The following is a 53093-nucleotide window of genomic DNA, read 5'->3' on the forward strand; positions in this document are numbered from 1 at the left end:
AGCGTGGCGGCGGCGACGCCGTCGATGACGGGCACCCCGACCTCGTCGGTCAGGTACTCGCACAGATCCGCCATGCCCGCGCAGCCGAGCACGATGGCGTCGGAGCCGTCGGCGGCCACGGCGTCACGGCAGGCGTCGGCGATGACCTTGCGCGCCTTGGGATCCTCGAGTTCGAGCACCGGGATCTCACAGGCGTGCACGTTCGCGCAGAACCGTTCCATCCCATAGCGTTCGGCCAGATCCCAGGCCCGGCCCGCGGTGCGGCCCAGCGTGGTGACCACGCTGAACTTGCGCCCGAGATGGCTGGCGTACTGCATGGCGGCCTCGGCGATGCCGATCACCGGGCCGCGCGCGAGCTCGCGGGCGGCGTCCAGGCCCGGATCGCCGAAGCAGGCGATGATGTAGCCGTCCACGCCCTCGGCCTCGCCGCGCGCGATCTCGGCCAGCAGGCCCGGCACGGCCAGCGCCTCGTCGTAGTGGCTCTCGATGGAGGCCGGGCCCATGGTCGGATTCACGCCCTCGACGAGGGTGCCGGGCGCGGCCACCAGCTTGGCGCTGGCCTCGATCAGGCTGGTCATGGCCGCGGTGGTATTGGGATTGATGACTCGAATGCGCATGGAAATCACCGGTTCTCGAAGGACGGGACGTGGCGGGAGGCGTCGATCTGCAGCGGGCCGCGCAACGCCAGCACGTGGTAGGCGACCAGGGCCAGGGCGCAGCCGATGAACCAGCTGTACTGGGCGGCGGTGTACATGCCGGGCACGTCGCCGGCGGTCAGCACCGGGATCACCGCGGCGATCGCGCCGAGCGCGGTGGCCACGATGGCGGCCGGGTTGTAGCCCTTGCGGTACCAGTAGGTGCCCTGCTCGGACATGGTGAACAGCTCGTCGACGAACACCCGCTGGCGGCGCACCAGATAGTAGTCGGCGATGAGCACGCCGAACAGCGGTCCGATGAACGCGCCCAGCACTTCCAGGGTGTAGTGGATGACGTCCGGGTTGTTGTACAGGTTCCAGGGGGTGATCAGCACCGACCCGACCGCGGCGATCATGCCGCCGGTGCGCCAGCTGATCTTCTGCGGGTTCACGTTCGAGAAGTCGAAGGCGGGGGAGATGAAGTTCGCGACGATATTGATGCCGATGGTCGCGACGGTGAAGGTGAGCGCGCCCAGCACGATCGCGAAGGTGTTGTCGATGCGCGCCACCGTGGCGACCGGATCGGTGATGAGCTCGCCGTACACCGGAATCGTCAGCGAGGCGGTCACCACGACCAGCAGCGAGAACACCAGGAAGTTGACCGGCAGGCCCAGGAAGTTGCCCTTCTTCACCGCCGCGAAACTGCGCCCGTAGCGGGAGAAGTCACCGAAGTTGAGCATCGGGCCCGAGAAGTACGACACCACCAGCGCGATCGCGCCCAGCATGACCGGCACCGCCGACCAGCCGGTGTGGGTGGCCGCCTTGCCCATGTTCAGGTCGATGCCGTGCCAGCCCGCCTTGTGGATCAGGTAGCCGCACAGCACGAACATGACCACGTAGACCGCGGGACCGCAGAAGTCGATGAACCTGCGGATGGACTCCATGCCGCGCCAGAACACCGCGGCCTGCAGCACCCACAGGATCAGGTAGGAGGCCCAGCCCAGCGCGGACAGGCCCAGGAAGCCGTGGTCGGCCTCGGCCGCGTAGGGGGCCAGGCCCGGAAAGAGCTTGATCAGCACCACATCCAGGGCCGCCGAGGCCAGGAAGGTCTGAATGCCGTACCAGGCCACCGCGATCAGGCCGCGGATGATGGCCGGGACGTTCGCGCCGAGCACACCGAAGGCGCTGCGACAGATCACCGGATACGGGACGCCGGTGGCCTGGCTGGGCTTGGCGACGAGGTTGCAGAGGCCGTACACGATGGTGATGCCGACGACCAGGGCGACGAGCACCTGCCAGCTGTGCAGCCCGAGCGCGAACAGCGAGCCCGCGGTGACGTACCCGCCGACGCTGTGCACGTCCGACATCCAGAACGCGAAGATGTTGTACGTGCCCCAGGTCTGCTTCCGCAGCGGCGCCAGGTCCTCGTTGACCAGCCGGGGGTCGTACGCGGGGGCGGGCGAGGCCGGGGGCTCCGGCGCGGGCGGGACCGGGGCGAGCGAACTCCCGGCCGCCGGCGCAACGGTATCGGGCATTTCGCACATCCCATCGTGTCGTGGTGTCCCGTTGATTGAGACGAGTGTGCGAAGGCTATCCAACAGGCATTGCCCGATTATTGCCTGAACGATATATGTTCCGTAACCCCTGGTTCAGGGCCTATATATCTTCTTCACCTGCTGGTTCGGCGAAAAGTCCGGTGTCCTTCGGGAGATGCGCGAGCACACCGTTCAATCGTGCATGATGCCCTTCGGTCGCCGCTAGCAACGCTTCAGCATCTCTTGCGAGGAAGGCTTGCAACTGCTTGGAGTGATCGGCGTGCAGCACCACGCGGTCCATCGTCGTCACGTGCACCATGGGCTGCACGGGCTCGGTGATGTTCCAGGCGTATTCCAGCATGTGCACCACCCGCGGCATACCCGACGGACGTACCAGTGCCAGATGGAAATTGCGGGTCTCGCGGTGATAGGCCACCGCGTTCTCGGTGAGTACCGCCTGCTCGAGGCGTGCGTGGATCTCGCGGGCCAACTGGTGGTCGGCCTCGGTCGCGTTGTGCACCGCCGCGGCCAGCGCCGCCGACTCCAGCCGCTCGCGCACCACGTACAGCTCGCGCAGCTCGTCAGCGGTCAGCAGGGTCACCTGGTACCCGAAGTTGGGCCGATGCTCGACCAGGCCCTCGCCGATCAGCGTCTGCAGCGACTCACGCACCGGAATCGCGCTCACCTCGAAGGAACGGGCCAGCTCGCCCAGGGGCAGGCCGGTGCCCGGAGGCAGGTTGCCCTCCAGGATCAGACGGCGCATCTCGCCGAGGATCTCCTGCTGGGAGTAGCCGCGACGGACGTCCAGCGGCGGGTTGAGCTGGGGCAAACGGGGTAGGCGGGCGCGAGAAGGCACGCCCCAACCCTAGACCGTCACCGCAAGCCCCCCGGTGTGGGTCAGATCTCGTCGGCGTCGTAGCCCAGCGCCTTGAGTGAAAGCCGGTGCAGCGTTTCCCGTTCCGCCGGGGACAGGCGGGCGAGCAGCACATCGGTCGCCGCGGCGATCCGCGCGTCGGTCTCGGCCCGCACCCGATTCCCGGCCGCGGTGATAGCCAAACGGTATTTCCGACGGTCCTCGGGATCGCGATTGCGGGTGACCAGTCCGGCCTTCTCCAGGCTGTCGATCAGCCGCACCACCTCGCTGCGGTCGATCTCGAGCACATTGGCCATCTCCTGCTGGGACGGTTCCGCGCGCTCGGCGAGGTAGGTGAGCACCCAGTGCTCGCGCAGCGGCGTCCCGAGTTCGGCGTGCATCGCCTTGTGCAGCTTGCCCAGGGCGTAGGTCGGGTGCCGCAGCAGCCCGGCGGGGTGGACGCCCGCGGCGGCGGAGGGTTCGTCGGTCACCCGCCGATTCTATCTATTGTTGAGTAGCTCAATCATTGTTACTCTCTGCAATTGAGTTGCTCATCAACAATTGAAGGAGGGGTCCGATGACGCAAACGCGTTCGGACACCGGGACATCCATCGCCACCGACTCCGGCGCCACCCCCGCCGACTCCGGCCAGATCCCCGCGCATGTCTGGCGCACCGCCGGCGTGGTGGTGTTCGGCGCGGTCATGGGGATGCTCGACACCTCGCTGGTCAATATCGGGCTGCACACCATCGGCGCGGACCTCGGCGCGTCGCTGGCCACGATCCAGTGGGTCGCCAGCGGATACCTGCTGGCCCTGGGGGTTTCACTCACCGTCTGCGGCTGGCTCGCGCGGCGCGTCGGCGTCACCCGGCTCTGGCTCTGGGCGTTGATCGCGTTCACCCTCACCTCGACCGCGTGCGCCTTCGCGCCCGACGCGGGCTGGCTGATCGGGCTGCGCATCCTGCAAGGGCTCGCCGCCGGGCTGATGATCCCCGCCGGGCAGACCATCCTGGGCCAGGCTGCCGGGCCGCAGCGCATGGGCCGGGTCATGGGCGTGGTCGGCATCGCCGTCGTGGGCGCGCCCGCGATCGGGCCGACCATCGGCGGGCTCCTGCTGGCGCACTGGAGCTGGGAGTGGTTGTTCCTCATCAACATTCCGTTCGGCCTGATCGGGCTGGCACTGGGCCTGCGCTACCTGCCGCGCAGCAGCGGGACGGCCACGCGGCCGCTGGACGTGCTCGGGCTGGTGCTTGCGGGCGGCGGCGTGTCGGCGGTGGTCTACGGACTGTCCGAGGTCGGCGTGACCGGGTCGGTGACCTCGCTGTCGGTGTGGCTGCCGGTGCTGCTCGGCCTGGCCGGGCTGGCCGGATTCCTGGTGCGCGCGCTGCGGAACACGCTGCCGCTGCTCGACATCCGGCTGTTCGGCAACCCCGGCTTCAGCGCGGCCACCAGCGCCGGGTTCTTCGCCGGGGGAGCCATGTTCGGCGTGATGGTGTTGCTGCCGTTGTACTTCCAGGAACTGCACGGCACCGGGCTGGTCCGCACCGGCGTGAGCCTGCTCGGCTTCGGGCTGGGCGGGGTCATCATGCTGCCCCTGGGTGGCAGGCTGACCGACCGCTTCGGCGGCGGCAGCGTCGCGGTGCTCGGCAACCTGGCCGTGGCCGCCACCGTGCTGCCGCTGGCCTTCCTGCCGGTCGACGCCAACGGATTCCTCGTCCAATCACTGCTGTTCGCGGCGGGATTGGCGACCGCGGTGGGCGCGATGCCACTGGTGTCCGCGGCCTACGCGGCGGTCCGGCGCGAGCAGTTGCCCGACGCCACGGCGCTGGTCAACATCATGCAGCGGGTCGGCGGCGCGGTCGGGGTCGCGCTGGTGGCCGTGATCCTGTCCCGCGCAACGGCTTCCGGGTGGTCACCGGTGTCCGGCTACCATCTCGCCTTCGCCGGGCTCGCCGCCCTCTCGGTGGTCGCGGCGGTGGCCTCGACCGTCCTGCGCCGTCGGCAGCGGGTGACCGCCTAGACACGATGCTCGCCCGCGGCCGGGGTGCTCGCGGGCGCGACATCGCGTGACGGGGCAACTGTCAGGCGCCGGGTATCCTCGCCACGAATCAGCGAGATATCCCGCGCCACACCCGGTTCCGGAAGGCCGTGACCGCGATGGACTGGACACGGCGTCGATCAGCGGCGCGAACCTTCGCATCGATGGCGGCGCGATCCCGACCGTCGACTGAGCGCACTCAGGACGAGGCCCACGCCAGGAGCTTGTCCACCGGCCAGGTATTGATGATCCGGTCGGCGGGGACGCCGTTGTCGAGGGCGCGTTGCGCGCCGTAGCCGAGGAAGTCGAGCTGGCCGGGCGCGTGGGCGTCGGTATCGATGGAGAAGTGGCAGCCGAGCTCGAGGGCCTGTTTCAGTAGGCGGGTCGGTGGGTCGCGGCGTTCGGGGCGCGAGTTGATCTCGACCGCGACCCCGTGGTCGCGGCAGGCCGAGAAGACCTGCGCGGCATCGAAACTCGACTCGGGCCGGGTGCCGCGATTGCCCTCGACCAGGCGGCCGGTGCAGTGGCCGAGCACGGTGGCGCGGCCGCCCGAGACCGCGCGGACCATACGGCGGGTCATGGCGGCGGCGTCCATCTTCAGCTTGGAATGGACGCTGGCGACCACGATGTCGAGGCGGTCGAGGAGTTCGGGCTCCTGATCGAGGCTGCCGTCGTCGAGGATGTCGACCTCGATGCCGGTCAGGATGACCATGGGGGAGAAGCGGTCCCGCAGTTCGTCGATCACCTCGAGCTGCTGCCGCAACCGGTCCGGCGAGAGGCCGTTGGCCACCGTCAGCCGCGGGGAATGATCGGTCAACGCGCAGTATTCGTGGCCCAGGGCCTGCGCGGTGGCCATCATCTCCACGATCGACGCCGACCCGTCGGACCAGTTCGAGTGCACGTGCAGATCGCCCTTGAGCGCGGCCCGCAGCTCACCGCCGCCGAGATCCTTGGCCGCGGTGCGCAATTGGATCAGCGTGTCCGGCTCGCGACCGGCCCACGCCTGCGCGATCACCGCCGCAGTCTTGGGCCCGACCCCGGCCAGGGACTGCCAATCTCCGGTGCGGCCGAGCCGCTCCCGCTCCGCGTCGTCGAGGGCCTCGACGATGTCGGCGGCATTGCGGTAAGCCATCACCCGCCGCGAATCCTCGCGGGCCCGGTCCTTGAAGAACGCGATCATGCGGAGCGCGACGACAGGATCCATGGCTACCAGTGTGCCCGCCGCGCGACCGCACGGTGTGTACTCGGCGCGCCCGTGCTCAGTCCGCCCGCAGCGTCCGCCGCAGCAGCACCGCCGACCCGGCCGCCACGATCACGCCGCCGACGACCAGGAATCCCGTGATCGAATCGCGCAGGGAGCGTTGCTCGTCGTAGCTCCGCACCACCGGGCGGCCCTTGCTGGTCTCATGGCAGACCTGACCGATGTTCATGGAGTGACCGTCACATTCCACGGGCAGCGACAGCCGGAACAATCCGATCAGTATCAGGGCCAGGCCCACGGCGACCCCTATGGTGTGGGCGATCTTCATCAGGCCTCCGCAAGCGTCGAGGGCGTCGTGGCCAGACGCATCCAGGTGCCGTAGAGCCACCGCTGGTAACCGTCCGCATCCAGGCCGAGGGTGCTGACCATGAGGTTATAGGTGTCGGCCTGGGCGAGCGGGCCGACCGTTCCGATGATCCAGTCGAGATCCGCCTCGGGATGCAGCAGTCCGTCGGCGCGCATGCGCTGCCACAGCTCGGCGACATGCTGCTGGGTGGCGGCGCGTCCGGCCCGGGCGGCCTCGGCGATGACCGGTTCGCTGGCCTCGGCGGCGACGGCGGCCGCGATGAGCGGCGCCGCGCGTTCCATGAGCTGCCGCGCGCCCTGGGCGTAGGCGGTGACGCGTTCGCGCAGGGTGGGCGCGGTCCCGGCCCGGATGTGCCAGTCGCGGTGGGCCAGGTCGACGTCCTCGGTGTCGCCGACGATAGCCACGTCGATGGTGCGTTTGAGCAGTTCGGCCTTGGAGCCGAAGCGCAGGTAGACCGTGCGCGAACCCACCTCGGCGGCATCGGCGACCGCGGCCAGCGAGGTCGCCGCGTAGCCGTCGGCGATGAACAGCCGCCGGGCCGCGTCGAGGATCTTGCGCTCGGTCTCGGCCTTGCGGGCGTCCCACAGCGGGGACGACTTCTTGACACCCGAACTCAACTGCTGCATCCTAACTGCATCACTACAGTGATACTGCATAAATACATCGATACTGCAAAGGATAGCAGCGATGATCCCCACACTCGCCGGGGTGCATCACCTCAAAGTTCCCGTGTCGGATCTGGCACGGTCCATCGATTGGTACTGCAGCCGCCTCGGCTACACCGTCGGCCTCGAATTCCAGGAGCAGGGCGTCCTGAGGGGTGCCGTCCTGCACCACGCCGCCGGCGGACCGATGCTCGGCCTGCGCCTGCATCCCGAAATGGCCGCCGCCTCCGCGGGATTCGACTTCTTCTCGATCGGCGTCCCGGATCGAGCGGCCCTGGAAACGCTGGCACGGCATTTGAACGGCCTCGGTGAATCCCATGCCGGGGTGCACCGCGCCAGCCTCGGCTGGATCCTGCCCGAACTCCGCGACCCCGACGGTCACGAAGTCCGCTTCTACTCCATGGAATCCCACACCGAACTCGGCGACGAACCCGTCACCATCGACAATCCGCGCGCGACCGCGGAAGCCAAGGAACGCGAGATCGCCCTGCAGGGCAACGAGATTCAGTGATTCGATCGGTACGCGTCACGGGCGGCCCGCGTCGTGGAGGTACGAACGCAGGACCGCCCGCGCGTGCCGGCGCATCGGCTCCTCGACGCGGGTGCCCCGGGTGGCCAGGATCCGGCGGATACGGGCCCGGAACTCGGGCGCGCTGAGCCCGAGCGTGGTGAGGATCTCCCCGGCGGGCGGGCCGCCGAACGGCTGCCAGACCAGGGCGAGATCGATGAGCGCCTGCTCGTCGGGGCTCATCGATCACACCGGGGTCAGGCCGATATCTGCGCAGCCGTCGCGCAATCCGTCGAGACCGAAGGCCTCGATCGGGCCGACGATGCCCGCGGTGCGCCCCGCACCGGACGTGAGTTGCTCTGCGGCCCAGGCGATCAGCTCGCCGGTGAGGGTGTAGATGCTCGGACCTTCGAGATGGACCTCGCCCAGCGGGCCGCTCGGGCCCGTGGCGACCGCGACCACATGGGAGCGGGTGCGCTCGCGTTCGGCGGCGTCGGGTCCGCCGGGCGGGCCGATCACCGGCCGCGTGGAGGCATCGATCAGCGTGCGGCCCAAGGGGACTCGAGTCGCCACGGCGGCGAACCTCGACAACAGTGTGGCCGCCCGGCTCAACGCCGGGAACCAGCCGTTGTAGACACTGACGTCCTCGACGGTCGGGAAGGCGGCGGGCAGGTGCAGCACCTCGGTGCCCGAGACCAGAAAGGCGTTCTTGCGACGACCTCGCACCGGGAAGGCATGCACCCGGGATGCCGTGCGTTCCTCCACCAGAACTCCCCGCAGTCGTCGCGCCGAGGGCAACGTCACGCCGTCGCGCATGGTGGTGCGGGTGCCCTGGCTCAGACCTCGCCACAGTGGGCCGGTCGCGAAGTAGCCGATATCGATCGACCGCACGGCGGTCCCGCCTTCGAGCGCGGCCAGCGCCCCGGCGAGCACGCCCGGCACATAGTCGTAGCCGAAGGCGGGCAACATGATCGAGCCGTTGGTCCGCGCGACGCCGTTCAATCGGCCCTGCAACTCGCGGACGAAACCGACCTCGCCGGTGGAATCGATGTAGTGGGCTCCGGCCAGTGCGGCGGCCTCCGCGACCGGGTAGCCGAACCGTTCGAAGGGGCCGACGGTCGTGATGAGCACATCGCCCGGGCTCAGCAGCACGGTGATGCTCGCGGTGTCGGAGGCGTCGGCGACCGCGAATTCCAGGCCGCCCGCCTGTTCGGCGAGCGCCTGCACGGCCGCGCGATGGCGCCCGGCGAGAACCGGTTCGATGCCGCGGCGCAGCAGTGCGTGCAACACCAGGTCGCCGGTGTAGCCCGTCGCGCCCAGCAGCACGATGCGTCCGGTCATGGGGTGTCTCCTTCCGGTGTGATCGGGACATGGCGGCGCAGGAAGGCGAGCTGATCGGTGATCACCCGCTCGAAGGCCGCACCGCGATAGATGTCGAAATGACCGTCCGTGTAGGTGCGGACCTCGCCGCGCGGTGCCCGCGCGGCGTAGCGCAGGGTGGGTTTCGCCGGTGCGACGGAATCGGTTTCGCACACCGAGAACAGGATCGGCACCCGGATGCGTCCGGTGTGGCGGCCGGGCCGATCGGTGAGGATGTCGAACACCACCCGGGCCGCGGCCTCGTTGCGGAAGTCGGCGCCGGGCGGAACCAGTGCCAGATAACCGGATTCGGCGTCGGGCGCGGTCATCAGCGCGGTGCCGTTCGCGGGCCCGGCGGTGGTGATCATGTGCGGTTCCCGACCGAGCAGCATGGCCGCGACATCGCGCACGCCCGCGGCGGTGGCCTTGACCGAATTGATCGGCGACACCGCGAGGGTGGAGGCGACGCCGTCGGTGAAGGGGCACTGCGCGATCGCCGCGACCAGTCCGGCCGGGCGTTTCGCGGCGGTGTGAATGACATGCCCGCCGCCGAAGGACGTGCCCCAGGCGATGATCCGGGCATTGTCGACCTGGGGCAGGTGCCGGGCGAACGACAGTGCGGCGATCCAGTCCGCGCGCTGTTCACGGGTCGAGAGCAGATAGCGGGGCGCGCCGTCGCTGTCGCCGAAGTGGCGGTAGTCGAACACCAGGCAGGCGTACCCGGCGGCGGTGAACCGCTCGGCATAGGCGCCCAGGCCCATGGCGCGGATCGCGCCGAGTCCGTGCGCCATCACCACCACCGGCGGGCGGGTGCCCGGGCGCGGCTCGGGCAGGTAGAGGGTCGCGGCGCAGTGGTCGCCGTTGCGGGAGGGGAAGCGCACGTCGTATGTGGTGGCGCCCGTGTGGTTTCCGCTCATCGCGCGACCACCTCGGCGGCGCGGCGGGCGGGGTGGTCGGCGGCCGACAGCCCGGCGGGCCGGCGTGCGCCGCGTTCACGCTCCAGGCGCAGATCGCGCATGTAGTCGTCGAAGTCGACCTGGATGGTGTGCCGTTTGGAGGCGACGTAGCGGCGCTGGATGCCGCGCCGGTGCGCGGCGATCTCGCTGTCCATGTCGGCGGCGCTGGGCAGGTGATACCGGCCCTGGAGGTGGTCGGCGATCAGCTGGGCCTGGCGTTCGGCGATCGGCATGATCGCGCCCAGCGGCTGCACCAGGCCGACGAAGTACAGGCCCGGCACCTCGGGATGGAACACGCGCCGGTACAGGCGGATTCGATTGTCACCGGACGGGTCGAGGAAGTCGTGGTCGAAGAACGGGAAGCTGATCTTGTAGCCGGTGCAGAACACCACCAGGTCGGCGGCCACCCGGCGGCCGTCGGTGAACACCACCTCGTCGCCGTCGAAGTGATCGATGTTCGGGACCGGCGTGATCGCGCCGTGCGCCAGCCGGTCGAGGATACGGCTGGACATGGTCGGATGCGCCTGGGCGAACTTGTGATCGGGCTCGGGCAGCCCGTAGCGGGACATCGGCCCGGTGGCCGCGGCCATCAGCCTGCGCGCGAACGGCCAGCGCAGGAACGACGGGAACCACTCGGCGGCCCCGAGGCGGTCGTAGGGGCGGCCCCAGACGTACTTCGGGATCACGTGCACGCCGCTGCGGGCCGAAAGATAGGTCTGCTCGGCGTGATACGAGGCGTCCACCGCGATGTCCATGGCGGATCCCGAGCACCACCACCCGCTTCCCGGTCAGCTGCGCTTCCTCGGTGTAGGCGTGCGAGTGCATCAGCTGCCCGCGGAACTCGCCCGCGCCGGGGAACATCGGTTCGGGCAGGCGGGGATCCCAGTGGTGACCGTTGGCGACCAGCACCGCGTTGTAGCGCAGGGTTTCGCCGGTCGAGATCGTCACGTCGAAGCCGTGGTCGGCGCGCGGCGCGACGTGCGCCAGCATGGAGGCGGTGGTGCGCGAATTGCGCTGGGACACCGACTTCTTCGGTTCCTTCGAAGCCCTGCTCGAGGCGTGGGTGCGCTACTTCTACGACCACCCGCTCGAACGCGCCATGACCGCCGCGGCCAACCTCGAGCCGGACCCCGTCGCCCGCACCGCCGTCCGTGAATCGGTCAACGTCCACTACCTCGCGGTCCTGCGTCCCCTCTTCGACGCCGGGGTCGCCACCGGCGCACTGCGCCCCGGCACCGACACCGAGGCGCTGCTGGCCCTGCTCCTACTGCTGCTGCCGCAGATCGCCCTCGCCCCGCACGTCCAGGGCCTCGACCCGGTGCTCGGCCTCGCCGAGGGCGATGCCGACCACGCCGTCGCCACCGCCCTGCGCCTGGTCCACGTCGTGGTCGACCCCTATCGCGGCCAGGGATCGTAGGCTCGCACCGTGCCCACACTGCTGATCGTTCACCACACCCCGTCGCCGTTCATGCAGGAGATGTTCGAGGCGGTGCTGGCGGGCGCGACCGATCCGGAGATCGAGGGCGTCGAGGTGATCCGCCGCCCCGCGCTCGGCGTCACCGCCAGCGATGTCCTCGCCGCCGACGGCTATCTCCTCGGCACCCCGGCCAACCTCGGCTACATGAGCGGGGCGCTCAAACACGCCTTCGACACCTTCTACTACCCGTGCCTGGATTCGACCAAGGGTCGCCCGTACGGGCTCTACATCCACGGCAACCAGGGCACCGAGGGCGCGGAACGCAGCGTCGAGAGCGCGACCACCGGGCTGGGGTGGGAGAAAGCGGCCGCGCCGGTGATCATTTCGGGCAAGCCCGAGAAGTCCGATATCGAGCGGTGCTGGGAGCTGGGCGCGACCGTCGCGGCGCGATTGATGGAGTGAGACTCGGGTGCCCCCGAATTCTGGTGTCTGACACATTCGCGGGTGGTCCGGTCATACTCGAGGGGGCGTTCTCCGGGAACGCTCAATATGAGTGTGGGAAGAGGTGACGGCCGCCGTGGAGGCGCAAGAGTCGGGGACACGCCGTATCGGGCTGGTCGAGGACCATGAATCGGTGGTGCTGGGGTTGTCGGCCATGCTGGCCCCGGAAGCCGATCTGGAATTGGTGATCACCGCGGGAACCGTCGCGGAACTGCTGGCGGCCGGGCCGGAACTGGATCTGGTGGTGCTGGATCTGCGGCTCACCGACGGCTCCTCGCCCGATGACAATGTGCGCGCGCTGCGCGAGCGGGGGATCGAGGTGCTGGTGTTCACCGGGGCGGACAATCCGTTCCTGGTGCGATCGGCCGCCCGGGCGGGCGTGCTGGGTGTGGTGCGCAAGTCCGAGGACGCGGCGACCGTGGTCGCCGCGGTGCGCCGGGCCGCGCATGGCGAACAGGTGGTCACCACCGACTGGGCCGCGGCCATCGACGGCGACCCGCAATTGCAGGACGTCGGGTTGAGCCCGCGTCAGCAGCAGGTGCTGCAGCTGTACGCCTCGGGGGAGAAGGCGTCGCGGGTGGCCCGCATGACCGGGCTGTCAGAGCAGACCGTCAACGACTATCTGGGCCGCATCCGGCAGAAGTACGCCGACGCCGGACGCCCGGCCCCGACCAAGACCGACCTCTACAAGCGGGCCGTCGAGGACGGGTGGCTGCCCGTTCCGGAGCGGAGTCCGCGGGCATGACCGCCACGAGCGCCCTCGACTCGACGGCCGCTCCCCGGTCCATGCCCTCGCTCGCGGCGCTCACCCGGCGGGTGCGTGCCCGCGTGAAGGCGACCGAGGATCCGGCTACCGCCGCCTACGACCGCATCATGCGTCGGCTCGGCATCTCCATCGGCATCGCGGGCGCCATCATCGGCGGCGGCGAACTGCCGGAGGTCGCCGAACAGGGCCGCTACGCGTCGGTGTGGTGGTCGGTGGCCGCGATGGCGCTCGTGTTCGGCTGGTACCCGATCATCGGCGTGGTGTCGGCGGTATCGGGGACCAAGGCCATCAAGTTCGTGTGTGGTTGCGCCGCGGTCAGTTTCCTCGGCGCGCTCGCCACCATCCCGCTCGGGTTCGCCCCGCACACCGTCGACGCCACCAATATCTGGCCGTACCGGGTGACCGCGCTCGCGGTGAGCGCGGGCGTGCTGGCCTGGTCGGGCCGGACGACGCTGGTCTATCTGCTGGCCGCGTCCGCGTCGGCGGCGCTGGCCACCGTGTACACGGTCGGCGAGGTGACCCCGCAGCACATCATCGAGAACTTCCTGCGCTCGGCGGGATTGGCCGCCCTGTTCCTGTGGTGCGGTACCGCCGCCGTGGGCGCCGCGGCCCGCGTCGACCGCGAATCCGCCATCGCCAGCCGCCGCGCCGCCGCCCAGGCCGCCGCCCAGGCGCGCGACCGGGAACGCTCGCGCTTCGCCGCGCTCATCCACGACGCCGTGCTCTCAACGCTTTTGGAGGCTTCGCGCGCCGGCGCCGAATCCGATGTGGTGCGGCGGCAGGCCGAGCGCACCCTGGAACAACTCGACGAATACCGTGGCGCGGAACGCGATCCGGACCTGCTCGACGCCCGTTCGGCGCTGCTGTTCCTGCGCGCCGCGGTGCAGGAGATCAATCCGAGCATCCGCTTCGCCACCCGCACCTGGCCCGGCTTCGACGACCTGCGCATGCCGGTGCATTCGGCCAGCACCATCGCCGCCGCGCTCACCGAGGCCGTGCGCAACAGCCTGCGCCACGCCGCGGTCCCGGGCCGCGAGGTGCGGCGCACCGTGACCGCCACCGTCAGCGCGGGCAGCATCCGGATCGTGTTCAGCGACAACGGGGCCGGATTCGACCTGGCCGCCGTGTCCGCCGATCGGCTCGGCATCTCCATGAGCATCCTGGGCCGCATGCGCCAGCTGGCGGGCGGCTCGGCGTTCGTGGAATCCCAGCCCGGCGAGGGCACCACCGTGACCTTGGTGTGGGGTGGCGATGGCTCGCGCTGACGGCATCGACCTGGACCCCCGCTTCGGGCTGCGCGATCTGCTCGGGCTGCGGGGCAGTACCGCGTGGTGGTTCCTGCTCATCCTGGAAGCCGTCATCGCGCTGTACATGGCCCGCAATTTCGGGCAGGCCCCGCTGTGGGCGGCGCTGGCCGCACTGGTGCTGATGCTCAGCGCGGGCGCGCTGGTCACCGCGATCCCGGTCGACCCGCTGCCGATTCCGGTCGCCCTGTACGGGGCCGCCGTGCCGCCGATCGCGACCGCCCTGACGGTCATGACCCCGGTGCGCGATCTGCCGCACGAGTCGGTGTGGTCGGCGTTCGCCTCGTCCTACGTGCTCGGAGTCCTGGTGCTGCGCGGGCGGGTTCGCACCGCGTGGGCGGGTGTCATCGCCGTGGCCGCGGTCCTGGTCACTCTCGGCTTGGGCGGTTCGCACCTGGATCCGGGCACTCTGATCGGTTCCATGGTTCCGGTCGGCACCATCACCGCCATCTCGGTCTTCACCGCCATCATGCGCCCGATGCAGCGCTCGCTGCGCATCCTGCGCGAGGACGCCCTCATGCGCGCCACCGCCGAGGCCACCATGGCCGCCGCCGACAGCGAACGCACCCGCCAGCTCGCCCGCCTGGACCGCGTGGCCCGCCCGATCCTCGAGCGCATCGCCGACGGCGCGCAGCTCACCGCCGCCGAACGCGAGGAATGCCGCCTGCTTGAGGCCGAACTCCGCGACGGCCTGCGCGCACCCCAACTGGTCACCGACGAACTCAGCGGCGCCGCCCGCGGCGCCCGCGGCCGCGGCGTCGAAGTGATCCTCCTCGACGACGGCGGCTTCGCCGGAGTCCCCGAATGGGTCCGCCGCCGCGTGATCGATGCCGCCACCAAGGAATTGGACGCGACCAACGCGGGCCGGGTGACCATCCGAGTCCTGCCCCTGGGCCGCCCGGTCCTGGCCACCGTCCTCGCCACCGCCCCCACCCAGGACCGCCGAACCGAGATCGACCAGGACGGCCGAGTCACCACCATGACCGACTAGGTACGAGAACCGTTGTATCGAGCGGGGGCGGTCCCTGCTCGTCACCGCTGCCCGCTGTCCACATTCCCTGTCAGGGTCGCCAACAGCGCGGGCAGTTCCGCCACGGTTCGCTCCGGCAGTCCGGCCACGGTCTCCTCGGCCAGATCCCGCCACAGCCGCTTCACCTTCTCGGTCAGCTCCCGCCCACTCTCGGTGAGTTCGACGACACTGGCCCGCTTGTCATTCGGCGCGGGCGCCCGCCGAACATGTCCGGACGCTTCGAGTTTCTTCGTCATCAACGTGACACTGGGCGGCTCGCACCCGAGCGCGCCACTCAACTGCGCCTGAATCATCGGCCCACTCCGAGCGAGCTCGAGCAACAGCGCCTCCTGCCCGGTATGTAGCCCCAGCGGCGCCAATAGCGCTGCGGCCCTTGCTCGGTGGCGCAGGGTCAGCAGGCGTATGGCCTGGTTGATGGCATCGGCTTGCTCGAAGTCCACGGGTCTCCTTGACAGGATAGTTATCCGCATAACATTATGCGAATAACTAATTCTAGCAATCCTGGAGTCGCCATGCTCGTGAAGGTCACCGTCATCTACTACAGCGCGACAGGAACCGTCCACGCCCTCGCGCAGGCCGTCGCGGCGGGAGCCGAAGCGGGCGGAGCCGAGGTGCGCCTGCGCCGCGTCGCCGAACTCGCACCCGCCGCGGCGATCGATCAGAACCCGCTGTGGCGCAAGCACGCCGATGCGACGCGATCGGTCCCCGAGGCCTCGCTCGAGGACCTGGCGTGGGCGGACGCGCTCGCGTTCGGGACGCCGACGCGGTTCGGCGCACCGGCCGCACAGCTCAAACAGTTCATCGACCAGACCGGCGGCCTGTGGCGCGAGGGCGCGCTGGCCGACAAACCGATCACGGCCTTCACCTCGGCCTTCAACCGGCACGGCGGCAGCGAGGCGACGATTCTGTCCCTGGCCAACGTGTTCTACCACTGGGGTGCGCTCATCGTGCCGCCCGGATTCACCGATCCGGCGGTCTCCGCGGCGGGCGGAAATCCCTACGGCACTTCGTATGTCACCGGACCGGACGGTAACGGGCCCGACGAGGCCGCGCTGGAGGCCGCCGCCTACCAGGGGACACGATTGGCCCGGATCGCGGCGCGGCTGCACACCGGCGTCCTGGTGGGTCGGGAATGAACGCCTTCGCCGACACCAGTGCCGACACATCAAGGGATGGAACGCATTCCGGGCGCGCGCGGTTGATCCTGGCGCTGGTCTGCGCCTGCCAGTTCATGGTCATCCTGGACTCGTCCATCGTGAATGTCGCGCTGCCCTCCGTGCAGCGGGATCTCGGATTCAGTGCCACGGGCGTGGCCTGGGTGGTCAACGGCTATCTGCTCGCCTTCGCCGGGTTCATGCTGCTCGGCGGTCGCGCCGCGGACCTGTTCGGTCAGCGGCGGATGCTGATCATCGGGCTGACGGTGTTCTCTGCGGCGAGTCTGATCGGCGGCGTCGCCACCGCGGCGGAGCTGCTGGTGGCGGCTCGGTTCGCGCAGGGGATCGGGGCGGCGCTGCTGGCGCCCGCGACGCTGGCGGTGATCAACACCGAATTCACCGAGACCCGCACGCGTGCACGGGCATTCGGGGCGTGGTCGGCGGCGGGCGGGATCGGCGGAATGGCCGGTGCGCTGGCGGGCGGGGCCATCACCACCGGGCTGTCGTGGCGGTGGGTCTTCCTCATCAACGTGCCGATCGGTGTGGCCTTGACCGGACTGGCCCTGCTGTCGTTGACCGATGGACGCCGTGGCCACCGAGAATCTTTGGACCTCCTCGGCGCGGTCACCGGGACCGCCGGGCTCGCCGCCGTCATCTTCGGTGTCATGGGCAGCACCGATCACGGCTGGCTGTCGGGTGTGGTCGCCGGTCCGGTCGCCCTGGGCGTCCTGTTGCTGATTGTCTTCCTCACGGTGGAAGCGCGTTTCGCCGCCCGGCCGCTGGTGCCGCTGCGGTTGTTCCGGATTCGGCCGGTCGCCGTCGGCAACACCCTGCTGCTGTTGTTCGGCGCGATCGGCATCGCCATGTGGTACTTCACCTCGCTGTTGCTTCAGAACGTGTGGGGCTACAGCGCATTACGCACCGGGCTCGGACAGGCTCCCGCCGCGGTGACGTTCCTGGTGTTCGCGCGAGTGTCCGCCACCCTGCTCCCGCGAACCGGCGCCCGCCCGCAGATCCTGGCCGGAAGTGCCTGCCTCCTGGTCGGATTCGCCTGGCTGACCCGCGCCGGCACCGACAGCGGCTATCTCCTCGGCGTTCTCGGCCCGACGCTGCTCATCGCCGTCGGCATCGGCCTGACGTTCCCGACTCTCATGGCCGTGGCCACCTCGGACGCGCCGGACGGTGATGCGGGGATAGTCGGCGGCTTGGCGGGCACCGCCAATCAGGTCGGCGGGGCGATCGGCTTGGCGGTATTCGCGACGATCGCGGGCTCGGCGGCGGCCTACGGCCGGGTCTTCGTCATGGCAGCCGGAATCGCGGTGGCGATCGCGGTGATCGCCACCGCGCTCATGAAAGCAACCGAATCGGAAAGGGTTTCCTGAATGTCCGCGAGAACCTCCGTCATCGGAGTCCTGGTCTCATGCTCGGCCCTGCTGCTCGCGGGCTGCGATGACGCGACGGTGGTCGACCGGCCATCGCCGAGCGTCACCGTCACCACGGCGAACGCGACCGTCGGCGCCGCGACCCCGAGCCTCACGGCCCCGGCCGGCCCCGATGTCGATACCGCCTCGAAGGCTCCGACCCCGATTCCGGAGTCGACCCCACCCGCCCTCTGGAATCCGTGCGGCCTGTCGGATGCCGCGATCTCGGCCGCGGGCCTGAACACCGCTTCCAAGACGAAGCTCGACAACCCCGGTGTGCCCGATTCACGGAGCTGCCGGTGGCAGAACAACGCGAGAACGGTGGAGCTGACCATCGATCGTGTCGAGCCCCGACACGCTGGCGGATCTCCAGGCCGGTGGCAAGTACGTGCAGTTCACCCCGGTGACGCTGGGCGGCAGGCAGGCGGTCGAGTACCGCGCGGCCCAGGACACCCATCACCTGGGCTGTTATGTCACCACCTTCACCGGTGACGGCAGCGTCGCCTTCGTCGCCAAGACGCTGCGGGTGCAGCAGGACGGCTTCGACTCGTGCGCCGACGCGCGCACGTTCGGCGCGGCGCTGGCGGGCCAGTTGCCCTGACGGGATCAGGACTCGTCCCAGCGGCCGCCCTTCCTCATCTGATCGCGGAGGGCGGACTGGACGGTGGAGGACAGCCAGGAGTTGAGGGACACGCCGCTCTGGGCGGCGGCTTCCTCGGCGCGGGACTTGAGCTGTTCGACCAGGCGGAGGGTGACGCGGCTGATGTCGCCGGTGACCTCCTCGAAGGTGGGGTGCTCGTCGGTGGCTGCGGTCTTGCGCACGTCGACGTGGGCGTCGGTACCGTCGACGGAGACGTGGACGGTCCGGTCGGGGAGGGTGGCGCTCACCTCGGCGGCCAGCTCGGAGACGGCGGACAGCAGGATGAGGCGGGCGGAGTTCTCGGTGGCGGCGGCCAGGGCGGCGGCGGTGGCCTGGGTTTTCTCGTCGCCGAGGGCCGCGGCGGCGATGAGGTTCTCGCGGAGTTGGGCGGTGTACTTGTTCAGATCCATGACACCAGTGTGACGTCACGGGTGGTGTCATTCAAGGAAACTTCTGACGCCAGAAACGGGCGCTCGAGTCGAATCGCCAACCTGCCGGGCACGGTTCGGGTATAACGATGCAAAACCCGTTCCAGCGACGCTGTAGCCTTCTGACTATGACGAACGGTGAATCGACGCGAACCGAGCTGCGCGCGTCCGGCACAGTAGGTGTCGCGATGGTGACCCCCTTTACCGCCGAAGGCAAGCTCGACGTCGATGCCGGTGTCGCGCTGGCCGCCCGTCTGATCGACGGCGGCGTCGATCTGCTCGCGATCTCCGGAACCACCGGCGAGTCGCCCACCACCACCGAGTCCGAGAAGTTCGACCTGCTGCGTGCCGTCGTGGACGCCGTCGGTGATCGCGCCACCGTCATCGCGGGCGCCGGCACCTACGACACCGCACACAGCATCGAGCTCGCCCGCAACGCCCAGCGTGCGGGCGCCCACGGTTTGCTGGTCGTCACCCCGTACTACTCGCGTCCCAGCCAGGACGGGCTGTTCGCACACTTCTCCGCCGTCGCGGACTCGACCGACCTGCCGGTCACCCTCTACGACATTCCGCCGCGCTCGGTGGTCCCCATCGCGACCGACACCATTCGCCGTCTCGCCGAGCACCCGAACATCGTCGCCGTCAAGGACGCCAAGGGCGATCTGGGCGCGGGCGCGGAACTGATCGCCGAGACCGGGCTGGCGTTCTACTCCGGTGACGACGTGCTCAACCTGCCGTGGCTCTCGATCGGCGCGACCGGATTCATCAGTGTCATCGGCCATCTCGTGCCGGACCGCCTGCGCGCCCTGATCGACGCCTACCAGGCCGGGGACGTCGCCCGGGCGCGTGAGATCAATGTCAGCATGGCCCCGCTGAACCGCGCCATGGCGCGCCTGGGCGGTGTCGCCATGACGAAGGGCGCGCTGCGCCTGCTCGGAGTCGAGACCGGAGAACCACGCTTGCCACAACTCATGCCGAACGGCGACCAGCTCGACGAGCTCGCCGTGGACCTGCGTGCCGCGGGGGTGATTGCGTGACCAGCCCCGCTCGCCGCCCCCGTCGCAGTGCCAGTCGCGCCGCCGGCGCCCCGGCTCCCGCTCCCGAGAAGCCCCCTGCCGCCGAGAAGCCCGCTGCCGCTGAGAAGCCCGCTGCCGCGCCCGAAACCGTGAGTTCGGCTGCCGCGCAGCCGGAACCGGCGCAGGCCGCCCCGGCCCGCGCGGAAGCCGAGCCTGCCCGCGAGCGCGCGGCTCGCGGCCGCTCCTCGGACCGCGGCAAGGCCCAGTCCAGACCGGCCGACGAGGCCCCCCGTTCCCGTCAGGACGAATCCCGTTCGCGCCAGGACGATTCCCGCAACCGTGGCGACCGCAACCGCCGCGGCGGTGGCCGTTCCCGGCAGGGCGGCCGCGATCAGGCTCCGGCCCCGCGCGATCCGCACGCCATGGGCACCCCGCCGAAGGCCCCCAAGGGCGGCCTGCGGGTGTTCGCGCTCGGCGGCATCGGTGAGATCGGCCGCAACATGACCGTTTTCGAGTACGACGGCAAGCTGCTGATCGTCGACTGCGGTGTGTTGTTCCCCGAGGACCAGCAGCCCGGCGTCGACCTGATCCTGCCCGACTTCGGTCCCATCGAGGACCGCATGGACGACATCGCCGCGGTGATCCTGACCCACGGTCACGAGGACCACATCGGCGCGGTGCCGTTCCTGCTGCGCCTGCGTCGCGACATCCCGGTGATCGGCGCCAAGTTCACCCTCGCGCTGGTGGCGGCCAAGTGCCGCGAGCATCGCTTGCAGCCCAACCTGACCGAGGTCACCGAGGGCGAGCGCACCCAGCACGGCGCGTTCGAGTGCGAGTACTTCGCGGTCAATCACTCGATCCCCGACGCGATCGCGGTGGCGATCCGCACGCCCGCGGGCATCGCGCTGCACACCGGCGACATCAAGCTGGATCAGCTGCCGCTCGACGGCCGTCTCACCGACCTGGCCGGTTTCTCCCGCCTGGGCGACGAGGGTGTGGACCTGTTCCTGGTCGACTCCACCAATGCCGAGGTGCCGGGCTTCGTGACGCCCGAGCGCGAGATCGGCCCGGTGCTCGACAATGTGATCGGTAAGGCCAAGGGCCGGGTCATCGTGGCCTCCTTCGCCTCTCACGTGCACCGCATCCAGCAGGTGGTGGACGTGGCGCAGCGCTACGACCGCCGGGTCTGCTTCGTGGGCCGGTCCATGGTCCGCAATATGCAGATCGCCCAGGACCTGGGCTACCTGGAGATCCCGGACAACCTGGTGGTGGATCTGGATCAGGCCGCCAACCTGCCGGTGCACAAGCTGGTGCTGATCTCGACCGGTTCGCAGGGTGAGCCGTTGTCGGCGCTGTCGCGCATGGCGCGCGGCGACCACCGTCAGATCAATATCCGCGCCGACGATCTGGTGGTGCTGGCCTCCTCGCTGATCCCCGGCAACGAGAACGCGGTCTTCGCGGTGGTGAACGGCCTGGCCCGCCTGGGCGCGACGGTCGTCACCCAGCAGAACGCGAAAGTCCATGTCTCCGGCCACGCTTCGGCGGGCGAGCTGCTGTACCTGTACAACGCGGTCCGTCCGACCAATGCCATGCCCGTGCACGGCGAGTGGCGGCACCTGCGCGCCAACGGCGCCCTCGCGGTGGCGACCGGCGTCCCCGAGGAGCGGGTCATCCTGGCCGAGAACGGCGTCGTGGTCGACCTGGTCGACGGCATCGCCACGATCTCCGGCCGGGTCCCCGTCGGCCAGGTCTACGTCGACGGCCTCTCGGTCGGCGACGTCGGCGAGTCCACCCTCTCGGACCGCTTGGTCCTGGGTGAGGGCGGCTTCATCTCCATCAATGTCGCCGTCGACTCCGCCACCGGCAAGGCCGTCAGCACCCCCGAGGTCAGCGGCCGCGGCTTCTCCGACGACCCCGAGGCCCTCTCCGGCGCCCAGGAACTTGTCGAGAACGAACTGCACCGCCTGGCCGTCGAGGGCGTCACCGACACCCACCGCATCGCCCAGTCCGTCCGCCGCGTCGTCGGCCGCTGGGTCGCCGAGAAGTACCGCCGCCGCCCCATGATCGTCCCCACCGTCATCGGCGTCTGACCCCAAAGGTCTAGCAGCGCAACAGAAATCGCCCCGACAGCAAGAAGCTGTCGGGGCGATTGCATTCTGCCGCCGAACGATCCGCCCGGAACGGCGACCAGCCGCGCCGCTGGCGACAGGCCCGCCGCTGGCGTGAGGTCCGCCGCCGGCGAAAGGCCCGCCGCCGACGAAAGCCTGCCGCCGGCGGTGGCGTGAGGTCCGCCGCCGGCGAAAGGCCCGCCGCTGGCGTGAGGCCTGCCGCCGGCGGAGGCCCGCCGCAGGCGAACTTGCCTGCCGCAGGCGGCAATCCCGCCGCAGGCGATTACCCCTGCCGGAGGCAGCACCCCGCCTGGGGCGGGAACCACAAGAGTTTCTACTTATCCTGGCAGGCGGCCGAGTCGAGCTTGGCGGCCTTGACGATGCTGCAGGCGTAGTTGTGGTCGATCTTCCAGTCGGTGCCGTCGGCGACGAAGGAGACGGTCGCGTTCTGGACCGGCTTGCCGTCGATGGTGACGTCGGCGTCGGCCTTGAGCTTGCCCTCGGCCGGGTCGCCCACGTTGGTGATCTTGATCTTGACGTTGTTGGCCTTGGCGGCGTCGACCAGCTTCTGGGCGAGCTGCGGGTCCAGCCCGGCGTTCTCGATCCAGTCGGTCTTGGTCTTGGAGTCGATCGAGGGGTCGAACGCCTTGGTGACCTTGTCGTTCAGGTCCGCGACCGAGGGCTTGGGCAGGTCGGCCACGGTGGTGGGGGCCGGAGCCGCGCCGGTGACCTTGGCGTCGCCGCCGTCGGTGCTGCCGTCGAACTTGCCGGCGGGGGCGGCCGAGGTGGTGGCGGCGGCCTTGGTGGTGTCATCGGACTTGCTGCAGGCCACCAGGCCGAAGGCCGAGGTGGCCAGCATCAGCGCGGCGGTCGCGCGGAAAACGGTGTGCTTCAACGAAATTCTCCCCGTGATTTCAGAGCTGGTAACCGGTGGTGCAGTTCCAGTGAATGATGGTGGCGCCGGCGGAGTTCCGGTTGAGCGCCTGGTTCTTGGCGGCGATCCGCGAGGACGCGGCGCCGAAGGTGTAGTAGCCGTCGCGCGAGGAGTAGGCGACCGCGCCGCAGCCGTTCGAGAAGCGCGCGACGATCTTGCAGTCGTCGTAGGTGCACGAGCTCATGGCGGCGTTCTGCGCCGCGGGGCTGTCTGAATAGTCGTAGGAGTAGCCGATACGACCGGTCGACACCGACAGCGCGATGGCGCCGTAGTTGTAGTCCTGGTAGGCGTTGGCCGGAGCGGCGGTCCCAGCGAGCAGGGAACCGACGGCCGCGACCATCACGGCTGCGCCGCTGACGATCTTCTTCAAGGTGTTGCCCTTCTTGTGCTTTCGGGTCCACGACCCTATGGACCGAGGGATCAAGTTACCGATCCGGAAGTGTTGACGCCAACCGGCATCTGTGGTTTGTGCGGCGGCAGCGCGTTGCGGGCCGCCTCCGGCTGTGTTGTCACATCCGGTGCCAGATCATGATCAGCGGCGGCGCTTATGGGAGACCGTGTGGTTTCCTTAACGCCCCGGTGCGAACCCGGACAACCCGGACTAGGGTCCCCCTTATGAATATGGCCCAACGTGAGCGCCAGGCCCTGGTTCAGGCGATGGCCGAAGCCGGTCCCGACGCGCCGACCCTGTGCGGGGAGTGGACGGCCCGGGATCTGGCCGCGCACTTGGTCGTTCGTGAGCGTCGTCCGGACGCCGCCCCCGGCATCCTGCTCAAGCCGTTCGCCCCGTATCTGGACAGCGTGCAGCGCAAGGTCACGCAGCGCCCGTTCACGCAGCTGCTCGACGAGGTGCGCTCCGGCCCGCCGTTCTACCTGCGCCCGGTCGACGCGTTGATGAACACCACCGAGATGTTCGTCCACCACGAGGACGTCCGCCGCGGCGCGTCCGGCTGGGAGCCCCGCACCCTGTCCGCGGCCGACGAGGACCGGCTGTGGAAGGTGCTGACGGGCCTGGCCCGCATGGCCTATCGCAAGTCGCCGATCACCATCGCGCTGGCCACGCCGGACGGCCGCCGCACGGTGGCGCGGCAGGCCGGGGATCGCACGGTCGTGCTGGCCGGTCCGCCCTCGGAGCTGCTGCTGCACGCTTTCGGGCGCAACGCGGTCCGTCTGGAGGCGACCGGCGCGCCGGAGGATGTCGAGTTGGTGCACGCGCTCGATCGCAGCGTCTGATCTGCCCCGAGGGGTGGTCGGCACCCCGTTGACCCGGTGGTTTCCCGCCTGATCGCGGCGTCGACGGCGGTTTTTCGTTGTGATCGCCACAGTTTCTGATTCGGGTGGGCCGGGTGTTGCGGATGGTCCGGGTGGTGCTGTTGCGGCTAGCCTGGGACGCATGGCAGGTAAGGCCCGCACCGGAACGTCACGTACGCGAGCGGGGGCCACGCGGGGGCAGACTCCCGCGCAGTCCCGCGCGCGCACCCAACGCACCCCGGCCAAGGGCCGCGGCACGGCGGCACGCAAGGCTCCGGCCCGGCGTCCCGCACCCCGGCGCGCGCAGTCCAATACGGCCCCGCTGGCGGTGGTCCGGCGTGGTGTGACCAGCGGCTGGACCATGATGGCGCGGGGCCTGGGCGCGACGACGCGGGCGGTCAGCCGGGCGGGGGAGATCGAGCACGGCCACCGGCGTGACGGGATCGCGCTGGGCCTGGTGGCTTTCGCCTTCCTGATCGTGGCGGCGGTGTGGCTGTCGGCGGGCGGCCCGGTCGGGCACTGGGTCGATACCGCGGTGCGGGCGGTGTCCGGATCGGCTTCGGCGGCATTGCCGTTCGTGCTGGTGGCGATCGCGGTGATTCTGATGCGCACCGAGCCGCAGCCGGAGATCCGGCCGCGGCTGGTGCTGGGCGGGCTGATGGCGGGTCTGCCGATCCTGGGTTTGTGGCATCTGGCCGCGGGTTCCCCGTCGGACGCGCACGGTCGCGCGCATGCCGCCGGTTTCGTCGGTTATGTGGTCGGCGGCCCGCTCTCGGAGGGTCTGTCCGCGTTCCTGGCGGTGCCGCTGCTCATGCTGGCCATCGGTTTCGGCCTGCTGCTGTTGACCGGCACCCAGGTCCGGGATGTGCCCGAACGCCTGCGGGAGATCTTCGGCACCGGCGCCGGCGGCGACGAATACGACCGCTACTCCGATGACCCCTACGATCCGTCCAACTACGACGCGGACGGTTTCCCGCTGCACGCTCCCGAGGTGCGCAAGCGTCGCGGCCGCACCCCGTCGGAGAACTATCCGGCCGACGAGTTCGGCGGGTCGGACGCGGTCACCGAGATCATCGGCGAGCCCCCGTTGCAGGACGCGAAGGAGATCGTCCAGCCGGAGGAGAAGCCGCGGCCCGCCCCGGCGAAGGTCAAGCCCCCCAAGCCCGTTCCCGCGGTGGTCGATCAGACTCCGCCGCCGCCGGAGCAACTGGAGTTCGTCACCGACCGCGAGGTGGACGGCGATTACACACTGCCGTCGCTGTCCCTGCTGACCGACGGCGATCCGCCGAAGAAGCGCAGCGCGGCAAACGAATCCATGATCGAGGCCATCACCGAGGTGCTGGTCCAGTTCAAGATCGACGCGGCGGTCACCGGTTTCGTGCGCGGCCCGACGGTCACCCGTTACGAGGTGGAGCTGGGCCCGGGCGTGAAGGTCGAGAAGATCACCGCGCTGGCCCGCAACCTGGCCTACGCGGTGGCCACCGAGAACGTGCGCCTGCTGGCTCCGATCCCGGGCAAGTCGGCTGTCGGTATCGAGGTCCCCAACGCCGACCGCGAATTGGTCCGCCTGGCCGACGTATTGAAGGCTTCCAGCACCCGCAACGACCACCATCCGCTGGTGATCGGCCTGGGCAAGAACATCGAAGGCGAGTTCGTCACCGCGAATCTGGCCAAGATGCCGCACTTGCTGGTGGCCGGTTCCACCGGTTCCGGTAAGTCCAGTTTCGTCAACTCGATGCTGGTCTCGCTGTTGTGCCGCGCCACCCCCGAGGAGGTGCGCATGATCCTCATCGACCCGAAGATGGTGGAGCTGACGCCCTACGAGGGCATTCCGCACCTGATCACCCCCATCATCACCCAGCCCAAGAAGGCCGCCGCCGCGCTGGCCTGGCTGGTGGAGGAGATGGAGCAGCGCTATCAGGACATGCAGGCCAGCAAGGTCCGCCACGTCGACGACTTCAACCGCAAGGTGAAGTCGGGTCAGATCACCACTCCGCTGGGCAGCGAAAGGGTGTATCGCCCTTACCCGTACATCCTGGCCATCGTCGACGAGCTCGCCGACCTCATGATGACCGCCCCCCGTGACGTCGAGGACGCCATCGTCCGCATCACCCAGAAGGCCCGCGCCGCGGGCATTCACCTGGTGCTGGCCACCCAGCGCCCGTCGGTGGACGTGGTGACGGGTCTGATCAAGACGAACGTCCCCTCCCGCCTGGCCTTCGCCACGTCCTCGCTGACCGACTCGCGAGTCATCCTCGATCAGCCCGGCGCGGAGAAGCTGATCGGTATGGGTGACGGCCTGTTCCTCCCCATGGGCGCGAGCAAACCGACCCGTCTCCAGGGCGCTTTCATCTCCGACGAGGAGATCGCCGGCGTCGTCGACTTCGCCAAGACCCAGGCCGAGCCCGACTACCAGGAGGGTGTCACCGCCGCCAAGGCCGGCGAGAAGAAGGACGTCGACCCCGATATCGGCGACGACCTCGACCTCCTGCTGCAAGCCATCGAACTGGTGGTCACCTCCCAGTTCGGCTCCACCTCCATGCTCCAACGCAAACTCCGTGTCGGCTTCGCCAAGGCGGGCCGCCTCATGGACCTGATGGAAACCAGGGGAGTGGTCGGCCCGTCGGAAGGCTCCAAGGCCCGTGACGTTCTCATCAAGCCCGACGAACTCGACGGCCTGCTCTGGTCCATCCGAGGCGGCGGCGCCGAACCTGCCGCGGATGGCGCTGAGCCCGAGTAGGTTTGAGCGGTCCGCTCCGTATTGAAGCTCCTCCGTGGTGCCCCTAATCTGAATCTTGTGGCACGCGGGGGAGTTTCATGGGGCCGGAGCTGGAAGCGGCTGTGGCGCAGGCCGGAACCGCGCTGGATCGCCGGATTGGGCGTCGGTGTCGCGACCGTCCTGCTGCTGGCGGTGCTGGCTCGCGGAATGCCGGACTACTGGCGCAATTTCGAGTTGAACACCGCGGCCGACCTGATCGGCGCCGTGTTCACCATCTTCCTGCTGACCCCGATCATCCAGCGGGTCGGCGAATCCCGGGTGCGTGAGCATCGCGAACTCGACTACCGGCGCTTCCTGGACCGCGCCCACCGCAGTATGAACGCGATCCGGATCGTCGACACCTTCTCGAACATGCTGGTCGAGCCGCATTCGGACCGGTTCGGGCAGATCACCCGGGATGCGTTGGCCCGCGGCGTGTCCGTGCGGGTGCTGCTGATCAACCCGTCGACCCTCGCGGCCGAGCAGCGCGACCGGGAACTCGGTGCGGCCGAGGACCTGCAGCGGCAGCTGGCGCTCAATCTGATTTCCCTGCGCGCCCTGCAACGGGATATCGGCGAGCTGGAGCGCGCGCACCCGGGCCACGGTCCCGGGGCGGACTTCCAGGTCCGGCTCTACTCGTCGGGTCCCGACGTGACCATGTATCGCGCCGACGACAGGTGCCTCGTCTCGTTCTATACGATCGACGGCCTCTCCGGTGATTCGCGCCAGCTCGAGGTGTCGGTGCATTCCCCGCTCGGCAAGTTCGTCAACGACCGATTCCACGCCGTGTGGGGCCGGTCGGTTCCGCTGGAACACCTGATCGACGTGACACTGTCCGACGGAACCGGTGACCGGCGCAGGTCCTTGGTGAAATCGATTGTGGTGGACGATATTCGCTATCTGCAGGGTGCTCGCACGGATCGCTTCCTGGGCCGGGTCGGGACCGATCCGATTCGGGCGCGGCTCGACGACGGCAGCGACTACGAACTGTTCCTGGTCGTCGACACCGGGCTGATCGATCGGCTCACCGCGGTGGCGGGACGGATCTTCCGTGACTCGTCCGATGGCGACTTCCTGTGTCTGCGCCCGGTGGCATCGCCCGGGCAACCTCCCGGGGCCGAGGCCGCCGCGGATCACTAGGATCGGTGCTCGGTCGCTCGACATCCGTCGGGCCGTGCTGGAGGCATCGGATGTCGCTGGGCACCAGGGGGTATGGGTTTCGCGCGATCGGCGCTCGGGAGTTGCCGAGTATCGCCGCCCGCGCCGGGCTCGATGCCGCGCAGGCGCGGGAACTGGCGGCGGTGGCCGCGGTGCTGCCGTTCCGGACGAATCGTTATGTCCTGGACGAACTCATCGACTGGACGCGTGCGCCCGACGACCCGATCTTCCGGCTGACCATGCCGCATCCGCGGATGCTCGCCGACGACGACCGGACCGAGATCGCGACCCTGCTCGCACACGACGCCTCCGCCGCCGACATCCGCCACACCGCCACCCGCATCCGCAAGGCGATGAACCCGCATCCGGAGGGCCAGCGCACCCTCAATCGCCCCGCGGCCGAGGGGGAGTCGTTCGACGGGTTGCAGCACAAATACCGCAACACGGTGCTGTACTTCCCGCGCAACGGTCAAACCTGTCACGCATACTGCGCGTACTGCTTCCGTTGGGCGCAGTTCGTCGGCGAGCCGGAGCTGCGCATGGCCGCCGCGGGTCCCGATGTGCTGATCCGCTACCTCGACCGCCATCCCGAGGTCAGCGATGTCCTGGTCACCGGCGGTGATCCGATGATCATGAGCGCGGACGCCCTGGCCCGGCACCTGGAGCCGCTGCTGGACCCGCGCCTGGAACAAATCACGTCGATCCGGATCGGCACCAAGGCACTCGCTTTCTGGCCGCACCGCTTCGTCAGCGATCCCGACGCCGGTCAACTGCTGAAGTTGCTGACCCGGATCACCGAGTCCGGACGCCACCTGGCGATCATGGCCCACGTATCGCACTCCCGGGAACTGGAGACCGACGTGGTGCGCCACGCGATCCGGCGATTACAGGCCACCGGCGCGATGATCCGCTGCCAATCCCCGATCGTGCGCACCGTCAACGACAGCGCTGATGCCTGGATCGCTCTGTGGCGCAACGAGGTCCGACTCGGCATGGTCCCGTACTACATGTTCGTGGAACGCGACACCGGCCCGCGCGACCACTTCGCGGTGCCCCTGGCCGCCGCGACCGCGATCTTCGCCGACGCCTACCGCGCGGTCCCCGGCCTGGCCCGCACCGTCCGCGGCCCGGTCATGTCGGCGACCCCCGGCAAGGTCGTCATCGACGGCGTCAGCACGATCGCCGACCGCCGAGTCTTCGCGCTGAGGTTGCTCCAAGCCCGCGACGAATCGCTGGTAGGCGCCCCCTTCTTCGCGAACCACAGCGACACGGCTCGCTGGCTCGACGACCTCACCCCGGCATTCGCGCCCAGGTTCCCCTACGAGCAGCCTTGAATCACGTTGGGCTGGAGTCCATCTCGCCGGTCTGGGCGATCAAGCGTGGGGCGGGTCGAACCTCCCTGCCGCCACCGCCCCGATAAACGCATCCCACTGCCCAGCGGTGAAAACATGTGCCGGCCCGCCGGGATTCTTGGAATCGCGCACCCCGATCCGGCCCCCAGCCAGGAACGCGGCTTCGACGCACTCCTTGCCGCCGCCGCTCTTGCTGCTCTTGAACCAGAGTGCCTCGCGTAGTTCGTCGTTCACTGAAACTCCTTTGCTGCCTCGCGCACCAGTCGCCTGCTGCTCGTTTCGTCCAGCGCTACTCGCTGGAGAGTCTTGAACGCGGATGCGTAGCTGTCGACGATGTCGGACTTCTCCGTGTACATGTCGGTCGAGAACCCCTCTCCGTACACCGTCGGCGGCTCGGCCGGATCGCCCCGGTTGTCGAGCCTCGCCTCGAGGATCACGAACGGACCGGTCTGGCGCCCAGTTGGCATTCCGGCCGAGAACGGGAGGACTCGCAGCGAAACATTCGGCCGCGTGCTGGCCGTGGCGAGGTGCTCGAGCTGGTTGGCCATAACTTTCGGCCCTCCGATGACTCGGCGCAACACAGTTTCGCCGAGGATGACGTTGAACTGAATCGGGTTGACGTCGCGGGTGATCGCGCGCTGCCGTCGGGCCTTCAGTTCGAGTCTGCCCGCGAGCTTGCCTTCGTCGTCTTCCGGGTAGGCGTCACTGGTCAGGACCCGTGCGTAGGGGCGGGTCTGGAGCAGGCCCGGTACCAGGTCCGGCTGGAACGACGTCAGGATCCGGGCGTTGTACTCCATGTCGACGTACAGCCGAAAGTCTTCGGGGATAACCGAACCGAACTCGTGGTACCAGCTCTTGACCGCCGCCTGCTGCGCCATGGCCCGTAGCGTGACCGCCCACTGGTCATCGACTTCGTACAGACTGATCAGCTTGTCCAGATCATGTATCCGGATCTTGGCCGTCTCCCCGACTTCGATCCGCTGCAGCGTGCTGGTGCCCCACTCCATCACCTTCGCCGCCTGACTCAGCGTCAGCTTCGCCGCCTCCCGCGCTTCGCGCAGGTACCGCCCCAGCTGGCGGCGCGTGAGGGTACTCGTGTTCTCGGCCATGGGTTTCCCGTTCTGATGCCGTCGCAGTTCCCAGAGTTCACGGGCCTCGTTTTCAGGATCGGGAAAATCGTCCCACCGACTCCGGGAACGGCGCTGGGGAAACAGGAAACTCGATCTGGTTTTCCAGTTTTCAGTTTTCACTGCGCAGGAACGCGCGTGAACTGGGTGGACCACGACGATCAGCCGAGAGGACGTCAGATGGCCACCCGCCTGCGCACCACCGATGCTTGGGTCCGAGACGACTGCGAAGACTCCCTCATCTGGCCGATCACCCGCCAACGCGCCGAAGGGATTCTGGCAATCCACGCCACCTGCGACCCTCCGTGTCCGCGCGTGGAAAGCGCCCGCAGTCATCTCGAAGGAGGTCAGGCCCCATGCCCGCGCACGTGACAGGCGAGACTCCCCTCGACCGTCAGCTGTGGCTGTACCGCGAACTCTACGGTCTTCCCTGCCGCATATCCGGCCCCCGAATCACCCTGTCCACCAGCGACGTCACCGCGATCAGCACCCCGTCCGCCCTCGCCGCCGCGATCGACGACGAGTTGTTCTGGACCAAGCAGACCACCCCCATCCTCGACGAACACCCCGGCACCGGCACCTTGATCCTCCTGGCCGCCCCCACCCACCTCGACATCACCTTCCCCGCCAACGATTTCCGCACCCGCGCCCACTGCGAATTCCTCCCGCCGGCCAGGGATCTCACCCTCCCCGCCCCACGCTGTCCCCGCAGAGTCGAGCCCCTCTGGTTCAGATACCCCCAATGGGAAACCCTCCAGCCCCTCGCCACGGTCCTCCGCGCCCTCCGAATCGCCCTCCGCGAATCTCCCCGCACCTACCCGTCCTAGCCCGGGAGTCTCCGATGTTCGCCGAAATCGCCACCACGGCAATAACTGTCATCGCGCTCGCGCTCTACCTCTCCCGCCCCGTCCGCCGCCTCCTCCACCCGCCCCCACCGAACCCCCACTCGGTCGCCGCGATCCGGGCCCGCCTCGACGGTGAGAAGCGCGTAGCCGCAGCTTCGAGACGCGAGGCGGCCCGACTCTCCGCCGAATTCGCTTGATCCCGGTTCGTCACAGCCCTCGGAATTCGAGCGGGATGGTTCAGGAGCGCACTAGCTTACGTTTGCGCGCGCAGTGGCTTCGTTCGCGGCGCAACGTAGGGAGGGGGCGAGTTCAGTTGGTGTCGTATGCCATTCGGATCGGCCATATTCTCTTGGATCAAGAAGGGGACCGAGGCGAGGCAAAGCACTGGTTCCGGCAGGCGCGGGTGAAGTCTTCCTGAGGATTTGGCCGCCCTCTAGATGTGTTGGTCTTGCTCACGGGTCGTGGCCAAAGCTATGGCACGGTCGAATGTTTCGCTGAGTACCGCGCGCCGTTGTGTCTTGAAATCATCGTCGGGCCCGAGTTCGTCGATAGTCTCGTCCCACACCCGCAGGTACCGCTCACGCCACTCGCCGAGCACCGCCACCGAGGGGAAGCTCGCACCGACTCGCGCGGGCTCGACAATCCCGGTGAGGATCTCCAGCCAGGCGGGAACCATGTCCCCGCCCCACTCGTCGGGCTCCAAAGCCGTGTCGTCAGAGGGATCCTGGAATTGCTCGGCGATATTGCCGATGATGTGGTCGGTCAGCTCCCCGAGCCCGTCCGCAGCGGTATCGCTGTCAAAATTCCCCGGACCCCAGACACCCATGACAACCTCTCCGCCCGAACATTTTTGGCGAGCCCAGCCTATCAACATCCCCATGTCCCAAAGCACGTCGATTCTGGCGTGTTCCAGCGCGCAGACAGCGGCCGGAACCGTTCGCTTCGGCCGATGACAGCGTCGCGCTCTGTCGGCGTCGGTCACGTAGACGAATGCATTCGGTGTTTTGGACACACGTGCACGCGAGTTGAAGGCCGACAACCGAGAGTGCGAGGTGGGGCTCCTAGATGTGCCATCTCATGATGGTGGGTGCCAGCGGGTGGGCTCGTCACAGCAGTCTGAACCGGCGTCAATGACAACGCCGCAGGCCCGACTTCGCTTCGGCCGGGCTATCAGTTCGCCGGTAGATTGCTCCGGCGCATGGCGGTATCGTGAATGGAGCCTCCGCCATTGGATTGGAGAGCACCGTGAGCGACAATCCGGCCCGCGAGAAATTCTCCGAGCTCAAGAAGCGCGCCGGACAGCGTCTGGTGACCGGACCACGGCGTTTCCTCATCCCCGACGCCGACCTCGACGAGTTCTGGGCCTCGCTGGAGCCCGCGACCATCGGCTTCATGATCGGTGAATGGGAGGGTGGCGAGTTCGACACCGGCCATCGCGAAAACGGCACGCTGGCCCTGATCAACTGGTTCGGCAAGACCTTCCATTCGGCCACCGACGTGCAGCCTCTGATCTGCGTGGACGCCGACGGCAACAGGTATTCGAACACCGAGAACGGCGAAGGCAGCCTCTGGATGGAGGAGTTCCGTGGCGAGGTCACCGCGACGATGGTGTTCGACGGGCAGCCCGTTCACGACCATTTCAAGAAGATCGACGACGACGCCGTGATGGGCATCATGGACGGCAAGAACGCCCTCGACAACGGCCGGTACGCATACTTCTACCTCGAGCGGATCTAGGTGTGCCCTCTCCTGAGGTTGGTGCCGCCGGCCTGGCCGGCACCCTACAGCCGCACTGGGCTTGCCCTGACTGGGCTCGCCGCCGAGCACCGTCGCCCAGGCCCTGGAGGGCCAGGACGGGACCCTCGCCTACGACCCGCGTTACAGCGCTTTTGTTCGACGCGGGTGGCCACCTTGGGTGCTCGGAGTCAGGGTTGACCTGCTGTCTGTCGGGAGAGGGACAGGCGGCGGCTTTCCTGATCGATTTGGGTGACGACGACCGTGACCTCGTCCCCGATCTGGACGATATCCTCTGGAGCCGCCGCTGGCGTCAATGTGAGGTCTCGAAGATGAACCAGCCCTTCGATCCCTTCAGAGACTTGGACGAAAACGCCGAATGGCACCAGCTTGGTGACGTGTCCGTGTAGTTCTTGGCCCACGACGGTGCACGCGGCGAAGGCGTGGAAGGGATCGGGCTGTGTTGCGCGCAGGGAAAGTCTGGCTTCCGCGTTCCAGTCGTCGAATTGGAGGAACTTACCTGAAATGCGCTGCCCTACCTGAACAATATCGGAGGCCGCTTCGAAGCGTTGCCAGGACAGCTCTGGAATCGAGATGAATCCGACGCCTGGGTAGAGAGGATGCTCGGGGCCATCGTCCAAGGCAACGAAGACGCCGAAGCGTTCAATCGCCGTGACAGTGCCGGAGAGGATTTCGCCGCCCTGCAATGATTCCAGGAATGCCCAGAGTTCCGGGCTCTCGGCTCGCAAGTCCATGCTGGCCAGCCTGCCATGGCGCGCTCCGAACCCTCAACTGCCTCGCGGTTCGCCCCCCGCAGTCGAACAGCACGGAACATACCCTTCTGCCGCTGCGCGCGGACCGGACCGGCCAGACCAGGGGGTTCCGACGGTCAATGGTCCGATCCGATCCAGGACCGGCGGAACGTCTGCTACTGCCGAATTGCGTATGTGCCCAATAGGACTCGTGTGGGTGGGTCCGGGCTCGACCGTACGATCTGTGGGTGTGACTGGATCTGTCCGATCGCGGCTGCCCGAGCCCACCCGATCACCAGCAGAGTCGCACCATGTTCGGTTCCGTGAGCGTCAGGACCGTGCGGCCACCACCTCGGTCGCCACCTCCAGGAAGTTCAGGTCGGTGACGGCCGGGACCAGGATGAACTCGTCGCATCCTGCCTGCTCCGCGCCGTCGAGAATGTCGGCGAGCACCTCGGGACTCGATGCCCGCGCCGAGCTGGCGACCCTCTCGGCCAGCTTGGGTCCGAGGAAGCCGAGATAGCGAGCGGTGAAGGAGCGCAACGCTTCTGGTGCGTCGGTGACGCCCAGGGCGGTGAAGCAGCCACTCACCTTGCGCGGGGTCGTCGCACGACCGGCCTCCGCCCAGCAACGGTCGGCGAGCTCGCCCACCGCGGCGATTTCGTCGGCATCGCCCCGGATGCTGAAGCCGGAGATGCCATCGGCCCACCGCGCCGCCCGGCGCATCGCCTTCGGACCCATCGCGCCGGCGAGGATGATCGGTCCACCCGGCTGCACGCACGCCGGCCCGACCGGGTCCGCGCCCTCGAACGGTGGCTTGCCGTCGAGCAGTGCTTTCAGTTCGGCGACCTTGTCATCGAGCTGCTGGTGCCGCCGCGTGAAATCAGCTCCGAGAGCGCGGTAGTCGTGCTCGCGGCCGCCGACGCCGACGGCTACCTCGAGGCGGCCGTTCGCGAGTTGGTCGAGCGTGCCGATCTGCTGGGCGACCATCGCCACCGGGTGCTGTGGCAGCACCCAGAGATTCGCCAAGACCTGCACCCGCTCTGTCACCGCCGCGCAGGCGCCCAGCGTCGCGACCATCTCCGGATTCGAAAACGTCACCCGCTCGCCCACCGAGACGCTCGAGAACGGGCCCGCGTCGATTCGCCGGGCCCAGTCGAGCGTCGTACCCGGTCCATACCCGGGAGCCATCTGCGGAAGTGCGACACCGATCTTCATACGGTGACCCTCTCAGAGTCACCCGGCCCCCGTCACGCGATCTCAATTCAGACAAGGGACAGCCACCAACCGGCTGAACGCGCACCCGCCCGCCAACTGTGAGCGACCACGCCGAACACCGAGTAGCGCATGGTGGAGGTGAATCCGGACAAAACACCTCCAGGGCGTGCCACTCGGCGAGGAGATGCCCTGCCATGCCGCATGGAGCGCTGTCCGACCGGCCACCGCGGACAGTCAAGGCACAGTCGATCCCCGCGGCCGCCGCCGGCTGCTCGCGCCCGCCGCCTCGTTCAGAGTCCGGCGATACCCTTGCCGAGCACGACGGCGCCCATCATCAGCAGCACGATCGCCATGACCAGATGATTATTGTCCTGCAACCACATTCGCGTCCGGTCGAGTGCGCCGCGCAGGCGATCAGCGGCGACCGCGTACCCGAACACCACGGCCAGCACGCTGATCGAGGCCAATAGGACGAACACCGCCAGCGTGACGACCTTCGCGGCGTTGCCGAGTGCGCTCGACCCGATCGCCAGGCCCGCGGAGACGCACAGCAGCAGGTTCTTCGGGTTGACCGCCGATAGCAGCAGTCCCAACCCCGCGGCACGGGTCACGGTCAACTGGTCGATCGCGCGCATCCATGCCGGCGGTGTGTGGTCGGCGCGGTCGAGCCACTGCTTGACAGCCAACACCAGAAGCAGAACCCCGAGTCCGACCTTGACCCACGACGCGGCCGTGGACGGTTGCCGGTCTCCCGCGATATCGAGTACTCCGGCGGCCACCAGGACAATTGCCGTCACCGCGACAATCCCGGACACCCAGCCGGCGGCGAACCCTACTGCCGCACGGGAGGCGTTCTTCGACAGGATCATCAAGATGGCCGCCACGATGGGAATCGGCGAAATCGCCACACCGACCGCGAGCGGCAGCAGCTCTCCAATGACTGTGCCCACACCAGCACGTTAAGCGCCCGCCGGTGTCCATTCGGCCACCGACACGGAGCGAGATCGCCGCGCTGCGCACGCCCGGATACGGATTGGAATTGCCTCCGTGGCGTTGGATCGTCGCGGCCGGCTTCCGGGCCGGACATTCGCTCACCATGGCATCTTGCGGGGCGGGTGTGCCCGTAGGCTAGGGCGGCATGACGCTCGACCAGGTCGTCGCCGAACTCTACGGACTCCCGCCCACCGAGTTCGTGGCCGCCCGCACCGAGCAGGTGCGGCAGGCCCGCGACGCCGGGGACAAGGCCCTGGCCGCCGCCATCGGCAAGCTCCGGCGGCCGACGGTCGCCGCGTGGGCGCTGAATCTGCTGTCTCGTGAGGCGAGCGATGACGTCCGCGCACTGCTGGAGGTGGGCGACGCCCTGCGCGATGCCCAGCGTCGACTGTCGGCCGAACAGCTGCGCGCCCTCACCACACAGCGGCAAAAAGTGGTCAACGCCGTCACCCGCAAGGCCTCCGAGCTGGCCGCGGGCCGGGGCCAGCGCCTGACCGAACCCGTCCTGCGCGATATCGGCGCGAGCCTGCAGGCGGCCCTGGCGGACCAGTCGGTCGCCGACGGGCTCCGCGCCGGAACCCTCACCACCGCAGCCACTTACGAGGGATTCGGCCCTGCGGCGCTGACCGCGGTTCCCAGCGATGGGCGCCGCAGCGTCGGCACGAGCTCGACGACAGCCGGTCCCACCGCGGCTCGCCCTGAGAAACCGACCCCGCGGACTCATCGGCGTGCTGATCCCACGGCCGCCGACGAGCCCGCCCCCGATCCGCAGGCCGAGGTGCGACGCGAACTCGAGCAGATGCTCGCCGAAGTCGAATCCGCCCGCGCCGCTGTGACTTCCGCCCGATCCGGTCACGACACCGCCGCCGCCGATCTCGCTGATCTCGACGACCGCATCGAAGCCCTGCGTGCCGAGTTGACCGAAGCCGAACACCGCCACCGATTCACGGCCGCCACCGAGCGTTCGGCTCGCGAGGCCCTGCAGCGTGCCCAGAAACACCTGGACGGCGTCGAACGCCGCGTCGAACGTGCCCGGAAGCGATTGACTCCCGACGCCTGAGCAGACCCACGCCGTATCGGGCGCGGCAGCGGTCAACACACGCGTTCCGTTGAGCCTGAACCACAGTGACCGCCGCCCGGCCGGCCTGCTCACCGAGCAGGGGTAGGGCCAGAACACGTGCACCACATCAATAGCGGTGGCGACCCCGCGCGCACTGCTCGTGCCCAGGCACAGTTGAGCCCTGCCCGAAACACCGGCCGGGCTCAATGAGTCTGTGCGCGTGGCGGTTTCGCCCGTAGGCACCTTGTTCTTCGACGGTGATGCTCCTCCGCTCCGGAATTCGACCCCATTGACATCCATATCTGCACGTCAAACACCCTGCTCAGCGTTCGGCCGAACAACTCTCACCGCGCCACCTGCCGATCCAGCTGCCTGGCCAACGCACCGTAATGAAGTTGAGGACCCTGCCTTCAACGCGCATGTCTGCTTGGCTGATCCTGCGGCGGAGCTGTTCGGTATCGGAAGAGGTACGCGGCCGCGGGGTGGGTGTATGCGATGCCGCGGCCGATGGCATGGAGTTGGTCGCGGGTCGGATGGGGTGGGCGGCGTGGTTGCAGGTACCGGTCCAGGTCGGTGGTGGTGAGGGTGTAGCGCGAGTTGCGGTGCTGGATGGCGGCGGCCAGTTGGTAGTCGGGGTCGAGGTGGGCGAGTCCGGCGTCCGCGTGGCTGTTGTTGGCCAGTAGCCATCCGTGTGGCCGCAGGAGTTCTTTGACGTGCTCGGAGATGGGTCCTGCATAGAGTGAGATGGCTAGATCCCATGCGGCTGTGGGTAGTTCGCGCAGAGTTTGGGTGTAGTCGCCGGGGTGGAAGTTGATGCGGGGTTCTCCGCTGTAGCGTTTGCGGGCGCGGGCCGCTTCGATGGCGTGTGTCCGGGTGAAGGCTCGTTGTGCACGGTGGTCGGAGTCCAGATAGGTGACGTCGTCCCAGACATAGGACGGGGCCAGATCGAGGTAGCTGCCGGGATAGATCACGCGGCGGGCGCCGGTGTACTCGGCAACTGCGGTGTAGAGCGGAGTGCGGTCGCCGATGTGTGCGATGTAGTCGGTGAAGGCGTGCGGGGTCATTCTGGCCTCTCAGCTCAGAGTTCGACGGTCGACTGACCATCGGTCATACCACTGACCAACGGTCATTCGGGCGGTTCTGTTCCCACCCGGAGACACCGAGACCCATCCCACACCCGGCGCACACGCGGCCACGGCGGCGTTGCTCGATGTCGGTCGCCGCCCAGCGCGCGGCGATACTCACGACATGACCAGCCCCGACCTGGTCGTGTTCGCTTCCGATCAGGCGATGCGGCACGCTGGAACCGCGTCGCTGACCGACCGTCGGTCAGCCGTCCCAAGTCAGGAGCGACCCTGTGTCAGCGCACACCCCCGTTCAGCCTGCGGGCCGTTACCAGCCCCCGGACGTGCGCCGTCGCCAAATCCTCGATGCTGTCGCCGGCCTGCTACTCGAAGACGGCTACGAGGCGCTCACCGTAAGCAAGGTCGCCACTCGCGCCGGAGTTGCCAAAGGCACGGTCTACCTGTATTTCGACTCCAAACAGGAAATGCTCGCCGCGCTCCAGGCGCGAATGTGGGAACACATACTCGAGACACCGGCAGCCCTGCTGGACCGCGCAGACCTGACCTGGACCCAACGCCTCGACGGACTCGTCGCCGCCTGGGTCACCGCCGAACAGCAACACCGCGAGCTCTACCACCGCTTGTTTCATGAACTGGGCCCCGCGGGCGAAGAACCCCTCACGGCGGCACGGGACCTGCTGATCACGATCCTCCGTAACGGCCACACTGCAGGCGAATTCGACGTCCCCGACCCTGAATTGACCGCCGACTTTCTCACACACGCCTACGCAGGCCCCTGTCACCACAACACCCACAGCGACCTCACCCCAGCCATTCAAACCCTGTTCCACCGTGTAGTCGCGGCACACACCAGCCACAAAAACCCGTGATTCGTAACTTGTTTCGGATGGCAACCGGCCATGACCCGCGCTGTCACGTTGCTGCCTCGCAGACAGATCGAGGCATGGGCTGACCGCCTAAGGGGGGACAGTTCCAGTTCGAGCCAGATCGAACGCACGCTATTGCCGCATACCGCACTGATAGGACTGGTCTTGAAAGGCAGTGGGCAGAATCCATTTCGGGTGTGTTCGGCGATTGCGGCGGCGAGGTGACCGACGTTCAGGCGTTGGGTTTGGGTGCCGCGCGCAAGGCCAGCACCTGTCCGGTAGCGGTGTGCTCACGCGTGATCGCCGCGGCGCCGGTCCCGAACACGACGTCGAGACGTTCACCGTCCTCGTGGGTGATGCCCGCATAGTCGCCGTCGGTGGTCATGTTGAGTGGGGGATATGCGAGGGCCACCACCAGGGTTCCGCTCGGTAGATCGATGAGCCCTATTTGAGTTGTTCTGATGCGTGGCTCGCGTATTAGGGCCGCGGCGGGGATCGGGCCGACACCCGGTTCGGCAGGTGGCGATATCCACAGGGTTGCGTCCGCACCGCGATGGATCTCGTACTGGCCGCCACCGTGGGCTTCTTCGACGTACGCACGCATTCCGTCGAGTGTCAACGAGGTGCTGCCTTCGCAGGCCAGTTCCGCGCCGTGAACGTCCCAGCCGCCGTAACGTGCCTGTGAATCACACAGCAGCAGGAACAACCCATCGTGCAAGGGATTTCGAATCGAGCCGAGGTAGTCCACGGTTGGGCAGCTTACGAGGCGGCGGGCAGAGGTTCACCAAGGTCGGCCGAACGCACCATCATGCCGAGATGAGCGCGGCCTGAACCGGGGTGGTTTGCGGCTGCCCGGCCTGCCCTCCGACCGCACCATCGGATTCGGTTATCTGCCATGGAGTTTCGGCTCACACGCTGTGCTGTGGGTAATCCGGGCGGGTGGATCCGGTTGTATGGCAGGGTGGGGCGGGCGTTGGCTTGTCGGTGTTCGGAAGGTGTCGTCAGTGGGTTTGGGTTTGGGGCGCAGTGGACTTCGGCGCCTTCGGGTTGTGGCCTGCACGGTGGTGTTCGCGGGGTTGGTGGGGGTGCCGGCGGCCGAGGGGGCGGATCCCTATGAGGATTCGCTCGCGGAGGCAGCCGTAGCGCCTGTGCTGCAATGGGTGGACTGTGCCGAGGGGTTCGAGTGTTCGACTGCTGCGGTGCCGTTGGACTATCACCGGCCGCAGGAGGATCGGATCGAGCTGGCGGTGATCAAACTGCCTGCCACCGATCCCGGTAGCAGGATCGGGACGCTGTTCGTCAACTTCGGTGGGCCGGGGCCGTCGGGCGTGGATCGACTGCGGGAGCGGGCGCGGTGGCCGTGGTTGTTCTCGGCGGAGCTGCGAGAGCGGTTCGATATCGTGTCGTGGGATCCGCGCGGGGTGGCGCGGAGTGCGGCGGCCCGGTGCTTTCCGAACACCACCGAGCAGCTCGCGTTTCTCGGATCCTTCCCGGACATGCCGGGTGACCAGGCCGGGGAGGCGGATTTCTATGGCCGGAACCGGGAGTTGGCCGACCGCTGCCGCGCGCTGGCCGGGCCGGTTCTCGACCACGCCTCAACCGCCAATACCGCGCGGGATCTGGAGCTGCTGCGGCGCGCGGTCGGTGACGCGCAGCTGACCTATCACGGTATTTCCTACGGGACCCTGGTCGGCGCGACCTACGCCAATATGTTTCCCGGCCGGGTTCGGGCCATGGTGTTCGACGGGTCGATGGATTTCGACGGCAGTGTGAACGGCCGTGGCGGACAGGGCGATACGGTTCCGGTGGATACCCGCCAGAATGTGGCCGCGGGTATCGCCGCGACATTCGATGCGTTCCTGCGCGATTGCGCCGCGGCGGGTCCGAAGTGTGCGTTCTCGGCCGGTGATCCCGCACTGAAGTGGCCGGTGCTCGCGGAGCGGGCGCGGCTGGCGCCGATTCGGATGGCGGGAGAGATCTTCACCTATTCGTCGATAGTCAATGCGGCGGCGAACCTTTCGCGCCCGGACACCTATCCGCAGCTCGCGACGCTGTTGCAGACGCTGTTCGACGCGGGCACCTCGTGGCCGGGCGTTGTGCCCATCGCAGATCGAGAGTCCTATACCGGCAATCGCACCGAGGCCTTCTACACGACCCAGTGCGTGGACAGCGCCGTCCCCACCGATCTCGGCATCTACAGCCGCACCGCGATCACCGAGGATGTGCGGGTTCCGTACTTCGGCCGGATCGGCGTCTTCGACATGATGGCGTGCGCGTTCTGGCAGGCTCGTGACGCCGACCGCTACACCGGCCCGTGGAATCGCCGCACCGCCGCACCGATCCTGGTGCTGAACAGCAGATTCGATCCGGCGACGCCTTTGCAGGGCGCGGTCACCGGAGCCGCTCAGCTGGCGCGGGCGCAGGTCGTGACGATCGAGGGCATGGGCCACAGCAGCATGTATGTGGCCAGCACCTGCGCCGAGCGCGTCAAACGCGACTACCTGTTCAGCACCGAACTGCCGCCGACCGGAACCGGTTGCGCCGTCGACGCTGCACCGTTCAGCTGAGCGATCAGACGGGGTGGATGCCGCCGCTGTAGTACACCGTGGCGGCATTCCCGGACGGTGGCGCTCTGATGCGCTCCGGCGGCCGTGAAAGCCGCTGCCTCGAGAATTGCGGCACCGAATGGGCGTGGCACGGAGATCTCTGCGACCACGCCCCGGCAGTGAAAGTGCTTGTGTGGGTGGGTCCGACGACGGTCGGGGCTATGGCACGAAGGACTCGGCCACCCGCATGCGGTCCGGATCGAAGGTGGTGGTCAGGGGTGGTTGGCCGTCGCGCTGGTCGATGCTGATCGTGGTGTTGTCGAGGAACCGGATGTGAGGGCAGCCGGATTCGGTCTTCAGCCACAGCAGGACACGGCGGGCGAACAGGCCATCGGGTTCACGGAGCCAGACTCGGCAGGAGGGGTCGATCAGGTTGTAGAAGGTTTCGGTGACGGCCTGTATACGGCCGTCGGGACTGGTCTGGGCCTGCACGATTCGGGTGAAGTCGTCGCTGGGTCGCGAGGAAGCTGCAAGCAGCGAAATCAGCCAGAGGGGGAAGGTCGGGATGCCGAGCAGGGTGGCACAGACGACCCACAGCATGGTGTGGTTGCGAGCTAGCCGATGCGCGAAGGTGACCAGGAGGACGAACGCGGCTGTCCAGCACGCGAGTGTGGACCATGGTTGCAGGTGATCGAGCCGATAGTAGCGGTCCAGGTCCACACCCAGCATGGCGGATCCCGTCCCGAACAGCGCGAGAACGGCGATCGCCCAGATGATTCGCTGCTTGCGCAATGACCGAGCTGTCGGCGCCGCGTCTGTTTCGGTCGGAGAAAGATTCTCTCCGACTGCCTGTTTGGTCAACAGATGCCCCCTCGCCTGAATCGAACCCAACCCTCTCAGCCCGGTACACGGCCAGCCTATCCAGCATCCGCTCATGCCACTTGCGGGTCGGTCCGGAGCGGCCGGCAGTGACCGACCGGACCACGCCGCAGCGGCGATCGTCAGTGTGCGGTCTGGGAGGCAGCGGCGGTCTCGTCCAGGTCGGCGAGCGAAAGCAGGTGGCGGGGCGGGGAATCCCGAATAATGCTGGACCGCACGTGCAGATGCCCGGTGACATGGAGCAGTTCACCGGAGGCGAGGAGCCGCCATCCGGGGTCGTTGTCCATGCGTTCGGTGGCGATGACGACAGCGGGATAGTCGGTCAGCACGCCACTGCTGGCGCGAATGCCCCTATGACTCGTGTGGTCGAGCCGCTGATCACCCTGTGCGCCACCGGCGGCACGCTCGAGGACATACAGGTCGTGGGTGTCGGGATAGCGCAGGGCCCACAGTTCGGTCGCGGTGGTGAGAATCAGGTTGAGTGCGTAGAGCGGCAGCCGGTCGGCGATCCAGGCGACCGCGTCGGTGATGCCCGCGGTGACATCGCCCGCATGATGGTCGATCCGGGCCGTGATCAGGGCGAAGAAGCGCTCGGAGTCGGTGTCGCCGTGGACGAGGCGGCGATAGTCGCCGAGTTCGTGCTCCAGCTCGTCGAGCCCCTCCAGCACCCCGTTGTGCGCGAACAGGCGTCCGTGCTGCTTGAACGGATGGGTATTGCGCACGTTCAGCCCGCCCGTGGAGGCGAAGCGGACATGCGCGACGAAGGTTTCGGATTCGCGTTCGCGGGCCTCCTGAGCGAAGAGCCGATCCTCGTAGGCAGCGATCGGCTGCTTCTCCACCAGCGGCGCGCCCGCCGCGGTGAAGGTACCCAGGCCCACGCCGTCAGGTTCGCGGTGACTTTGCCGGGACAGGCTGTCGGGCGCCTTCAGCAACCAGAAGGTGGCGCGCACCCGCTGCGGCGCGGCCGAGAGTCCGAACAGGCGGCACATGACCAACTCCTCCCATAAGAAGCGAACACACGCGGACTGCACGACAGCACGGCTGGGCTCAGGGATGAAAAGGGCCATGTCATCCACGCCATCAGTGCTCGAGCATCATCGTATGCCCGAGCATGCCGCCATTGAGAACAACAATTGATAGTTGTGGGTGGACCCGAAAATGTTATCTCTCTCCGAATCCGGTCCTGGCTAACGTTTCCGGGGTGAGTTCGACTCGCTCACGATCAACACCTGACCGATGGAGATGAGCAAACGATACAAGTTCGCGTGGTTGAGGCAGGTGTCGGAGAGATTTACTGAGCGAGGGCCGTCGTTCTTGACGTTTCGACGGCCGATCACGGTCAGGGCAGCCTGCACGTCCGCGGGGAAGGACACCGTAGGAGTCGACTGACCGCCATTGCCACGGTACCCGCGAGCACGTTTGCGATCTGGCCCAATCCCAGACCCAACTGCCGCAAGGCCAAAACCTGATACAGGCGCTGGACATCGGCGGTGCGCCCGGCCGGTCGCACATCAAGCCGATCCGGTCGTAATGATGCAACGTCCGCACCGTCAATCCGACTTCGGTCGCGAGCTCACCGACCTTCTACACCTGCTCGATTCCCCTCTCGACCATCGGATTCCATCTCACTTCCACCGACGCACCTCGCGCGGTACCGCAGACGCTAGGACGTGAAGCTACGTCAGGAGCAACGCGAAACTTCCTACCGAATCTCGCAACGGCAACGCTGCGGAAAACGCGCTGCATTGCCGCATACCGCGCTGACCGAACCGGCCAGCGTGGGGCGCCGGCGGCCGGATCCTGGTGCAGTGCAGAACGTCCACACCGAGTTGCGGGCATGGAGCGCAGTGGGGATCGGTCAGCGCGAACCAGGTCATCGCAATCGGCTGACGAGTTCGCCGTTCTGGCCGAACAGCTTCTCCCTCCACTCTCTGGACGGAGACTTCGATCTCGCTATTTGGTGAACTCCAGGCGGCATCGCCGCTGTGCGTCGGGCGCGCCGCAGGCTGCTGCGGCCTCAATGCCGAGCTCGATGGGATGGGCGATGCCGAGGAAGTCGTGCAGTACGGTGACGACGGACTCGGCCGCTTCGACGTACTCGTCGTAGTTGGAGGCGAACGGGACGTTATAGGTCCGATCGGATTCGCGATATTGGTACCAACCACGTTGAATCAACCATGCGCTTTGATCGGTTTTCAGGTGGTATTCCTTTGGCACGCTATGGTTTCCAGCGATTACGCAGTCGAGTCCATGGTCCCGAACGTTGAACCTCGCGTAACGATGTCCGTGGGCCGTCAGGTCGATCCGCTCGCCCTTGCCGAGCCGGGTCAGTACCTCAGCCAAGCCGGCGACGAAGGCGGGCCATTGGTTCACCACCGTCACAGGTTCGTCGTCGCCGGGCTGATTGTCCAAGTCGAGGATGGCGCTGTAGCAGTCGCAGGTGCACTCGTAGCAGCCGCAACCGCACTCATCGGTGTCGTAGAAGTCGCAGCCGCAGTTCTTCCAACAGGTGCAACAGTGACAACCGTCGCAGCGCCTCCGCTCGCAGCCTTCCTCTTCGCAGTCGTCTTCGTCGCAGTCGTCTTCGTCGTCGGGACCGCAGTCGTCGTCGTGGCAGTACTCGAGGTCTTCGGCTTCACAATGGCAGTGGCACTCGCAGACCTCATAGGGTCCGTCGTCGTCCCGCTTGTCTCCGTCGGTTTCCTCGGGTCGACGTCCGCCCACCGGCTTGACAAGCCTGACTTGGTGCGACGTCAGCACCATCAGAAGATTGGCCCGAACCCAGGTAGCCGACCGGCCTCGCCCTGGCACCCGGCGCACCGCCGGCCCGTACTCGTCCTCGAACTGTTCGTATGCCTCAGCGAAGACGTCAACGCTGCACTCGTCTCCCTCGGCGGCGTTGAACGTGTAGCGGAGCTCGCCTTCGCTGATCTGATCCCATCCGGCGGCGATGAGCCGTTGGACCTCATCCTCAGCCCATGTCCACCGGAAACCGAAGCTCTGGCGCACCGTCGCGAACACGGCTTCGAACGTTGTGCCCCGCAAGGGATCCGCTTTCACCGCAGAGTCCTCATGCGGTACAAGGTTGCGCCCCATCAAATCCCATCCTGATCCGCGCAGCCGTCGTCCGCGCTGCCGGATACATGGAATCACCCCGCACCGACATCGACACTCCGGCGGCGAACCGGCGAGAACTAATCAGAACCCGTCGATCTGCGAGGCAGCGTAAGCGCGTGTGAGCGCTGGTCGGGTCACTTGTCTTCGAGCTGAAAACCTGGAGGCCGTTCACCTTTGTCGAATTGCTCGATGTAGTTCTCGGCGGTCCGGCTCTCGGTCGGGTCGTAACCCGGGAGCATCAGGTCGCCGTAAGTCCTCGGCGGTGCGTTGGTCAGCTCGCCACGCCTGCGCCGACGGCGAATATTCCGGAACACCCATCAGCACCCCGCTATCACTCCAGCAAGCACAGTAAGCGTCAGGAGCGGTCCCATCGTGATCGACCACAGCTCTGGGTTTCGAACCGTCCGGAACTGCCGCATGGCGCGCTGACCGAACCGGCCACCGTGGGCGTCGGCGGCCGGGACCCGTTACGCCGCAGAACGTCCGCTTCTGCCGATGAGCGTGTCGGCTGGGCGGCACCGGCGGGCGGATAGGGGTGTCGGGCAGGTGTCCTACGATTCCTCTCCGTGGGTTGGTTTGTGAATGTGCATGTGGTTGATCTGGATCGAGTACACGGTGCGATCGGGTCTGGAGACGATGCGCTACTACGGTTGATCGAAGAGAAGTTTGCTGAAGAGCTCGCCGAGGATGCAGAGGACAACCTCGATTACGGTGATTGGACGCTGGCTCAAGCGCTTCAATTCGTGATCATGGGGACTCTGGACGGCGAGGAGGTCGACGGGGACCTCGAGGAACGCGCCGCGGAGGCGTACGAATACATCTGTGAGGCTGTGTGTTTGGCGACATGGGGTGGCGGCCCCTATGGGAGGGATTGGCTGGAGTGCAGCAGTCGGGGGTTCGTGCAACTGAGGATTGATGCGATCAATTTCGAGCAGTTCGAAATGCCCCGCCCTTCCACGCCGTGGGACGACCTTATGACGAGGACGTATTACGGCGAGTGGTCGCATGAGGACTGCGTTCAGGCGGTGGCGCAATGGGAGTCCACAACTGCAGAGCAGCGCCGCGCGCTTGATCCCGGCGATCTCGAGATCGTCGAGACGGCCATCGAGTTGGCCAGGACTGCGACGCAGTCGGCGGCCTATGGGGTAGTTGGGTTCTTCCACACCTGACGAGGCAGGGGCCGCAGCATGCTGTAATGCCGCTGGTCGCGCGATCCGAGGCGGTCAGCGCGGCCTTTCCCGAGATCAGCGGCCGCGCGGCGGGCTCATTGGTGTCAGCCACAGAAGCCCATGACGCTGCCGTTAGCGATCGATACTCTCGCTACTTCGAAGAGATGGATCCAGCTCTCGCGTTCGCGGTAGAAGGGGTGAGGATTGTCGGTGTAGTCGCCTTGTTCGGCGTAGATACGTGCGATTTCGGCGTCGGAGAGGACATCGTCGACGACGTTGATGTCCAAGTACGGTGCGACGTAGACAAGTTCACGAAGTAGAGCCGGGGTCGATCCGACCAGGCCTCCGTCTATGTCGAGGTCTTCCTCGTACAGTGGTTCATCGAATTCGATTGGGAGGTAATAGCCTTCGCAATCAGAGTGGCAGATGAGGTGCGAGGCAAGGGTATAGCCGAGTTCCTCGACGGCTTCGTCGGCTACGCGATGGTCCTCCTCGGTCTCGACGAGTGTCAGAGGTTGGTCGGGGTACACGCGGGCTCGCGCGTAGGCGCTGCGCAGGTGGTGTAGGTAGGAGTATCCAATCTCAGTTGTGCGGTCTCGCGTCTTCGCCGTGCCCGGCACCGCCGGCTTGGTCAAGGCCGGGAGTCCCTCGATCGCCAACAGTTCGTTGAGGGCGCGCAATTGGTTATCGAGGTACTCGAGGAACTCCCGAGCATCGGGGTCGCTATCGCGTTGTCTCGCGAATCCCAATCCATCATGTTCGGCTACCAGACTCATGGCTGCGAAGGTAGTCCGACCGGGTGACATACGGGCGTGCGAGGGCGGTCACCGCGGTGACTCGGCAGGTGTCGGCTCGCGATTGTTCAGGGCCTCGATGTGGTCTCGTTCGATGTGGCCGCAGCGCAGTACCGCCTGAGCCTGCGGGCAGATGCATCCCCGGGCCAGGCAGCGGCAGCTTTGAGAACCCAGCCGACTCGGCCCGCCTGGCAATCGGCCGTGGCGATCCGAGGCGGACTAATGTCCGCACATGCCGATGACCGAGCATCGTCCTGCGTCGTTGTCAGAGTCCGTTGCGATCATTGGTGCATGGGTAGCCACTGTGTCGAGTTGCGCATTGCCACCAGGAACGATGTTCTATCGTTCCTGGGCGCAACGTCGTTCGATGAAGAACAACTCCGCCTCCTCGGCATCATGAGGGAGCGCGCCGTCGTCTACCAGGACGATCTCGATTTCCTTGACATCTTCTGGGATCTGTCCATCCCCGACGCCCTCGACCACCTCATCGAGGGTCGGGCTGACGCTGCGGGCGAATGGGCGGGCTGTGCGTACAACACGGCGCTCCAACTCATCATCGCCTGGAACAGTTCCGATCCCGTGGAGGTCGGGTGCTTCCGCAATCCCATTGTCTACTTCAGCGAATTGGACGACGAGCTGGGACGTTGCGGTGTACCCCAAGAACTACGGCCCTTCCGGTACCTGTTCGCTGGGCCACCCATCGAGATTCCGTTCCGCATACCAGGCTCGCTGGAGGGGTATCCGGAAGTTGGCCACCTGTCGTTGTCTCGAGCGAAGGACGTTGCCGATGCCTATCGGGCGGTAATCGACCAGATCGACAAGGGTTTCGTCGACGATCTCGAGGTCTTGACGAAGGGACTCGAATTCGGGCATGACGAATGGGTGCGTAGTCAGGAAGAAGAGCTCGACTGGTACAACCCGGACACCATCTTCTTCTGGATCAACTGATTCCATCCACACTCCCTCTCATACCGCACCCCGCGCTCACCGAACCGGCTCGTGCAGGCAGCTGAAGATCAACGGGCAGGTCGCCGTATAGCTGCCAGCTGTGCGCGCTCATGGCGCTTCCCGCGCGCCAGCACCGGCTGAGCGTGGTCTTATCAGAACGGCGGGCTGGACACACAGGACAGGGGAACACGTGGCGATGGCGGCTCCAGCGCGAGGTTAATCGGAATCGGCAGGGGGCTGTGCCAGCTGACGGGTTGCGCTGATCAGAGCCTCGAGTTCATTCCGCGGGAAGGGACGACCCCATTGGTCCAGGTATCCCTGAAAACCGTAGTGTCGCAGGACGTCGCGGAAGCAGATACACACCGAGGCGGCGAGCGCCCAGACGGTTTGACAGCTGCGCCAGCGTTGGATTCCTGACGAGTCGGGCAGATCGTAGTTGGCCACTTCGAGCAGCCGGATGTCGATCTCATTGCCCTGGCGATGAAACAGCCACCGGTAGACGGTCGGCTCGGCCTCGAACTCGGCGCGGGCCTCGGGAGCGCCACGCACGATGTCGGTGACTGCTCGCAGGAGGTATTGCGGTGCACCAGTGACGTAGGAGGCGACCGCGGTTGCCTCCATGTTCTTGTCGGACACGCGAACATTCGCCCATCCGAAGTCTTCCAGCTGCCAGTGGATGGACATGCTCATCGTCGGTGCCTCCTAGTTCGAAGATCGGAGACACGCTCCACGAACGCACGATAAGGCCGCATCCCGCGCTGACCGAACCGGCCAGCGCGGAGCGGGCGGCCAGTTCGAACCGGCTGTGGCGCAGAGACATCCGCTACTGCCGATTATCAAGTGGTGGTTGCCGAACGAACGTTGGTATCGTGCGGGTGATATCCTGGCGATCGTCGAGGTGGACCGCGACACGGGCACGACGCCGTCCACCCTCGGCTGCGCACTCGGCGGTAGATCGAGGAGGAGCGCGCGCATATGTCGATGGTGCGACGGTTCTGGATCGAATTCGACGTGCGGGACTGCCCTGCCCCATGGTTCGGAAGAGCTATCGGTGTGACCGGATTCGACGTGCGGGACTGTTTGTCGATGGTGGCAGATCTGGTGACCGATGGACCGTTGCCACCCGTGCGTCGAATCACGGTCGACATCTCACTGGCCGCGCCGCTGCCGCTGAATCCTGGCCATCTCGGAGTCCCGGTGTGGCGCGGCGTGTGGTACCCGCCGGTGAACCTCAGAACCGGACCGATCCGCGCCATCGACAGCAGAGGCGTATCCGGCGACTACCCGACATCAGTTCCGCCATCACGCCGCCGAACGCGGACCGAAGAGCCCCTGCGCTCCATGTGGTGGGACGAAATCCCGCATTTCGATGCCCTGTGGTGGCCGCTGATGGACGTTCACCGCGACGGCAGAATGCGATATTACGCCCCGCAGGTGCGTGATAGGTGCGTCAGGGATCCGACCTACGTGGTGCTGGTGCGCGAAGCCCTGGACTACATGATCGTGCGACGCCCGACACCGCAGGAATGGTTCGACCCGACCGGAATCAGGTTCGCCGACGAGCGGGAACTAGGCGAGTATCTGCGAGCCTTCCGCGACTACGTGACCGGAATCCGCCCGGAGCCGATCTACCTTCCCGCTGGCGAACAGCTTTCACGCGATGCGCAACCATGACCTCCCGACGACGAGTGAAACCCCGTGGGACACGTCCTGGGATAGCCGCTGGGCACGCGCCTGAACAATACGGACGCGCCGCAGCTCGGGACATCCGGTAATGCCGATACCGCGCTGACCGAACCGGCCAGCGCGGGGCGCCGGCGGCGGGGACCCGGTGCCGTGCACGACGTCCGCTTCTGCCGAATGGTGGACGGTTAGAGCCGTTGTCAGCTGCCTAGCGGGCGGCGAGACCGGCTGCGACCCGAACGGCCTGCCTTCGTTGTGCCGCCTGCGACATCGGGCATGCGCCATTGGTGAGGCTATTGGCCAGCGCTGGGCGTATCTGAATTGCCGCCGATCCTGCTTGTACCCGCGATGTCCTCCGAACAGGTTGGGGCTCCGCGACTTCGGAGTCACCATGATTTCTCCACACTTTGTCACCGGATCGGGCACAATTGGCCGATAGAGTGGCCGCGTGTCTGCTCGTGGTACATCGTGGAATCGCTTGAACCGTCTCGCGTACATATTGCAGGTCATTGCTGTCGGCGCCCTGGCTGTAGCGTGGCTGGCGATCGGGCTCGGACTGTTCTCGAGGTCGGGAGTAGATCTCGAAGCGGGTGACCGCTTCGCCGCCAACCCCACGGTCTATTGGCCGTTCCTGTTTGTGATCAGCCCGCTGCTGTTCGTCACTGGCCTTTTCGGGCTGTTGCCATACCCCTTCGCTCCTGGCGGCACCATCGCGGGTGGAATTGTTGCCAGTCTTTTCGCTCAGTGGGTGGGAACCGAGCTGTACTTGTCCGACCTCAAGCCGGAGCTACCCGGACGCCTCGAAACGAGCTTCGGCGCTGCGTGTTTCGCAGTTGCCGTAGCGTTCACGGCAGCGATCGTGCACGTGTACAGCACTCGATCCGGTCGGACGCGTGTCGCTTCGATTCGAGGCGGAGCAGGGCTGGTAATTGCCATTCTCGTCAGTGCCTGGGTCACGATTCCGCCCCTGATGGCGGGCAGTGGCGCCCCGTCCGGTGTCCTGGCTGGGCTCGTCGCCGATGCCTACTGCGGCAGGAAAGTGTCGGACTGGATGGACGATGGACAGGCGGCCGTCTATACGGGCGACGTGACACAGCAGTTGCCGGTGAAGGCTGTGCCGGACAACAGGTTCGGGGTCCTGGTCACTCTGCGTGACGGCATGGGCAGCGTCGAAATCACCCCGCCGACCGCGATTTCTTTCCGAGACGAGCTGCCATTCAGTTCGGGTCCGCCGGCAACCGAATTGCTGCTGCATCAGTCTGGTACAGGCAACCTGTCCGCGTTTACTCGTCTGCGTGATCCGAAGTGTGAGTCCGGCAGTAACCGGGTGGTTTCGGCGAACTATTACTATGAGGAATACGGCGGAACGAACAACTCTTCGATTCAGGGCAGGGTATTTCGTAGCAGGTAACACGCTGACAAGTGTGTTGACAGCCGTCGCTGATCCGGATGTCCGCATAGCGCGCACCACGTCGAGCAGCCGTGGCCGTCCCGAAGATCAACGGCCCGAGGTGAACTCGGGCCGTTTCAGTGCCCGCTCATGCCGATGATCGTGCCTCGCGGTGTGTCGATTCCCGACCTTGAAGGTGATGATGCTCCACTCGCACCTAGGGGCGAAAGCGGCCTGTCTGGCGGTCGTGACAGACCAGGCCGTAAACCTTCGCCAGGCCAGCTACGAAGGCGGAAACCTCGTCTTCTCGACCCCACTGGATACGAACACAAACGAACGAGCCGTCTGCATCACCCGCCCCACCACATGACCAAGGACTATCTTCCTCGTCCTCAGGCCAACGCCGTAGCAGGGCTTGTGTGAAGTCCGAGATCTTCGAGCTTGGGGAAGGGGGTAGGACTTCGCTCCCTTGAGAATTCGTTCGCTCTGGTCTTCATTGATTCGATCCAGTTCGTACCAATGGTCAGCATCGCTGCGTGTCCGGTCGGCTTCCCAGATGTCGAGGTCATAACTCACGCGGAGAAGTCTGCACTCACATACCGACAGCCTCGGAACACCGCCGGCGTTCGGGAATGCGCTGTACTGCCGCTACCCGCGCGGTCCGGGGCCGCGGTGGTGGGTCCCGCGGGCAGCTGGAACCCTTTACGCCGCAGAACGTCCGCTTCTGCCGAATGGCGTGCGTTAGAGACCGGCATCGGCGAGGTGCTCGCAGGAATTTCCCGAAGGCGTACATTTGGCAGGTGGTACCGATCCAGGACAGGATCAGGGTGTGGGTGTCGATATCTATCCAGCGATCGCGCACTGGGATCGTGTAGCCGAGACCTTGAATGTGTCCGGTATCCAAGGTATCTGGCGCCTGTTCAACCTTCTGCCTGACGGGGACGACAACGAACCCGACGATGTTCGACTGCGGTGGCCGCTGATCGCTGACCCCTGGTACGCCGAATGCACATTCCGTGGATTGGGCTCGACAGGCTCGTACAAACCCCACTTCTTCCTGGGCGAACTATGGGAACACACGCGTGAACGGCCCGACGCGCCAGCGGATGTCGTGGCCATGTTCGATCAGTTCATCGGTCGACTGCTGCTCGACGAACCTCCTGCACGAGTCGATCTATCGGAGCTGTTGCCCCCGCAGGCCGAGCTGATGAACTGTTTTCCACCGAGCGAAGTCCGCAGACTCGCCCGGCTGTGGCGCGAGTGCTCGGATCGGATGGGTGTGCTGGGGCCAGCCATCGCCGCCCAGCTCACCGAAGATCGCTGGTTCGGTGATGTCAAGCATGTGCTTGCGTTGCTGCAGGATTGGGGCGCCGTGCTTCATGAGGCCGAGTGCCGAGGCTGGGGTTTGTTCTACCTGACGTCGTGACGCACATCCGCTCATGGCTCCCCTCTATGTCAAGACGTCGGTGAGGAGGTGGGGTTAGCCTTGAGGGCGGGTCCGGGATGTGGCTTGTCCGAAGGATCGGTGTGCG

General features: G+C 67.2%; 56 protein-coding genes and 1 pseudogene (1 of these 57 cut by a window edge). 27 read left to right on the plus strand and 30 right to left on the minus strand.

From position 1 onward, the window contains the following. The 4 genes from ACFYTS_RS07155 to ACFYTS_RS07170 form a co-directional block, all read right to left on the minus strand. Positions 1 to 617, minus strand: the 5' portion of a protein-coding gene (locus ACFYTS_RS07155) for an aspartate/glutamate racemase family protein (RefSeq protein ID WP_357281049.1). The gene continues 130 nt to the left of window position 1, outside the view; 617 of the gene's 747 nt are visible here — the first part of the coding sequence; its start codon is at positions 615 to 617; its stop codon lies beyond the left edge, outside the window. 5 nt (positions 618 to 622) lie between these two features. Then, on the minus strand, positions 623 to 2170 hold the full coding sequence (locus tag ACFYTS_RS07160; protein ID WP_387301957.1) for an NCS1 family nucleobase:cation symporter-1: 1548 nt from the start codon (positions 2168 to 2170) through the stop codon (positions 623 to 625). A gap of 121 nt (positions 2171 to 2291) precedes the next feature. After that, positions 2292 to 3026: a GntR family transcriptional regulator gene (locus ACFYTS_RS07165; protein WP_387301959.1), complete on the minus strand. Its 735-nt coding sequence runs from the start codon at positions 3024 to 3026 to the stop codon at positions 2292 to 2294. A 41-nt stretch (positions 3027 to 3067) separates the two neighbouring features. Beyond that, positions 3068 to 3514 carry a MarR family transcriptional regulator gene (locus ACFYTS_RS07170; protein ID WP_357281045.1) on the minus strand — a complete coding sequence of 149 codons (447 nt, stop codon included), beginning with the start codon at positions 3512 to 3514 and terminating at the stop codon, positions 3068 to 3070. An 86-nt stretch (positions 3515 to 3600) separates the two neighbouring features. Here ACFYTS_RS07170 and ACFYTS_RS07175 point away from each other — a divergent pair, with 86 nt between their 5' ends. Further along, positions 3601 to 5043 (plus strand): DHA2 family efflux MFS transporter permease subunit, encoded by a 1443-nt coding sequence (locus ACFYTS_RS07175; RefSeq protein WP_387301962.1) that lies wholly within the window; start codon positions 3601 to 3603, stop codon positions 5041 to 5043. A 217-nt stretch (positions 5044 to 5260) separates the two neighbouring features. Here the strand turns inward: ACFYTS_RS07175 and ACFYTS_RS07180 are convergent, their stop codons facing one another. Genes ACFYTS_RS07180 through ACFYTS_RS07190 form a run of 3 tightly spaced genes read right to left on the minus strand, consistent with a single transcriptional unit; the run spans position 5261 to position 7246 of the window. Continuing rightward, the gene (locus tag ACFYTS_RS07180; protein WP_387301964.1) at positions 5261 to 6265 is read right to left on the minus strand and encodes a PHP domain-containing protein; all 1005 of its coding nucleotides are present in this window, start codon (positions 6263 to 6265) and stop codon (positions 5261 to 5263) included. A 55-nt stretch (positions 6266 to 6320) separates the two neighbouring features. Next, a complete protein-coding gene (locus ACFYTS_RS07185) occupies positions 6321 to 6590 on the minus strand; it encodes a hypothetical protein (RefSeq protein WP_387301966.1) in 270 nt (89 codons plus the stop codon). Beyond that, entirely contained in the window at positions 6590 to 7246 is a 657-nt protein-coding gene (locus ACFYTS_RS07190) for a TetR/AcrR family transcriptional regulator (protein WP_387301968.1), read from the minus strand. Before ACFYTS_RS07190 ends, ACFYTS_RS07185 begins: the two co-directional genes overlap by 1 nt. A 70-nt stretch (positions 7247 to 7316) precedes the next feature. On the opposite strand from ACFYTS_RS07190, the gene ACFYTS_RS07195 reads away from it, so the two are divergent. Further along, on the plus strand, positions 7317 to 7805 hold the full coding sequence (locus tag ACFYTS_RS07195; protein ID WP_357281031.1) for a VOC family protein: 489 nt from the start codon (positions 7317 to 7319) through the stop codon (positions 7803 to 7805). 15 nt (positions 7806 to 7820) lie between these two features. Here ACFYTS_RS07195 and ACFYTS_RS07200 read toward each other — a convergent pair whose 3' ends face one another. The 4 genes and pseudogenes from ACFYTS_RS07200 to ACFYTS_RS07215 all read right to left on the minus strand — a co-directional run bounded on the left by ACFYTS_RS07200 (position 7821) and on the right by ACFYTS_RS07215 (position 11107). Continuing rightward, positions 7821 to 8045 carry a hypothetical protein gene (locus tag ACFYTS_RS07200; protein ID WP_387301970.1) on the minus strand — a complete coding sequence of 75 codons (225 nt, stop codon included), beginning with the start codon at positions 8043 to 8045 and terminating at the stop codon, positions 7821 to 7823. A 3-nt stretch (positions 8046 to 8048) separates the two neighbouring features. Continuing rightward, the gene (locus tag ACFYTS_RS07205; RefSeq protein ID WP_387301972.1) at positions 8049 to 9143 is read right to left on the minus strand and encodes a saccharopine dehydrogenase family protein; all 1095 of its coding nucleotides are present in this window, start codon (positions 9141 to 9143) and stop codon (positions 8049 to 8051) included. Then, the gene (locus tag ACFYTS_RS07210) at positions 9140 to 10078 is read right to left on the minus strand and encodes an alpha/beta hydrolase (RefSeq protein WP_387301974.1); all 939 of its coding nucleotides are present in this window, start codon (positions 10076 to 10078) and stop codon (positions 9140 to 9142) included. Before ACFYTS_RS07210 ends, ACFYTS_RS07205 begins: the two co-directional genes overlap by 4 nt. After that, positions 10075 to 11107: pseudogene (locus ACFYTS_RS07215) on the minus strand (flavin-containing monooxygenase). Before ACFYTS_RS07215 ends, ACFYTS_RS07210 begins: the two are co-directional and overlap by 4 nt. On the opposite strand from ACFYTS_RS07215, the gene ACFYTS_RS07220 reads away from it, so the two are divergent. The 5 genes from ACFYTS_RS07220 (at position 11106) to ACFYTS_RS07240 (ending at position 15096) form a co-directional block, all read left to right on the plus strand. Beyond that, entirely contained in the window at positions 11106 to 11534 is a 429-nt protein-coding gene (locus ACFYTS_RS07220) for a hypothetical protein (protein ID WP_387302099.1), read from the plus strand. The pseudogene ACFYTS_RS07215 and the gene ACFYTS_RS07220 sit on opposite strands and share 2 nt — an antisense overlap. Before the next feature lie 9 nt (positions 11535 to 11543). After that, the gene (locus tag ACFYTS_RS07225; protein ID WP_357281016.1) at positions 11544 to 11996 is read left to right on the plus strand and encodes a flavodoxin family protein; all 453 of its coding nucleotides are present in this window, start codon (positions 11544 to 11546) and stop codon (positions 11994 to 11996) included. A 115-nt stretch (positions 11997 to 12111) separates the two neighbouring features. Next, positions 12112 to 12780, plus strand: a complete 669-nt coding sequence (locus tag ACFYTS_RS07230) for a LuxR C-terminal-related transcriptional regulator (protein WP_387301976.1) — start codon at positions 12112 to 12114, stop codon at positions 12778 to 12780. Further along, positions 12777 to 14066 (plus strand): ATP-binding protein, encoded by a 1290-nt coding sequence (locus ACFYTS_RS07235; protein WP_357281013.1) that lies wholly within the window; start codon positions 12777 to 12779, stop codon positions 14064 to 14066. Before ACFYTS_RS07230 ends, ACFYTS_RS07235 begins: the two co-directional genes overlap by 4 nt. Then, positions 14053 to 15096 (plus strand): hypothetical protein, encoded by a 1044-nt coding sequence (locus tag ACFYTS_RS07240; protein WP_387301978.1) that lies wholly within the window; start codon positions 14053 to 14055, stop codon positions 15094 to 15096. Before ACFYTS_RS07235 ends, ACFYTS_RS07240 begins: the two co-directional genes overlap by 14 nt. A 41-nt stretch (positions 15097 to 15137) precedes the next feature. Here ACFYTS_RS07240 and ACFYTS_RS07245 read toward each other — a convergent pair whose 3' ends face one another. Then, positions 15138 to 15575, minus strand: coding sequence for a MarR family winged helix-turn-helix transcriptional regulator (locus tag ACFYTS_RS07245; RefSeq protein ID WP_387301980.1), 438 nt, complete (start codon positions 15573 to 15575; stop codon positions 15138 to 15140). A 72-nt stretch (positions 15576 to 15647) separates the two neighbouring features. Between ACFYTS_RS07245 and wrbA the strand changes: the two genes are divergently transcribed. Both wrbA and ACFYTS_RS07255 read left to right on the plus strand, forming a co-directional pair. Further along, a complete protein-coding gene (gene wrbA, locus ACFYTS_RS07250; RefSeq protein ID WP_387301982.1) occupies positions 15648 to 16271 on the plus strand; it encodes an NAD(P)H:quinone oxidoreductase in 624 nt (207 codons plus the stop codon). Continuing rightward, entirely contained in the window at positions 16268 to 17671 is a 1404-nt protein-coding gene (locus ACFYTS_RS07255; protein ID WP_387301984.1) for an MFS transporter, read from the plus strand. The genes wrbA and ACFYTS_RS07255 overlap by 4 nt, the downstream gene beginning before the upstream one ends. On the opposite strand, the gene ACFYTS_RS07260 is transcribed toward ACFYTS_RS07255, so the two are convergent. Continuing rightward, positions 17572 to 18045, minus strand: coding sequence for a hypothetical protein (locus ACFYTS_RS07260; RefSeq protein ID WP_387301986.1), 474 nt, complete (start codon positions 18043 to 18045; stop codon positions 17572 to 17574). The genes ACFYTS_RS07255 and ACFYTS_RS07260 overlap by 100 nt on opposite strands. Before the next feature lie 5 nt (positions 18046 to 18050). On the opposite strand from ACFYTS_RS07260, the gene ACFYTS_RS07265 reads away from it, so the two are divergent. Continuing rightward, a complete protein-coding gene (locus ACFYTS_RS07265; RefSeq protein WP_387301987.1) occupies positions 18051 to 18311 on the plus strand; it encodes a hypothetical protein in 261 nt (86 codons plus the stop codon). Between the two features lie 5 nt (positions 18312 to 18316). Here ACFYTS_RS07265 and ACFYTS_RS07270 read toward each other — a convergent pair whose 3' ends face one another. After that, positions 18317 to 18760, minus strand: a complete 444-nt coding sequence (locus ACFYTS_RS07270) for a toxin-antitoxin system HicB family antitoxin (RefSeq protein ID WP_387301988.1) — start codon at positions 18758 to 18760, stop codon at positions 18317 to 18319. Between the two features lie 146 nt (positions 18761 to 18906). On the opposite strand from ACFYTS_RS07270, the gene dapA reads away from it, so the two are divergent. Then, a complete protein-coding gene (gene dapA, locus ACFYTS_RS07275; RefSeq protein WP_357280997.1) occupies positions 18907 to 19815 on the plus strand; it encodes a 4-hydroxy-tetrahydrodipicolinate synthase in 909 nt (302 codons plus the stop codon). After that, positions 19812 to 21884: a ribonuclease J gene (locus ACFYTS_RS07280; RefSeq protein WP_387301990.1), complete on the plus strand. Its 2073-nt coding sequence runs from the start codon at positions 19812 to 19814 to the stop codon at positions 21882 to 21884. The genes dapA and ACFYTS_RS07280 overlap by 4 nt, the downstream gene beginning before the upstream one ends. A gap of 352 nt (positions 21885 to 22236) precedes the next feature. Here ACFYTS_RS07280 and ACFYTS_RS07285 read toward each other — a convergent pair whose 3' ends face one another. Together ACFYTS_RS07285 and ACFYTS_RS07290 are read right to left on the minus strand one after the other, a co-directional pair. Then, entirely contained in the window at positions 22237 to 22797 is a 561-nt protein-coding gene (locus tag ACFYTS_RS07285) for a hypothetical protein (protein ID WP_357097261.1), read from the minus strand. Between the two features lie 19 nt (positions 22798 to 22816). Further along, complete coding sequence (locus tag ACFYTS_RS07290; RefSeq protein ID WP_357280991.1) at positions 22817 to 23206, minus strand: DUF4189 domain-containing protein; 390 nt, start codon at positions 23204 to 23206, stop codon at positions 22817 to 22819. A 245-nt stretch (positions 23207 to 23451) separates the two neighbouring features. Here ACFYTS_RS07290 and ACFYTS_RS07295 point away from each other — a divergent pair, with 245 nt between their 5' ends. From ACFYTS_RS07295 to ACFYTS_RS07310, 4 genes are all read left to right on the plus strand, one after another. Beyond that, positions 23452 to 24069: a TIGR03085 family metal-binding protein gene (locus ACFYTS_RS07295; protein ID WP_387301993.1), complete on the plus strand. Its 618-nt coding sequence runs from the start codon at positions 23452 to 23454 to the stop codon at positions 24067 to 24069. A 160-nt stretch (positions 24070 to 24229) separates the two neighbouring features. After that, positions 24230 to 26827: a DNA translocase FtsK 4TM domain-containing protein gene (locus ACFYTS_RS07300; RefSeq protein ID WP_387301995.1), complete on the plus strand. Its 2598-nt coding sequence runs from the start codon at positions 24230 to 24232 to the stop codon at positions 26825 to 26827. Positions 26828 to 26884: 57 nt separating this feature from the next. Next, on the plus strand, positions 26885 to 27985 hold the full coding sequence (locus ACFYTS_RS07305) for a DUF5919 domain-containing protein (protein WP_387301997.1): 1101 nt from the start codon (positions 26885 to 26887) through the stop codon (positions 27983 to 27985). A gap of 50 nt (positions 27986 to 28035) precedes the next feature. Further along, positions 28036 to 29337, plus strand: coding sequence for a KamA family radical SAM protein (locus tag ACFYTS_RS07310; RefSeq protein ID WP_387301999.1), 1302 nt, complete (start codon positions 28036 to 28038; stop codon positions 29335 to 29337). 39 nt (positions 29338 to 29376) lie between these two features. Here ACFYTS_RS07310 and ACFYTS_RS07315 read toward each other — a convergent pair whose 3' ends face one another. Together ACFYTS_RS07315 and ACFYTS_RS07320 are read right to left on the minus strand one after the other, a co-directional pair. Next, the gene (locus ACFYTS_RS07315; RefSeq protein WP_357280979.1) at positions 29377 to 29589 is read right to left on the minus strand and encodes a DUF397 domain-containing protein; all 213 of its coding nucleotides are present in this window, start codon (positions 29587 to 29589) and stop codon (positions 29377 to 29379) included. After that, positions 29586 to 30464, minus strand: a complete 879-nt coding sequence (locus tag ACFYTS_RS07320) for a helix-turn-helix domain-containing protein (RefSeq protein ID WP_387302001.1) — start codon at positions 30462 to 30464, stop codon at positions 29586 to 29588. The genes ACFYTS_RS07315 and ACFYTS_RS07320 overlap by 4 nt, the downstream gene beginning before the upstream one ends. A gap of 374 nt (positions 30465 to 30838) precedes the next feature. Here ACFYTS_RS07320 and ACFYTS_RS07325 point away from each other — a divergent pair, with 374 nt between their 5' ends. Next, positions 30839 to 31309, plus strand: coding sequence for a hypothetical protein (locus tag ACFYTS_RS07325; RefSeq protein WP_387302003.1), 471 nt, complete (start codon positions 30839 to 30841; stop codon positions 31307 to 31309). A 14-nt stretch (positions 31310 to 31323) separates the two neighbouring features. Then, positions 31324 to 31524 carry a hypothetical protein gene (locus tag ACFYTS_RS07330; protein WP_387302005.1) on the plus strand — a complete coding sequence of 67 codons (201 nt, stop codon included), beginning with the start codon at positions 31324 to 31326 and terminating at the stop codon, positions 31522 to 31524. 236 nt (positions 31525 to 31760) lie between these two features. On the opposite strand, the gene ACFYTS_RS07335 is transcribed toward ACFYTS_RS07330, so the two are convergent. Further along, positions 31761 to 32309 carry a DUF4259 domain-containing protein gene (locus ACFYTS_RS07335; RefSeq protein ID WP_387302007.1) on the minus strand — a complete coding sequence of 183 codons (549 nt, stop codon included), beginning with the start codon at positions 32307 to 32309 and terminating at the stop codon, positions 31761 to 31763. A 263-nt stretch (positions 32310 to 32572) separates the two neighbouring features. Here ACFYTS_RS07335 and ACFYTS_RS07340 point away from each other — a divergent pair, with 263 nt between their 5' ends. Continuing rightward, on the plus strand, positions 32573 to 33064 hold the full coding sequence (locus ACFYTS_RS07340) for a DUF4334 domain-containing protein (protein ID WP_357280969.1): 492 nt from the start codon (positions 32573 to 32575) through the stop codon (positions 33062 to 33064). 188 nt (positions 33065 to 33252) lie between these two features. Here the strand turns inward: ACFYTS_RS07340 and ACFYTS_RS07345 are convergent, their stop codons facing one another. The 3 genes from ACFYTS_RS07345 to ACFYTS_RS07355 all read right to left on the minus strand — a co-directional run bounded on the left by ACFYTS_RS07345 (position 33253) and on the right by ACFYTS_RS07355 (position 35981). Beyond that, positions 33253 to 33816: a S1 RNA-binding domain-containing protein gene (locus tag ACFYTS_RS07345; RefSeq protein ID WP_387302009.1), complete on the minus strand. Its 564-nt coding sequence runs from the start codon at positions 33814 to 33816 to the stop codon at positions 33253 to 33255. Between the two features lie 327 nt (positions 33817 to 34143). Next, complete coding sequence (locus tag ACFYTS_RS07350) at positions 34144 to 35031, minus strand: LLM class flavin-dependent oxidoreductase (RefSeq protein WP_387302011.1); 888 nt, start codon at positions 35029 to 35031, stop codon at positions 34144 to 34146. A 290-nt stretch (positions 35032 to 35321) separates the two neighbouring features. Next, positions 35322 to 35981, minus strand: coding sequence for a GAP family protein (locus ACFYTS_RS07355; protein WP_357280962.1), 660 nt, complete (start codon positions 35979 to 35981; stop codon positions 35322 to 35324). 188 nt (positions 35982 to 36169) lie between these two features. Here ACFYTS_RS07355 and ACFYTS_RS07360 point away from each other — a divergent pair, with 188 nt between their 5' ends. Beyond that, positions 36170 to 37084 carry a hypothetical protein gene (locus tag ACFYTS_RS07360; protein ID WP_387302013.1) on the plus strand — a complete coding sequence of 305 codons (915 nt, stop codon included), beginning with the start codon at positions 36170 to 36172 and terminating at the stop codon, positions 37082 to 37084. A 410-nt stretch (positions 37085 to 37494) separates the two neighbouring features. On the opposite strand, the gene ACFYTS_RS07365 is transcribed toward ACFYTS_RS07360, so the two are convergent. Beyond that, a complete protein-coding gene (locus ACFYTS_RS07365) occupies positions 37495 to 38148 on the minus strand; it encodes a hypothetical protein (RefSeq protein ID WP_387302015.1) in 654 nt (217 codons plus the stop codon). A gap of 293 nt (positions 38149 to 38441) precedes the next feature. Here ACFYTS_RS07365 and ACFYTS_RS07370 point away from each other — a divergent pair, with 293 nt between their 5' ends. Then, positions 38442 to 39038: a TetR/AcrR family transcriptional regulator gene (locus ACFYTS_RS07370; RefSeq protein ID WP_387302017.1), complete on the plus strand. Its 597-nt coding sequence runs from the start codon at positions 38442 to 38444 to the stop codon at positions 39036 to 39038. 229 nt (positions 39039 to 39267) lie between these two features. Here ACFYTS_RS07370 and ACFYTS_RS07375 read toward each other — a convergent pair whose 3' ends face one another. Beyond that, the gene (locus tag ACFYTS_RS07375; protein ID WP_387302019.1) at positions 39268 to 39783 is read right to left on the minus strand and encodes a hypothetical protein; all 516 of its coding nucleotides are present in this window, start codon (positions 39781 to 39783) and stop codon (positions 39268 to 39270) included. 94 nt (positions 39784 to 39877) lie between these two features. Between ACFYTS_RS07375 and ACFYTS_RS07380 the strand changes: the two genes are divergently transcribed. Next, positions 39878 to 41602 (plus strand): alpha/beta fold hydrolase, encoded by a 1725-nt coding sequence (locus ACFYTS_RS07380; RefSeq protein WP_387302021.1) that lies wholly within the window; start codon positions 39878 to 39880, stop codon positions 41600 to 41602. A 198-nt stretch (positions 41603 to 41800) separates the two neighbouring features. On the opposite strand, the gene ACFYTS_RS07385 is transcribed toward ACFYTS_RS07380, so the two are convergent. The 4 genes from ACFYTS_RS07385 to ACFYTS_RS07400 all read right to left on the minus strand — a co-directional run bounded on the left by ACFYTS_RS07385 (position 41801) and on the right by ACFYTS_RS07400 (position 45520). Further along, positions 41801 to 42373 carry a hypothetical protein gene (locus ACFYTS_RS07385; protein WP_387302023.1) on the minus strand — a complete coding sequence of 191 codons (573 nt, stop codon included), beginning with the start codon at positions 42371 to 42373 and terminating at the stop codon, positions 41801 to 41803. 209 nt (positions 42374 to 42582) lie between these two features. Next, positions 42583 to 43449 (minus strand): class II glutamine amidotransferase, encoded by an 867-nt coding sequence (locus tag ACFYTS_RS07390; protein WP_387302025.1) that lies wholly within the window; start codon positions 43447 to 43449, stop codon positions 42583 to 42585. 172 nt (positions 43450 to 43621) lie between these two features. Continuing rightward, positions 43622 to 44014, minus strand: a complete 393-nt coding sequence (locus ACFYTS_RS07395; protein ID WP_387302027.1) for a hypothetical protein — start codon at positions 44012 to 44014, stop codon at positions 43622 to 43624. A gap of 399 nt (positions 44015 to 44413) precedes the next feature. Further along, complete coding sequence (locus ACFYTS_RS07400; protein ID WP_387302029.1) at positions 44414 to 45520, minus strand: hypothetical protein; 1107 nt, start codon at positions 45518 to 45520, stop codon at positions 44414 to 44416. A 707-nt stretch (positions 45521 to 46227) separates the two neighbouring features. On the opposite strand from ACFYTS_RS07400, the gene ACFYTS_RS07405 reads away from it, so the two are divergent. After that, the gene (locus ACFYTS_RS07405) at positions 46228 to 46746 is read left to right on the plus strand and encodes a hypothetical protein (RefSeq protein ID WP_387302031.1); all 519 of its coding nucleotides are present in this window, start codon (positions 46228 to 46230) and stop codon (positions 46744 to 46746) included. Between the two features lie 104 nt (positions 46747 to 46850). Here ACFYTS_RS07405 and ACFYTS_RS07410 read toward each other — a convergent pair whose 3' ends face one another. Beyond that, complete coding sequence (locus ACFYTS_RS07410) at positions 46851 to 47522, minus strand: hypothetical protein (RefSeq protein ID WP_387302033.1); 672 nt, start codon at positions 47520 to 47522, stop codon at positions 46851 to 46853. Positions 47523 to 47852: 330 nt separating this feature from the next. On the opposite strand from ACFYTS_RS07410, the gene ACFYTS_RS07415 reads away from it, so the two are divergent. Then, entirely contained in the window at positions 47853 to 48488 is a 636-nt protein-coding gene (locus ACFYTS_RS07415; protein ID WP_387302035.1) for a hypothetical protein, read from the plus strand. Positions 48489 to 48704: 216 nt separating this feature from the next. Here the strand turns inward: ACFYTS_RS07415 and ACFYTS_RS07420 are convergent, their stop codons facing one another. Further along, on the minus strand, positions 48705 to 49178 hold the full coding sequence (locus ACFYTS_RS07420; RefSeq protein ID WP_387302037.1) for a hypothetical protein: 474 nt from the start codon (positions 49176 to 49178) through the stop codon (positions 48705 to 48707). Positions 49179 to 49685: 507 nt separating this feature from the next. Here ACFYTS_RS07420 and ACFYTS_RS07425 point away from each other — a divergent pair. From ACFYTS_RS07425 to ACFYTS_RS07435, 3 genes are all read left to right on the plus strand, one after another. Beyond that, positions 49686 to 50162, plus strand: coding sequence for a hypothetical protein (locus ACFYTS_RS07425; protein ID WP_387302039.1), 477 nt, complete (start codon positions 49686 to 49688; stop codon positions 50160 to 50162). A gap of 457 nt (positions 50163 to 50619) precedes the next feature. Further along, entirely contained in the window at positions 50620 to 51582 is a 963-nt protein-coding gene (locus ACFYTS_RS07430) for a hypothetical protein (protein ID WP_387302041.1), read from the plus strand. Between the two features lie 808 nt (positions 51583 to 52390). Continuing rightward, entirely contained in the window at positions 52391 to 52987 is a 597-nt protein-coding gene (locus ACFYTS_RS07435; protein ID WP_387302043.1) for a hypothetical protein, read from the plus strand. The last annotated feature ends 106 nt before the right edge of the window (positions 52988 to 53093 follow it).

This window comes from Nocardia sp. NPDC004151 (assembly GCF_042874235.1).
Taxonomy (GTDB): Bacteria; Actinomycetota; Actinomycetes; order Mycobacteriales; family Mycobacteriaceae; genus Nocardia.

Excerpts from the sequence above, each read along its gene's own strand:
- ACFYTS_RS07205 (WP_387301972.1), bottom strand. The coding sequence starts at position 9,143 with ATGACCGGACGCATCGTGCTGCTGGGCGCGACGGGCTACACCGGCGAC.
- ACFYTS_RS07175 (WP_387301962.1), top strand. The coding sequence starts at position 3,601 with ATGACGCAAACGCGTTCGGACACCGGGACATCCATCGCCACCGACTCC.
- wrbA (WP_387301982.1), top strand. The coding sequence starts at position 15,648 with ATGCTCGTGAAGGTCACCGTCATCTACTACAGCGCGACAGGAACCGTC.
- ACFYTS_RS07180 (WP_387301964.1), bottom strand. The coding sequence starts at position 6,265 with ATGGATCCTGTCGTCGCGCTCCGCATGATCGCGTTCTTCAAGGACCGG.
- ACFYTS_RS07310 (WP_387301999.1), top strand. The coding sequence starts at position 28,036 with ATGTCGCTGGGCACCAGGGGGTATGGGTTTCGCGCGATCGGCGCTCGG.
- ACFYTS_RS07255 (WP_387301984.1), top strand. The coding sequence starts at position 16,268 with ATGAACGCCTTCGCCGACACCAGTGCCGACACATCAAGGGATGGAACG.
- ACFYTS_RS07330 (WP_387302005.1), top strand. The coding sequence starts at position 31,324 with ATGTTCGCCGAAATCGCCACCACGGCAATAACTGTCATCGCGCTCGCG.
- ACFYTS_RS07260 (WP_387301986.1), bottom strand. The coding sequence starts at position 18,045 with ATGGTCAGCTCCACCGTTCTCGCGTTGTTCTGCCACCGGCAGCTCCGT.
- ACFYTS_RS07360 (WP_387302013.1), top strand. The coding sequence starts at position 36,170 with ATGACGCTCGACCAGGTCGTCGCCGAACTCTACGGACTCCCGCCCACC.
- ACFYTS_RS07200 (WP_387301970.1), bottom strand. The coding sequence starts at position 8,045 with ATGAGCCCCGACGAGCAGGCGCTCATCGATCTCGCCCTGGTCTGGCAG.
- ACFYTS_RS07270 (WP_387301988.1), bottom strand. The coding sequence starts at position 18,760 with ATGGATCTGAACAAGTACACCGCCCAACTCCGCGAGAACCTCATCGCC.
- ACFYTS_RS07235 (WP_357281013.1), top strand. The coding sequence starts at position 12,777 with ATGACCGCCACGAGCGCCCTCGACTCGACGGCCGCTCCCCGGTCCATG.
- ACFYTS_RS07325 (WP_387302003.1), top strand. The coding sequence starts at position 30,839 with ATGCCCGCGCACGTGACAGGCGAGACTCCCCTCGACCGTCAGCTGTGG.
- ACFYTS_RS07240 (WP_387301978.1), top strand. The coding sequence starts at position 14,053 with ATGGCTCGCGCTGACGGCATCGACCTGGACCCCCGCTTCGGGCTGCGC.
- ACFYTS_RS07160 (WP_387301957.1), bottom strand. The coding sequence starts at position 2,170 with ATGCCCGATACCGTTGCGCCGGCGGCCGGGAGTTCGCTCGCCCCGGTC.
- ACFYTS_RS07185 (WP_387301966.1), bottom strand. The coding sequence starts at position 6,590 with ATGAAGATCGCCCACACCATAGGGGTCGCCGTGGGCCTGGCCCTGATA.
- ACFYTS_RS07420 (WP_387302037.1), bottom strand. The coding sequence starts at position 49,178 with ATGAGCATGTCCATCCACTGGCAGCTGGAAGACTTCGGATGGGCGAAT.
- ACFYTS_RS07365 (WP_387302015.1), bottom strand. The coding sequence starts at position 38,148 with ATGACCCCGCACGCCTTCACCGACTACATCGCACACATCGGCGACCGC.
- ACFYTS_RS07300 (WP_387301995.1), top strand. The coding sequence starts at position 24,230 with ATGGCAGGTAAGGCCCGCACCGGAACGTCACGTACGCGAGCGGGGGCC.
- ACFYTS_RS07195 (WP_357281031.1), top strand. The coding sequence starts at position 7,317 with ATGATCCCCACACTCGCCGGGGTGCATCACCTCAAAGTTCCCGTGTCG.
- dapA (WP_357280997.1), top strand. The coding sequence starts at position 18,907 with ATGACGAACGGTGAATCGACGCGAACCGAGCTGCGCGCGTCCGGCACA.
- ACFYTS_RS07350 (WP_387302011.1), bottom strand. The coding sequence starts at position 35,031 with ATGAAGATCGGTGTCGCACTTCCGCAGATGGCTCCCGGGTATGGACCG.
- ACFYTS_RS07295 (WP_387301993.1), top strand. The coding sequence starts at position 23,452 with ATGAATATGGCCCAACGTGAGCGCCAGGCCCTGGTTCAGGCGATGGCC.
- ACFYTS_RS07220 (WP_387302099.1), top strand. The coding sequence starts at position 11,106 with ATGGAGGCGGTGGTGCGCGAATTGCGCTGGGACACCGACTTCTTCGGT.
- ACFYTS_RS07210 (WP_387301974.1), bottom strand. The coding sequence starts at position 10,078 with ATGAGCGGAAACCACACGGGCGCCACCACATACGACGTGCGCTTCCCC.
- ACFYTS_RS07390 (WP_387302025.1), bottom strand. The coding sequence starts at position 43,449 with ATGTGCCGCCTGTTCGGACTCTCGGCCGCGCCGCAGCGGGTGCGCGCC.
- ACFYTS_RS07410 (WP_387302033.1), bottom strand. The coding sequence starts at position 47,522 with ATGAGTCTGGTAGCCGAACATGATGGATTGGGATTCGCGAGACAACGC.
- ACFYTS_RS07345 (WP_387302009.1), bottom strand. The coding sequence starts at position 33,816 with ATGGACTTGCGAGCCGAGAGCCCGGAACTCTGGGCATTCCTGGAATCA.
- ACFYTS_RS07320 (WP_387302001.1), bottom strand. The coding sequence starts at position 30,464 with ATGGCCGAGAACACGAGTACCCTCACGCGCCGCCAGCTGGGGCGGTAC.